The sequence below is a fragment of the Trinickia camelliae genome (genome assembly GCF_053525655.1).
The window spans coordinates 226,900-284,028 of the sequence record NZ_JBCHAA010000006.1 but is presented as its reverse complement, the minus strand read 5'-3'; the positions used below and the strand labels follow the sequence as shown (position 1 = coordinate 284,028).

50 protein-coding genes (1 of these 50 only partly in view) are annotated in these 57,129 nt (G+C 66.0%); 21 read left to right on the top strand and 29 right to left on the bottom strand.

From position 1 onward, the window contains the following. Positions 1-124: 124 nt before the first annotated feature. Positions 125-439 carry a cell division protein ZapA gene (locus AAHK20_RS13155; RefSeq protein WP_449181889.1) on the bottom strand — a complete coding sequence of 105 codons (315 nt, stop codon included), beginning with the start codon at positions 437-439 and terminating at the stop codon, positions 125-127. After that, positions 436-792, bottom strand: a complete 357-nt coding sequence (locus AAHK20_RS13150; RefSeq protein ID WP_449181888.1) for an ATPase — start codon at positions 790-792, stop codon at positions 436-438. Before AAHK20_RS13150 ends, AAHK20_RS13155 begins: the two co-directional genes overlap by 4 nt. A 352-nt stretch (positions 793-1,144) precedes the next feature. On the opposite strand from AAHK20_RS13150, the gene AAHK20_RS13145 reads away from it, so the two are divergent. From AAHK20_RS13145 to cobC, 5 genes are all read left to right on the top strand, one after another. After that, a complete protein-coding gene (locus AAHK20_RS13145) occupies positions 1,145-2,146 on the top strand; it encodes a FecCD family ABC transporter permease (RefSeq protein WP_449181887.1) in 1,002 nt (333 codons plus the stop codon). Further along, positions 2,143-3,009 (top strand): ABC transporter ATP-binding protein, encoded by an 867-nt coding sequence (locus AAHK20_RS13140; protein WP_449181950.1) that lies wholly within the window; start codon positions 2,143-2,145, stop codon positions 3,007-3,009. Before AAHK20_RS13145 ends, AAHK20_RS13140 begins: the two co-directional genes overlap by 4 nt. A gap of 165 nt (positions 3,010-3,174) precedes the next feature. Beyond that, complete coding sequence (gene cobT / locus AAHK20_RS13135) at positions 3,175-4,227, top strand: nicotinate-nucleotide--dimethylbenzimidazole phosphoribosyltransferase (RefSeq protein WP_449181886.1); 1,053 nt, start codon at positions 3,175-3,177, stop codon at positions 4,225-4,227. An 80-nt stretch (positions 4,228-4,307) separates the two neighbouring features. Beyond that, positions 4,308-5,066: an adenosylcobinamide-GDP ribazoletransferase gene (locus AAHK20_RS13130; protein WP_449181949.1), complete on the top strand. Its 759-nt coding sequence runs from the start codon at positions 4,308-4,310 to the stop codon at positions 5,064-5,066. Continuing rightward, entirely contained in the window at positions 5,051-5,662 is a 612-nt protein-coding gene (gene cobC, locus AAHK20_RS13125; protein WP_449181885.1) for an alpha-ribazole phosphatase family protein, read from the top strand. Before AAHK20_RS13130 ends, cobC begins: the two co-directional genes overlap by 16 nt. Positions 5,663-5,735: 73 nt before the next feature. Here the strand turns inward: cobC and AAHK20_RS13120 are convergent, their stop codons facing one another. Genes AAHK20_RS13120 through cobU form a run of 4 tightly spaced genes read right to left on the bottom strand, consistent with a single transcriptional unit; the run spans position 5,736 to position 9,261 of the window. Then, positions 5,736-6,683: a cobalamin-binding protein gene (locus AAHK20_RS13120; protein WP_449181884.1), complete on the bottom strand. Its 948-nt coding sequence runs from the start codon at positions 6,681-6,683 to the stop codon at positions 5,736-5,738. Next, on the bottom strand, positions 6,680-7,750 hold the full coding sequence (gene cobD / locus AAHK20_RS13115) for a threonine-phosphate decarboxylase CobD (protein WP_449181883.1): 1,071 nt from the start codon (positions 7,748-7,750) through the stop codon (positions 6,680-6,682). Before cobD ends, AAHK20_RS13120 begins: the two co-directional genes overlap by 4 nt. 12 nt (positions 7,751-7,762) lie before the next feature. Further along, on the bottom strand, positions 7,763-8,698 hold the full coding sequence (cbiB, locus tag AAHK20_RS13110; protein ID WP_449181948.1) for an adenosylcobinamide-phosphate synthase CbiB: 936 nt from the start codon (positions 8,696-8,698) through the stop codon (positions 7,763-7,765). Then, on the bottom strand, positions 8,698-9,261 hold the full coding sequence (cobU, locus tag AAHK20_RS13105; protein ID WP_449181882.1) for a bifunctional adenosylcobinamide kinase/adenosylcobinamide-phosphate guanylyltransferase: 564 nt from the start codon (positions 9,259-9,261) through the stop codon (positions 8,698-8,700). The genes cbiB and cobU overlap by 1 nt, the downstream gene beginning before the upstream one ends. A gap of 70 nt (positions 9,262-9,331) precedes the next feature. Between cobU and AAHK20_RS13100 the strand changes: the two genes are divergently transcribed. Both AAHK20_RS13100 and AAHK20_RS13095 read left to right on the top strand, forming a co-directional pair. Continuing rightward, the gene (locus tag AAHK20_RS13100; RefSeq protein ID WP_449181881.1) at positions 9,332-10,867 is read left to right on the top strand and encodes a cobyric acid synthase; all 1,536 of its coding nucleotides are present in this window, start codon (positions 9,332-9,334) and stop codon (positions 10,865-10,867) included. Positions 10,868-11,016: 149 nt separating this feature from the next. Next, on the top strand, positions 11,017-11,433 hold the full coding sequence (locus AAHK20_RS13095) for a DoxX family protein (protein WP_449181880.1): 417 nt from the start codon (positions 11,017-11,019) through the stop codon (positions 11,431-11,433). Between the two features lie 136 nt (positions 11,434-11,569). Here the strand turns inward: AAHK20_RS13095 and AAHK20_RS13090 are convergent, their stop codons facing one another. Next, positions 11,570-11,989, bottom strand: coding sequence for a PaaI family thioesterase (locus AAHK20_RS13090; RefSeq protein ID WP_449181879.1), 420 nt, complete (start codon positions 11,987-11,989; stop codon positions 11,570-11,572). A 178-nt stretch (positions 11,990-12,167) separates the two neighbouring features. On the opposite strand from AAHK20_RS13090, the gene AAHK20_RS13085 reads away from it, so the two are divergent. After that, positions 12,168-12,797: a ParA family protein gene (locus AAHK20_RS13085; protein ID WP_449181947.1), complete on the top strand. Its 630-nt coding sequence runs from the start codon at positions 12,168-12,170 to the stop codon at positions 12,795-12,797. A gap of 91 nt (positions 12,798-12,888) precedes the next feature. Here the strand turns inward: AAHK20_RS13085 and panD are convergent, their stop codons facing one another. From panD to AAHK20_RS13065, 4 genes are all read right to left on the bottom strand, one after another. After that, entirely contained in the window at positions 12,889-13,275 is a 387-nt protein-coding gene (panD, locus tag AAHK20_RS13080; RefSeq protein WP_449181878.1) for an aspartate 1-decarboxylase, read from the bottom strand. A gap of 82 nt (positions 13,276-13,357) precedes the next feature. Beyond that, entirely contained in the window at positions 13,358-14,191 is an 834-nt protein-coding gene (panC, locus tag AAHK20_RS13075) for a pantoate--beta-alanine ligase (protein WP_449181877.1), read from the bottom strand. Positions 14,192-14,338: 147 nt separating this feature from the next. Further along, complete coding sequence (locus tag AAHK20_RS13070) at positions 14,339-15,211, bottom strand: segregation and condensation protein A (RefSeq protein WP_449181876.1); 873 nt, start codon at positions 15,209-15,211, stop codon at positions 14,339-14,341. 2 nt (positions 15,212-15,213) lie between these two features. Beyond that, positions 15,214-15,399 carry a DUF3460 family protein gene (locus AAHK20_RS13065; protein WP_449181875.1) on the bottom strand — a complete coding sequence of 62 codons (186 nt, stop codon included), beginning with the start codon at positions 15,397-15,399 and terminating at the stop codon, positions 15,214-15,216. 376 nt (positions 15,400-15,775) lie between these two features. Between AAHK20_RS13065 and AAHK20_RS13060 the strand changes: the two genes are divergently transcribed. Next, entirely contained in the window at positions 15,776-17,593 is a 1,818-nt protein-coding gene (locus AAHK20_RS13060; protein ID WP_449181874.1) for an autotransporter assembly complex protein TamA, read from the top strand. Between the two features lie 15 nt (positions 17,594-17,608). After that, entirely contained in the window at positions 17,609-21,865 is a 4,257-nt protein-coding gene (locus tag AAHK20_RS13055) for a translocation/assembly module TamB domain-containing protein (protein WP_449181873.1), read from the top strand. Between the two features lie 100 nt (positions 21,866-21,965). Here the strand turns inward: AAHK20_RS13055 and metG are convergent, their stop codons facing one another. From metG to AAHK20_RS13035, 4 genes are all read right to left on the bottom strand, one after another. Then, positions 21,966-24,134 (bottom strand): methionine--tRNA ligase, encoded by a 2,169-nt coding sequence (metG, locus tag AAHK20_RS13050; RefSeq protein ID WP_449181872.1) that lies wholly within the window; start codon positions 24,132-24,134, stop codon positions 21,966-21,968. 98 nt (positions 24,135-24,232) lie between these two features. After that, complete coding sequence (locus tag AAHK20_RS13045; protein ID WP_449181871.1) at positions 24,233-25,396, bottom strand: porin; 1,164 nt, start codon at positions 25,394-25,396, stop codon at positions 24,233-24,235. Between the two features lie 12 nt (positions 25,397-25,408). After that, complete coding sequence (locus AAHK20_RS13040) at positions 25,409-26,623, bottom strand: acetyltransferase domain-containing protein (RefSeq protein WP_449181870.1); 1,215 nt, start codon at positions 26,621-26,623, stop codon at positions 25,409-25,411. A gap of 459 nt (positions 26,624-27,082) precedes the next feature. Beyond that, the gene (locus AAHK20_RS13035; RefSeq protein ID WP_449181869.1) at positions 27,083-27,748 is read right to left on the bottom strand and encodes a YiaD family glycine zipper/OmpA-like lipoprotein; all 666 of its coding nucleotides are present in this window, start codon (positions 27,746-27,748) and stop codon (positions 27,083-27,085) included. A 318-nt stretch (positions 27,749-28,066) separates the two neighbouring features. Between AAHK20_RS13035 and apbC the strand changes: the two genes are divergently transcribed. The 5 genes from apbC to AAHK20_RS13010 all read left to right on the top strand — a co-directional run bounded on the left by apbC (position 28,067) and on the right by AAHK20_RS13010 (position 33,858). Continuing rightward, the gene (apbC, locus tag AAHK20_RS13030) at positions 28,067-29,155 is read left to right on the top strand and encodes an iron-sulfur cluster carrier protein ApbC (RefSeq protein WP_449181868.1); all 1,089 of its coding nucleotides are present in this window, start codon (positions 28,067-28,069) and stop codon (positions 29,153-29,155) included. 261 nt (positions 29,156-29,416) lie between these two features. Then, the gene (locus AAHK20_RS13025; protein ID WP_449181867.1) at positions 29,417-29,956 is read left to right on the top strand and encodes a superoxide dismutase family protein; all 540 of its coding nucleotides are present in this window, start codon (positions 29,417-29,419) and stop codon (positions 29,954-29,956) included. Between the two features lie 209 nt (positions 29,957-30,165). Continuing rightward, the gene (dcd, locus tag AAHK20_RS13020) at positions 30,166-30,735 is read left to right on the top strand and encodes a dCTP deaminase (RefSeq protein ID WP_449181866.1); all 570 of its coding nucleotides are present in this window, start codon (positions 30,166-30,168) and stop codon (positions 30,733-30,735) included. A 97-nt stretch (positions 30,736-30,832) separates the two neighbouring features. After that, positions 30,833-33,112 (top strand): Orn/Lys/Arg family decarboxylase, encoded by a 2,280-nt coding sequence (locus tag AAHK20_RS13015; protein ID WP_449181865.1) that lies wholly within the window; start codon positions 30,833-30,835, stop codon positions 33,110-33,112. Continuing rightward, positions 33,112-33,858: a lysozyme inhibitor LprI family protein gene (locus AAHK20_RS13010; RefSeq protein ID WP_449181864.1), complete on the top strand. Its 747-nt coding sequence runs from the start codon at positions 33,112-33,114 to the stop codon at positions 33,856-33,858. The genes AAHK20_RS13015 and AAHK20_RS13010 overlap by 1 nt, the downstream gene beginning before the upstream one ends. Positions 33,859-33,908: 50 nt before the next feature. Here the strand turns inward: AAHK20_RS13010 and AAHK20_RS13005 are convergent, their stop codons facing one another. The 6 genes from AAHK20_RS13005 to AAHK20_RS12980 all read right to left on the bottom strand — a co-directional run bounded on the left by AAHK20_RS13005 (position 33,909) and on the right by AAHK20_RS12980 (position 38,623). Then, entirely contained in the window at positions 33,909-34,211 is a 303-nt protein-coding gene (locus AAHK20_RS13005; protein ID WP_449181863.1) for an addiction module antidote protein, read from the bottom strand. Next, positions 34,208-34,513: a type II toxin-antitoxin system RelE/ParE family toxin gene (locus tag AAHK20_RS13000; RefSeq protein WP_449181862.1), complete on the bottom strand. Its 306-nt coding sequence runs from the start codon at positions 34,511-34,513 to the stop codon at positions 34,208-34,210. The genes AAHK20_RS13005 and AAHK20_RS13000 overlap by 4 nt, the downstream gene beginning before the upstream one ends. Positions 34,514-34,715: 202 nt before the next feature. Next, a complete protein-coding gene (argH, locus tag AAHK20_RS12995) occupies positions 34,716-36,122 on the bottom strand; it encodes an argininosuccinate lyase (RefSeq protein WP_449181861.1) in 1,407 nt (468 codons plus the stop codon). 160 nt (positions 36,123-36,282) lie between these two features. Further along, complete coding sequence (locus AAHK20_RS12990) at positions 36,283-37,137, bottom strand: anti-sigma factor (RefSeq protein ID WP_449181860.1); 855 nt, start codon at positions 37,135-37,137, stop codon at positions 36,283-36,285. Further along, positions 37,137-37,715, bottom strand: a complete 579-nt coding sequence (locus tag AAHK20_RS12985) for a sigma-70 family RNA polymerase sigma factor (RefSeq protein ID WP_449181859.1) — start codon at positions 37,713-37,715, stop codon at positions 37,137-37,139. Before AAHK20_RS12985 ends, AAHK20_RS12990 begins: the two co-directional genes overlap by 1 nt. Positions 37,716-37,756: 41 nt before the next feature. Beyond that, on the bottom strand, positions 37,757-38,623 hold the full coding sequence (locus tag AAHK20_RS12980; RefSeq protein WP_449181858.1) for a helix-turn-helix transcriptional regulator: 867 nt from the start codon (positions 38,621-38,623) through the stop codon (positions 37,757-37,759). A gap of 193 nt (positions 38,624-38,816) precedes the next feature. Between AAHK20_RS12980 and AAHK20_RS12975 the strand changes: the two genes are divergently transcribed. Next, on the top strand, positions 38,817-39,569 hold the full coding sequence (locus tag AAHK20_RS12975) for a class I SAM-dependent methyltransferase (protein WP_449181857.1): 753 nt from the start codon (positions 38,817-38,819) through the stop codon (positions 39,567-39,569). A gap of 101 nt (positions 39,570-39,670) precedes the next feature. Here the strand turns inward: AAHK20_RS12975 and AAHK20_RS12970 are convergent, their stop codons facing one another. Genes AAHK20_RS12970 through AAHK20_RS12960 form a run of 3 tightly spaced genes read right to left on the bottom strand, consistent with a single transcriptional unit; the run spans position 39,671 to position 43,545 of the window. After that, complete coding sequence (locus tag AAHK20_RS12970; protein WP_449181856.1) at positions 39,671-40,726, bottom strand: porin; 1,056 nt, start codon at positions 40,724-40,726, stop codon at positions 39,671-39,673. A 28-nt stretch (positions 40,727-40,754) separates the two neighbouring features. Then, positions 40,755-42,188, bottom strand: a complete 1,434-nt coding sequence (locus tag AAHK20_RS12965; protein WP_449181855.1) for a M20 family metallopeptidase — start codon at positions 42,186-42,188, stop codon at positions 40,755-40,757. A 40-nt stretch (positions 42,189-42,228) separates the two neighbouring features. Beyond that, entirely contained in the window at positions 42,229-43,545 is a 1,317-nt protein-coding gene (locus AAHK20_RS12960) for an MFS transporter (RefSeq protein ID WP_449181854.1), read from the bottom strand. 118 nt (positions 43,546-43,663) lie between these two features. Here AAHK20_RS12960 and AAHK20_RS12955 point away from each other — a divergent pair, with 118 nt between their 5' ends. Then, complete coding sequence (locus AAHK20_RS12955) at positions 43,664-44,602, top strand: LysR family transcriptional regulator (RefSeq protein WP_449181853.1); 939 nt, start codon at positions 43,664-43,666, stop codon at positions 44,600-44,602. Between the two features lie 57 nt (positions 44,603-44,659). On the opposite strand, the gene ppc is transcribed toward AAHK20_RS12955, so the two are convergent. Then, the gene (gene ppc / locus AAHK20_RS12950; protein WP_449181852.1) at positions 44,660-47,827 is read right to left on the bottom strand and encodes a phosphoenolpyruvate carboxylase; all 3,168 of its coding nucleotides are present in this window, start codon (positions 47,825-47,827) and stop codon (positions 44,660-44,662) included. 436 nt (positions 47,828-48,263) lie between these two features. On the opposite strand from ppc, the gene hemC reads away from it, so the two are divergent. From hemC to AAHK20_RS12935, 3 genes are read left to right on the top strand one after another with little or no spacing between them, the layout of a single operon-like run. Continuing rightward, positions 48,264-49,247 (top strand): hydroxymethylbilane synthase, encoded by a 984-nt coding sequence (hemC, locus tag AAHK20_RS12945; RefSeq protein ID WP_449181851.1) that lies wholly within the window; start codon positions 48,264-48,266, stop codon positions 49,245-49,247. Next, positions 49,247-51,283 (top strand): fused uroporphyrinogen-III synthase HemD/membrane protein HemX, encoded by a 2,037-nt coding sequence (gene hemDX, locus AAHK20_RS12940; RefSeq protein ID WP_449181850.1) that lies wholly within the window; start codon positions 49,247-49,249, stop codon positions 51,281-51,283. The genes hemC and hemDX overlap by 1 nt, the downstream gene beginning before the upstream one ends. Before the next feature lie 2 nt (positions 51,284-51,285). After that, positions 51,286-52,479: a heme biosynthesis protein HemY gene (locus tag AAHK20_RS12935; protein ID WP_449181849.1), complete on the top strand. Its 1,194-nt coding sequence runs from the start codon at positions 51,286-51,288 to the stop codon at positions 52,477-52,479. Positions 52,480-52,557: 78 nt separating this feature from the next. Here the strand turns inward: AAHK20_RS12935 and AAHK20_RS12930 are convergent, their stop codons facing one another. The 4 genes from AAHK20_RS12930 to AAHK20_RS12915 form a co-directional block, all read right to left on the bottom strand. Further along, on the bottom strand, positions 52,558-52,980 hold the full coding sequence (locus AAHK20_RS12930) for a hypothetical protein (RefSeq protein ID WP_449181848.1): 423 nt from the start codon (positions 52,978-52,980) through the stop codon (positions 52,558-52,560). A 19-nt stretch (positions 52,981-52,999) separates the two neighbouring features. Continuing rightward, on the bottom strand, positions 53,000-54,316 hold the full coding sequence (locus AAHK20_RS12925) for an MFS transporter (RefSeq protein ID WP_449181847.1): 1,317 nt from the start codon (positions 54,314-54,316) through the stop codon (positions 53,000-53,002). 46 nt (positions 54,317-54,362) lie between these two features. Further along, positions 54,363-55,121, bottom strand: a complete 759-nt coding sequence (locus AAHK20_RS12920) for an SDR family oxidoreductase (RefSeq protein WP_449181846.1) — start codon at positions 55,119-55,121, stop codon at positions 54,363-54,365. Between the two features lie 114 nt (positions 55,122-55,235). Continuing rightward, on the bottom strand, positions 55,236-56,675 hold the full coding sequence (locus AAHK20_RS12915) for an aldehyde dehydrogenase family protein (RefSeq protein ID WP_449181845.1): 1,440 nt from the start codon (positions 56,673-56,675) through the stop codon (positions 55,236-55,238). Between the two features lie 246 nt (positions 56,676-56,921). Between AAHK20_RS12915 and ppa the strand changes: the two genes are divergently transcribed. Next, positions 56,922-57,129, top strand: partial view of an inorganic diphosphatase gene (gene ppa, locus AAHK20_RS12910; protein ID WP_449181844.1) — the start only. 320 nt of this gene lie beyond the right edge of the window; the window shows 208 of its 528 coding nt (coding positions 1-208); its start codon is at positions 56,922-56,924; its stop codon lies beyond the right edge, outside the window.

Here is a 57,129-nt window from a genome sequence, read left to right as displayed (position 1 = left end):
CGACTGGCGTTGCCGCCAGTTTATGCTCGAAACTTTATTGGAAGCACCGCCTGGTTGGCAAGCGTTTTGATTCATTTGCTTGCGATGGCACACGCTGTTGCATTTGCCACTGACGGTACTGCGGTTACTGCATTCCGTGCTGCTCGATGACTGCGTTGAGCTGCTCGTTCATCTGGTGCATTGTACGCCGGATTTCCTCGGCGGGAAACGCTTCCCCGTGACGAATGCTCTCTTGCAGCTTAAGCAATTCCGATGCGAGCGAGAGCGCTGCCATCACGGCGATGCGGTCCTGACCGCGTACGGAACTGTGCGTGCGGATCTTCGTCATTTCCGAGTCGACGCGCGCCACCGCTTCGAGCAGCGCGGCTTCGGTTTCGGGCGAGCACGCAAGGCGATAGGGTTGGCCAAGAATCGAGACTTCGATCTGCTTGGTCGTCATGCGTTTTCTCCGTGTCGGTTGGATTCGCCGTGTTCTTCATCCTCCTGCTGCGAGGAGGCGAGGAGATCGAGCTGACTTTCCGGTTCGTATGACGCCTTCGCGCGCGGCAGCTTTTCCAGAATGGCGTTCAAGCGCACCTGGGCGTCGTCGATCTTGGCGGACAGCGCATCGCGTTCCGCTTGCAGCGTGTTGCGCTCTTCGCGCAGCAGTGCAAGCTCGGCACGGGCCACTTCGTTTTCGGCGCGCAATTGCGCGAGTTGTTCTTCAAGCGCGTGACGGGCCTGCAGATGGCGCTCATTGATCGCGACCAGCCGGCCTATATTCTGTGACAGTGTTTCGAGTTCGTTGAGCATGTGCTGCGTCCTCTAAAGACCCCGCATTTTAGCGCGGATTAAAGGCGTTTCCGATAATTGTCTCGTTTCTAGACGTAACAGCATCGCTTCTTGCCGCCAAAACGCGTTCGAGCGTCATCGCGAGCTGCTTTTTGCGGCGCAATCGTCGCATAGAAAACCCCTGCAAAATACGGGTTTGATCATTCTTGACGCTTCCTGGGCCCGCTCCTACACTTGCCGGCCGCGCGCGGCACTTCACGTTTCGGAAACCAGTGGACGAAGACAACAATACCGACCTTGTGCAGCGACGAGCCGTGTCACAGCGCGTGAGCGTCGTGCGATGAGCCGCGCTGCGCTCGTGTCTGCGCATGGCATGACTGCGAGGCGCGCGGCCGCGATCTGGCTCGTGCTGGGCGCGCTCGCGCTCGCGGTGTTCGTCGCCTCGCTCGGGTTCGGCAGCGTCGCCGTTTCGCCGCAGCGCGTGCTGTCGGCGTTGCTGCATCTTCCTGGCGATGAGAGCGACGTGGCGGGCGAAATCGTGCGTACGCTGCGCCTGCCGCGCGCGCTGGCGGGCTTCGCATGCGGCGCGCTGCTCGCCATGGCGGGCGCTCTGCTGCAAGTGTTGCTGCGCAATCCGCTCGCGGAACCCTACGTGCTCGGCGTCTCGGGCGGCGCGGCGACGTTCGCCGTGATCGCGATGATGGCGGGCTTGGCGTGGTGGTGGGTCGATGCCGCGTCGTTCGCGGGGGCGTTCGTGTCGATCCTGCTCGTTCTCGGTCTGGCGCGCCGCGAATTGTGGCGCGGCGAACCGCAGGATGCGTCGCCGCGTTTGCTGTTGACGGGCGCCGTGATCGCGGCGGGGTGGTACGCATGTATCACGCTGCTGCTGTCGCTCGCGCCCGAGAGTCATTTGCGCGGCATCCTCTTCTGGCTCACCGGCGACTTGAACGGCGTCGGCACGGCATGGCCCGCGTTGGCTGCGCTCGCCGTCGCGCTCGTCGCGATCGTGCCGGTCGCGCCCCAGCTCAATGTGCTGTTGCGCGGCGATTCGGCGGCGCAGGCGCTCGGCGTTCCGGTCGTGCGATTGCGCTTGCGCGTGTATCTGGTCGCTTCGCTCGCGGCCGCGGCGGCGGTGACCACCGCCGGCACGATCGGCTTCGTCGGGCTCGTCGTGCCGCACGCGTTGCGGCTTTCATGCGGCAACGATCAGCGCATGCTGTTGCCCGCGTCGGCGCTTGCGGGCGGAGTCGCCGTGATGGGCGCCGACCTCGTCGCGCGCACCGTGGTCGCGCCGGCGCAATTGCCGGTGGGCGTCATCACGGTGCTGATCGGCGTACCGGTATTTCTGTGGATGCTCTTGGCGAGGCCGCGATAACGATGTGCGCTGCGCCGACTCCAACTTCCCGTATCGATGTTGCCGGCCGCACGCCGCAATTGTCGGCGCAGCGTCTGACGCTGCGCGCAGGTTCGCGCACGCTGCTCGAAGATTTCACGCACACGTTCTATCCCGGCGAGATCTGGTGCATAGCCGGCCCGAACGGCGCGGGCAAGACGACGTTGATTTCGACGCTCGCGGGTTTGATGAAGAGCGCGCACGGGCACGTCGAAATGGACGGTGTGCGCCTCGCGGACTGGCCGGGCGTCAAGCTCGCCCAACGTCGCGCGCTGATGCCGCAAAGCATTCGCGATGCGTTCAGTGCACGCGTGCTCGATATCGTGCTGCTCAACCGCTTTCCGCATCTGACGGGCTGGGGCTGGGAGCGCGACGAAGATCGCGCGGCGGCGCAGGCCGCGCTCGACGCGCTCGGCCTCGCGCCTCTCGCCTCGCGCGACGTGCTGTCGTTGTCGGGCGGCGAGCGGCAGCGTGTGGCGCTCGCCGCCGCGCTGTGCCAGGACGCGCCGCTCTTGCTGCTCGACGAACCGCTCGCGCATCTGGACCTGCATCATCAGATCGATTGCTTCGAGACGCTCGCGCATTGGGCGACGGGGACGCATGCCGCGCCGCGCACGGTCATATTGTCGTGTCACGATCTGAATCTGGCGCGCCGCTTCGCGACGCATGCGCTGCTGATGGACGGCAACGGCGCGGCGCATGCGGGCCCGGTGCGTGATGTGTTGACGCCCGCGCTCGCGAGCCGTGCGTTCGGCTATCCGCTCGTGTTGATCGAAGACGCGGGGCACGAGGCGCTGGTGCCGGCGTTGAGGGCCGGGCCGGCGAGCGCGTCGAAACCTTTGTAAGGCGCAGTGCGCGTGGCGCATGCGGTTTTACCGAATTAACAGGCTGTGCAACTCCAGGTATGGTGGCCGCAGCGTGATAGCAGGCCGCATGGGCGCGCGTGATATGGGCTGTATAGCAATGCGCAGCGCTACGCCGGCCAGATTCGAATTTATCCAGACATGACCATGAATGCTTCAATCCCGCTTCCCATCGTCGAGCCGCTCGACCTCGCATTGCGCGCCGAGCTGCAACACATCATCGACAACAAGACGAAGCCGCCCGGCAGCCTCGGCTTGCTCGAGACGCTTGCGCGACAGATCGGTCTGATCCAGCAGACGACGCGTCCGAGCGTCGAGCGTCCCGTGATGATCGTGTTCGCGGGCGATCACGGCATCGCGCATGAAGGCGTGAGTCCGTTTCCGCAGGCCGTCACCGCGCAAATGGTGGCGAACTTTCTCGCGGGCGGAGCAGCGATCAACGTGTTCAGCCGCCTCGCCGGGCTCACGCTCGAAGTCGTCAATGCCGGCGTCGCGACGCCGCTGCCCGATGCGCCGAACCTCGTGAACATTCCGATCGCTCGCGGCACGCGCAACTTCGCGCACGAGCGCGCGATGACGCTCGACCAAGTCCGTGCCGCGCTCGCGGCGGGAGCGGCGCGCGTGCGTCATCACGCGGCGCTCGGCACCAACGTCATCGGTTTCGGCGAGATGGGGATCGCGAACACGTCCTCGGCGGCGTGCTTGATGAGCAGGCTGTGCGGCGCGCCGATCGACGAATGCGTCGGGCGCGGCACCGGGCTCGACAACTCGGGGCTCGCGAAGAAGCGCAACGTGCTGGCTTCGGCGCTGGCCTTCCATCCGGCGAGCAGCGATCCGCTCGACGTGCTCGCCACGTTCGGCGGCTTCGAGATCGCAATGATGACGGGTGCGTACCTCGCCGCGGCCGAAGCGAAGATGACGATCCTCGTCGACGGTTTCATCGCGACGGCGGCGCTCGTCGTCGCTGATTCGCTCGAGCCCGCGGTGCGCCAGTACTGCGTGTTCGCGCATGCGTCGAACGAAGCGGGGCATCGCCGCATGCTCGATCATTTCGGCGCGAAGACGCTGCTCGCGCTCGATATGCGGCTCGGCGAAGGCACGGGCGCGGCGCTCGCGTTGCCGGTCGTGCGCGCGGCCGTCGCGTTCCTCACCGAGATGGCGAGCTTCGAATCGGCGGGCGTCGCGAACCGCGATGCATGATGGCGCGCGATGAAAGCGTCGAGCGGCGAGGGGAGGCACGGCCCGCGAAGTTGCCCGATACGCTGCCCGAGAAGCCGCCGGTGAGTCTGCTCGCCGAAGTCCGCTATTTCTTCACGGCGCTCGGCTATTTCACGCGCGTTCCGGTGCCGCGCTGGGTCGGCTTCGAGGCGAGCTATCTGAGCGCGTCGGCACGCTACTTTCCGCTCGTCGGCGTGCTCGTGGGCGGCTTGGGCGCGTTGACGTATCTCGCCGCGCTGCGGGTGTTTCCGGTTGGGATCGCGGTGCTGCTCTCGATGGCGGCGACGCTCGCCGTCACCGGCGCCTTTCACGAAGACGGTCTCGCGGATTCCTGCGACGCGTTCGGCGGCGGCTATACGCGCGAGGACGTGCTGCGCATCATGCACGACTCGCGCATTGGCTCGTTCGGCGCGATCGCGCTCGTCATTGCGCTCGCGCTGAAGTGGCAAGCGCTCGCCGCGTTGCCGCCGATGCGCGCAGCCTGGCTGATGATCGCCGCGCACGCGGCGAGCCGCGTAACGGCAGTCAGCTATCTCGTGACGCTCGACTACGTGAGGCCCGAAGGAAAGGCGAAACCTGTCGCGCAGCGCATGTCACCACTCGCCTTTGCGTTCGCGGCGGTGTTCGGCCTGCCGTGGCTCTTTTGGCCCGACTGGCGTGCGGGCTGCGCGGCGCTTGCCGTGCTCATCGTGTTGCGTGTGCTGCTCGGCCGCTACTTCGTACGGCGCATCGGCGGCTATACGGGCGACTGTCTTGGCTGCGCGCAGCAGATCTTCGAAATCGCGATCTACCTGGTCATGCTCGGATGGATCTCATCCTGATTCGTCATCCGGCCTCCGCGATCGATGCGGGCGTGTGCTACGGCAGGACCGACGTGCCGCTCGCGGGCGACGCGCCGGCATTGGCCGATGCGCTCGCCGCGCGCCTCGAGAAGCTGGAGGCGCCGCGTCCGCTTGCGTTGTGGTCGAGTCCGTTGACGCGCTGCGTGAGCATCGCCGCGGTATTGGGGCAACGCTTCGGTTGTGCGCATATGCTCGACGCCCGCTTGCAGGAAATCGACTTCGGCGCCTGGGAAAGCATGCGCTGGGACGACATCGACCGCGCGGAACTCGACGAATGGGCGGGCAATCTGCAGCACGCGCGCGTGCACGGCGGCGAGAGCGTCGCGCAATTCGAGGCGCGCGTGCGTGCGTGGTTCGATGCGTGCGTCGATGAGCGCTTCGCATCGTTCACGTCGGCGGAGCGCGCAGCGTGCCATGTCGTGACGCATGCGGGCGTGATGCGCGTGATCGCATCGTTCGCGTTGCGCGTGCCGCTCGAGCAGTGCCTGCAATGGGCGCTCGATATGGCCGCCATCGTCTGGCTGCGGCGCGATTCCGTGTCGGGCGAGTGGGCGCTCGTGCGTTGGAACGTCTAGCGTCTGTTGGCGCCAATAAGCGACGTTTCTTGAATCGGATGCACGCTGTTATCGATCGCGTGTCTTTAATGTCTTAGCGCGCAGCGTTCTGCGGCCGCCGCGAGCGAGCCAATTCCAAGTCTTCGCAAAGCTGCGCGGCGCCTTGCGCGATGCGCGGCGCGGGCCGGTTGATGAGGTCGCCGTCGATGGCAAACAGGTTGTTGCGCTCGACCGCCGTCAAGCGTGGCCACTTGCGCCATTTATCGAGGCTCGGCAGCGGCTTGTCGGGAACGGTTGCGCCGGCGCTTGCCGTCACGATCGCGTCCGGGTTCGCGGCCAGTACCGCTTCCGTCGACACCGTCGGCACGAGGGGGCCAAGCTGCGCGAACACGTTGCGTCCGCCGCATAGTTTGATCACGTCGCTCACCATGTGCTCGCCGTTGAGCGTCATCAGCGGCTCGTCCCAGACCTGATAGAACACGCTGACCGTGGGCCGCGCGGCGTAGCGCGCTTGCAGTCGCGCGATATCCGCGCGATACGCGCCGGCCGCCGCGTTCGCGACTGGCGATGTGCCCAGCAATGCGCCGAGCTTCACGAGATTCGTCGCGACGTCGTCGAGCTTGTGCGGCTCGCTGACGAACATCGGCACGTGCAGATCGCGCAATTTGTCGAGTTGCTGTTGCGCGTTGCCGTGCCGCCAGACGACGATCAAGTCCGGCTTCAACGCGACGATGCGTTCGAGGTCGAGCGACTTGTTGTCGCCGATGCGCGGGATGTTCTTGGCCTCGGGCGGGTAGTCGCTGTACGACACCGCGCCGACCACCTTGGCGCCGCCGCCCGCCGCGTAGATCAGCTCGGTGACGTGCGGCGCGAGGCTGATCACGCGTTCGGCGGGCGCCGCCAGGGTGACGGTGGCGCCGGCGTCGTCGGTCGCGGTGATCGCTGCGTGCGCATGCGATGCGAACGTTAGCGCGGTCAGTGCGATTGCGAACGCGAACAGCAGTGGTTTGGCCGCGCGGCAGCAGGAAGCAAAACGGATCATGAAGCGGGTTTCGTATTCTCGATTTCAGCGACGCATTCGCGCAACGCAAGAGCGAGGCGCGTCCATTCGGCTTCGTTCGCGGGCAGGCCGAAGCGCACGCTCGACGGCGCCGCGAAATAGCGTGTCCAGATGCCGCGTCGCGCAAGCGTTTCATGCAACGCTTGAGCGCGCGAATCGGCGGTCCAGGCGAAGAGCGGCGTCGCGTGCACGATAAATCGTTGTTCGCGCAACAAATCGGCGAGACGGACGCTATCGTCGGCGAGCCGAGAGCGCATGGCTTGCTGCCAATCGCGATCGGCGAAGGCGGCCATCACGGCATGCCGGGCGGGTCCGCTGACCGTCCACGCGCCGAGCATGTCGCGCAGTTTGTCGAGCAACGTAGGCTCGGCGAGCACGAACCCCGCGCGCACGCCGGCAAGGCCGAAGAATTTGCCGACTGAACGCAGCACGACGAGGCCGCGCCGATGTGCATGGGATGCCAGCGAATCACCCGGCGTCGCATCCGCGAACGCTTCGTCGACGATCAGCGTGCCGCCGCGCGCAGCAAGCTGCGTGTGCCAATCGAGCAGTTGCGCCGCGCTCAAGCGTTCTGCCGTCGGGTTATTCGGATTCGCGACGATGACATGTGTGAGGTCGGCAGGCAGCGTCGCGCAACCGATATCGAGCGGCGTGACGCGATGGCCGTTGCGCTCGAACGCCGGCGCGTACTCGCCATACGTGAGCGGCGCGACCCCGACGCTCGCGTGCGGCAGCAACGCGGGCAGGGCGCGAATCGCGGCTTGACTGCCGGCAACGGGAAGTACGTTGTTAAACGCGAATGACCCGTCGATAAGCGCCTCGTTCGCCCCGTAATAACGCGCCGCGCACTCGGCGAGCGCATCGCCTTCATCGGGCAACCGCCGCCACGCATCGGCGGGCACCGGTGGCACCGGATAGCCATGCGGATTGATGCCCGTCGACAAGTCGAGCCACGTATCGTACGCAATGCCGTAACGGCGCGCGGCCTCGTGCAGATTGCCGCCGTGGACGATCGCGCGCGGCGCGCGTGGTGTGTCGAGGTCAGCCATGCTCAGTTACGCTCAGTTATGAATTGACACGCCTAACAGGGCCATCACGATCAGCACCGCGAGCCACAGAAACACCGCGCGCTGCACGAGCATCAGCGCCGCGCCAACATGAGCGGGCGACGCGGGCCGACCTTCACCCAGCGTCGGGCGTTCTTCGATCGTGCCGTGATAGACCGCCGGCCCGCCGATCAACACATTCAGACTGCCGGCGCCGGCGGCCATCACCGGTCCCGCGTTCGGGCTGTCCCACAAGCGGGCTTGATTGCGCCAGCAGCGCCACGCGGCGAACGTATCGCCGAGCAGCGCGTAGCTCGTGGCGGTGAGGCGGGCTGGAACCCAGTTGAGGACGTCGTCGAAGCGGGCGGCCGCCCAGCCGAAGCGCAAATAGCGCGGCGTGCGATAGCCCCACATCGCATCGAGCGTATTCGCGAGGCGGAACGCGAGCGCGCCCGGCCCGCCCGCGATCGCAAACCAGAAGAGCGCGCCGAAGATCGCATCGTTGCCGTTCTCGAGCGCCGATTCGACGGCGGCGCGCGAGAGCGCCGCGGCGTCCGCATGCTCGGTCTCGCGCGAGACGATGCGCGCGGTCAGCTTGCGCGCTTGCGGCAGGTCACTCGCGATGAGGGCGCGCGCGATCGGCTCGATGTGATCGCGCAGACTGCGCGCGCCGAGCGCGAACCACAGGAGCGCGATATGCACGAGGCAGGCGAGCGCGAACGGCAACGCCGCGACGAGCCATGCGGCGACGGCGACCGGCGGCACGACTGCCGCGCACCACGCCAGGATGCCGAGCGGGCGGCCGCGCCGGCCCGTATTGAGGCGCGCTTCGAGCCGCTGCGCGACGCGTCCGAAGCCGACGAGCGGGTGCGCGGTGCGCGGCTCGCCGAGCCATTGATCGAGCGCGACGGCGGCGGTGGCGAGGGTGGCCGTGAGCGGCAGCGAGAGGATCAGCACGTGGGACCGCTCGACGGTTTGACGATCATCGGCAGCCCCGCGACCATCAGCGTGACCTGCGTCGAGAGCGCCGCGATGCGCTGATTGAGGCGTCCGAGTTCGTCGACGTAGTGGCGGGTTTCGGCGCCGAGCGGCACGACCCCGAGCCCGATCTCGTTGCTGACGACGATCACCTTGCCGCGCGCATCAGCAAGCGCGGCTTCGAACGCATTCAGATGCGCTGCATAGGCATCGTTGGAAAGCGCCGCGGCGTCCGGCGGACACAGCAGACCCGCGAGCCACAGCGTCAGGCAATCGATGAGGATGCAACGATCGTCACCGTCGGCGCGGCGTAGTGCATCAGCGAGATCGGCGCCGGCTTCGATCAGATCCCATTGCTCGGGACGCCGCGCGCGGTGGTGCTCGATACGCTGTGCGAATTCATCGTCGCCAGAAGCGACGAGGGCCGTGGCGATATAAGTGACGGGCCGCGCGTTCGAGGCCGCGAGCCGTTCGGCGTAGGCGCTCTTGCCGGAGCGTGCGCCGCCGAGGACGAAGGTGAGGTCGCGCGAAATCATCGCGTGATTGTACCGGCGCGATGGGATAATGGCCGGCTTCGTTGCCGCCTAATCCACGCAATCCCACGCAATGTCCGCCTCCAAGCCCGATTTATCCGACGACGTTCTGCCCGCGCCGCACGGCACCCTGATGATCCAGGGGACGACCTCGGATGCAGGCAAGAGCACGCTCGTCGCGGGCCTCTGCCGGCTCGTGCGTCGCGCGGGGTTGCGCGTCGCGCCGTTCAAGCCGCAGAACATGGCGCTCAACAGCGCGGTGACGGTCGACGGCGGCGAGATCGGCCGCGCCCAGGCGCTGCAGGCGGTCGCCGCCGGCATCGACGCGCACACCGACTTGAACCCCGTGCTCCTCAAGCCGACGAGCGACAAGGGCGCGCAGGTCATCATCCACGGCAAGGCGCGCCTGAACCTCGATGCGCGCGCTTATCACGAGTACAAGCCGGTCGCGTTCGAAGCCGTGCTGCAGTCGTATGCGCGTCTGCGCGCGGGGTTCGACGCGGTCGTCGTCGAAGGGGCGGGCAGTCCCGCCGAGATCAATCTGCGCGACCGCGATATCGCGAACATGGGGTTTGCCGAGGGCGTCGATTGCCCGGTCGTGCTCGTCGCCGATATCGACAAAGGCGGCGTGTTCGCGCATTTGATCGGCACGCTCGCGTGCTTGTCGGAGAGCGAGCGCGCGCGCGTGCGCGGCTTCGTCATCAACAAGTTTCGCGGCGACGTGAGCCTGCTCAAGCCCGGGCTCGACTGGCTCGAAGCGCAGACCGGCAAGCCCGTGTTCGGCGTCGTGCCGTACCTGCATGGCTTGACGCTCGACGCAGAGGACATGCTGCCGCGCGAGCTGCACGCGTCGTCGTTGGCGGGGGGCGCCGCGCGGACGTTGCGGGTCGTCGTGCCGGTGCTGCCGCACGTGAGCAACCACACGGATTTCGATGCGCTCCGCGCGCATCCCCAGGTCGATTTCCACTACGTGCGCGGCGGGGCGCTGCCATCGGCCGATCTCGTGATCCTGCCGGGCTCGAAAAACGTGCAGGGCGATCTCGCGTGGCTGCGCTCGCACGGCTGGGACGAGGCGCTCAAACGCCACTTGCGCTATGGCGGACGCGTGATCGGCATCTGCGGCGGGATGCAGATGCTCGGGCGCGAGGTGGCGGACCCGCATGGCGTCGAAGGAACGCCGGGAACGATGCCCGGCTTCGGCCTGCTCGATTTCTCGACGACGCTCGCGCGCGAGAAGACGCTTGTGAACGTGACCGGGCATCTGACGATCGCAGGCGCGGCGCCGGTGGCGGGCTACGAGATTCATATGGGAGAAACGCAGGGACCGGCGCTTGCGGCGCCCGCCGTGCGGCTCGCTTCTTCAAACGGCCAAGGCAACGGCGACTCGCGTCCGGACGGCGCGCTTTCCGCCGACGGACAGATTCTCGCGACCTATGTCCATGGTCTTTTCGACACGCCCCAAGCATGCGCGGCGCTGCTCGGCTGGGCGGGGCTCGCTGACGCCGAAGCGCTCGACTACCCGGCATTGCGCGAAGCGTCGCTCGAGCGGCTCGCCGATACGCTCGCCGAGCATGTGGACTTGCGGCGCCTGTTTGCCGAGTTCCGCTGAATGTTGAGTGCACTCGGACCTGGCGCTATTGCTTCCCAATAGGAAATAATTAAAGCGCTGCAGGCGATTTATCGCCGCATTCGATTCGAATACAGTCCGTTCCACCAGGTGGCACTGCCGCCATCCTTTTTACTTCAAGGGAACCGACCATGAACTCGAACCGTTCGGCTGACTATGCCGCCACCATTCTGCGCATCGCACTAGGCGTGCTGTATCTCGCGCACAGCCTGCAAAAGATCTTCGTCTTCACGCTGCCGGGCACGGCGCAGTTCTTCCAATCGCTCGGCTTGCCGGGCTGGCTCGGCTATGTGACGGCCTTCGTCGAGCTGTTCGGCGGCATTGCGCTCTTGCTCGGCGTGCAGGTGCGCTGGGTGGCGCTCGTGCTGCTGCCGTTCATGCTCGGCGCGATGTCGGCGCACTTGCACAACGGCTGGGGCTTCGCGTCGCCGAACGGCGGCTGGGAATACCCGGCGTTCTGGGCGGTGACGCTCGTGGTCCAGTCGTTGCTCGGCGGCGGGGTGTTTGCCCTGGCGCAACAGCCGGCCCCGCGGGCAGCGGCGGCTTGAGGCGATTGATTGCCTGAACCGGCAGCAACGCCAAGGCCAGAACCGGCTGGCTGAATGAAAAAAAGCGCGCGGAAGCGAATTCCGCGCGCTTTTTTGTTATCCGCTCCGTGCGTCGTCGAGACGGCACGCCAAACGGTCAAGTCAGAATCATCTGCGTGCAGCGAAAGATCGCCATCTTGCGGCCGTTCGGATCGAGCACCGTGGCGTCCCACACGTGCGTGCTGCGGCCCAGGTGGACGGCCGTCGCCACCGCCCGGATCGTGCCCTCGCGGCTCGTGCCGAGAAAATTGCTTTTGAGTTCGATAGTCGTAAAGTTGCGGGCGCCCTCGGGCAAGTGCGCGATGCAGGCATAGCCGCAGCACGTATCCGCGAGACCGATGACCGTGGCCGCGTGCAGGAATCCGTTCGGCGCGAGCAGCTCGCTTCGCACGGTGAGCTCGCCGGTCAGCGTGCCTTCCGCGAGGTCGGTGATGCGGATGCCGAGCAGCTCGGGCAGGGTGCCGCGCTGCCGTTCGTGCAGGCTCTCGGGGGTGATTTCCGGACGCAATTTGGACATGAATCGGGCTCTTGCAAAGGGGAGGGAGGCCGGACTTCGCCATACGGAGGGCTTCGGCCAGGACGGTTTTGCCGATATTATCAAGCGGTTGAAAGCGACGCACGGCAAACCGGCCGGCAGCGGCGTGCTCCGCTACGCGGAAAACGCCGCCTTGCTGGCCTTCTTACCGGGAGAGTTCATGACGGTGATTGTGGTGGCGAATCCGAAGGGCGGCGTGGGCAAGAGCACGCTATCGACGAATCTGGCAGGTTATTTTGCGGCGAACGGCGAGTGGGTGGCGCTCGCGGACCTCGACCGGCAGTTGTCGTCACATGCGTGGCTGGACCTGCGGCCGGCGGGCATGCCGCCGATCGAAGAATGGCAGATCGACATGGATGCGCCCGCGAAACCGCCGCGCGGGCTCGAGCATGCGGTCATCGACACGCCCGCCGGCCTGCACGGCAACCGGTTCGAAGTTTCGCTCGAACTCGCGGACAAGGTGATCGTGCCGCTGCAGCCGTCGATGTTCGACATTCTGGCGACGCAGCACTTTCTGGAGCGGCTCGCGAAGGAAAAGGCGGTGCGCAAGGGTTCGATCGAAATCGGCGTGGTCGGGATGCGGGTCGATTCGCGCACGCGCTCGGCTGAGCAACTGCATCGATTCGTCGAAGGATTGAAGCTGCCAGTGCTCGGCTTTCTGCGCGATACGCAGAACTACGTGCAGCTCGCCGCGCACGGCCTCACGCTGTGGGACGTCGCGAAGAGCCGCGTCGAAAAGGATCTCGAACAATGGGCTCCCATCATCGCATGGGCGAACAAGAAGCACTGAGGCAGAAGGCCGACGGAAGGGCTGGCCTAGGCGGGGAAGGGCGCCGTCCCGCGTAGGGTTCGCGTCACGCCCGCCCGTGCTCGCCGCGGCATCAGGTCCAGTTCTGAGTCGGCACGTGGCCGCGGCTTCCCTTGATCTTGTTGTTCTCGTCGACGAACACCAGGTCCGGCGTCCAGCCGGCCTTGAGTTCCGCCTCATCGACCATCGCAAACGCGGCGATGATCACGAGATCGCCCAGCTGAGCGCGCCGTGCCGCCGATCCGTTCAGCGAGATCATTCCGGTGCCGCGCTCGCCCTTGATCGCATACGTCGAGAAGCGCTCGCCGTTGTTGATGTTCCAGATGTCGATCCGCTCGTTCTCGACGATATTCGCCGCTTCGAGCAGGTCTTCGTCGATCGCGCACGAGCCTTCGTAGTGCAGTTCGCAGTGCGTGACGGCGGCCCGGTGAATCTTCGACTTCAACATATGGCGCTGCATGATCTTTCCTTCCGACTTCGTTGGGCTTGGGAACTGAGAGCGACTACGCGGCAGACCGGTGCGTGATACCTGGCGCCGCCCGTCAGATTTCGAGGTTGTCGATGAGGCGCGTTGCGCCGAGTTTCGCGGCGGCGAGCACCACGAGCGGCGCATCGGTTTCGTGCGCGGCCGGCGGCAGCAGGTTCGAGCGCTTGCGCACCGCGATGTAATCGGGCTTCCAGCCGCGCGCGGCCAGGCTCGCCATCGCGTCCTTCTCGATCGCGGCGAAATCGCGGTTGCCCGAAAGCACGGCCTCGCGGACGCGGCCGAGCGTGATGGCCAGCATCGGCGCCTCGGCGCGCTCGGTCTCGGTGAGGTAACGGTTGCGCGAGCTGAGTGCGAGGCCGTCGTTGTCACGCACTGTTTCGGCGGCGATGATGTCGGTCGGCAGCGCGAACTGGCTGCACATCTGCCGCACGATCATCAGCTGCTGGTAATCCTTCTTGCCGAACACCGCGACGCGCGGCTGCACGCACGACATCAGCTTCATCACGACCGTGCAGACGCCGGTAAAGAAGCCCGGCCGGAACTCGCCTTCGAGGATGTCGCCCAAGTCGGTCGGCGGATGCAGACGGTATTCCTGAGGCTCCGGGTACAGTTCGCGCTCGGTCGGCGCGAACAGCACGTAGACGTTTTCCTTTTGCAGTTTCTCGATATCGGCTTCGAGCGTGCGCGGATATTTGTCGAAATCCTCGTTCGGGCCGAATTGCAGGCGGTTCACGAAGATGCTCGCGACGACCGGGTCGCCATGCTGGCGCGCGAGGCGCATCAGCGACAGATGCCCTTCATGAAGATTGCCCATCGTCGGCACGAACGCCGTGCGATTCTGGCCGCGCAACTGGTCGCGCAATTCTTGGATCGAGCTGATGACTTTCATGATCGGTGTATTCGTCGAGCGGTGACGCCGGCAGGCAAGGGCGCGGTTTTCGTCGTCCGTGCCGAGAGAGGGCTCGGAGCGCGGGATTGTAGTGGATTTTCGCGACACAGGGCCTGAAAATCACCGGACTGTCCCTCAAGCGGTCAACTAAGCCGGCAAATACGCAAGCCGCACGTAAATGGGCGCAAACGGTTCGGCCTGCGTGATTTCGATCAGCGATTCGCGCGAGAGCTCGAGCATCGCAATGAAGTTGACGACCACGACCGGCACGCCGCGCGTGACATCGAACAGCTCGCAAAACTCGACGAAGCGCACGTTCTGCAGCCGCCGCAGGATCACGCTCATGTGTTCGCGCACCGACAATTCCTCGCGCGAGATCTTGTGATGCTGCACGAGCTTCGCGCGCTTGATGACGTCGGCCCAGGCGGCGCGCAGGTCGTTGGTGTCGACGTCGGGAAAGCGCGGCGTGATGCTCTGCTCGATGTACACCTCGGCGCGCAGGAAATCGCGGCCAAGCTGCGGGATCTGATCGAGCCGCTGCGCGGCGAGCTTCATGCGCTCGTATTCGAGCAGGCGCCGCACCAGTTCGGCGCGCGGGTCTTCCGCTTCGTCGCCGGTATCCGCCTTCTTCACCGGCAAGAGCATCCGCGACTTGATCTCGATGAGCATGGCCGCCATCAGCAGATACTCGGACGCCAGCTCGAGATTCGTCTTGCGCAGTTGCTCGACATAGCCGAGATACTGCACGGTCACATCCGCCATCGGGATGTCGAGCACATTGAAGTTTTGCTTGCGGATCAGGTAGAGCAGCAGATCAAGCGGGCCCTCGAACGTTTCGAGGAAGACCTCCAGCGCATCCGGCGGGATGTAGAGGTCTTGCGGCAGCTTGAAGAGCGGTTCGCCGTACAGGCGTGCGAAAGCGATGCCGTCGACGGTGTCGGGCGTCGAGTCCGTGACGGGCGCGGCGAGCGCAGCGCTCGATACCTGCGCCCGACGGGCGTCGTCGGCGGCAGCGGTCACGCTCAGAAGTTCTGGTAGTAGGCGTAGGGCGTCTGCTCGACGCGCGATTCCTTCTGCTCGGCGCGCTCTTCGAGATCGATCGGCTGCTTGTCCCACAGCAGCGCGCGGCCGCGGCGCTGTTCTTCTTCCAGCTTCGGTTTTTGTTGTTTCAACTGGTTCAGGAATTGCGTGATGTCTGACTGATACATGGCTCGACGGTCTCGGAAATGGGGCGGCAAGCCTAGTGGGACGGGCGCCGCCGTTTGATCAGCCGCAATTTTACAGCAAGCGCGCGAGCCGACCTATCCGTGTGTGCATCCGCGTGGAACGTCTCGAAATTAGAGCCGTCCAAGGCGGGCATACCGGCTCCGGGCGCACCCGCTCGCCAGGCACCCGATTGGTTGGAAAAGGCGGGTCCCGCCGGGCGGCGCGCGGCGCGCATAGACAGGTCGGCTGCGCTCGTATGGTCAAATACGCGTTTCTGGGAGGGCCCGTTTAAGTTTTCTGACCCGGTGCCGCCGATTCAACTCGTGCTATTCAACTCGACATCAACAACAAGGCCGGAGGTCCCGTTTGCCGGGGTATGTGTCCCACCTGTCGCGCGGCTCGCGCGCAGCGTCCGATTGCGCGGGCAGCGCCCCGTCGCGTTCGCGCCGTCGCGCGCGCGTGTCGCGTGGCGCGCTTACGGCGATCGTCGGCTGGCTGCTGCTTATTTTCGCGATGCCGGCGAGCGCGAAATACGACGTCGATATTGACGCGCCGCGATCGATCAAAAAGCTGCTCAAGGACCACCTGGACATCTCCCGCTTCGCCAAGCGCGACGACATCAGCGACGACCAGTTCACCTTTCTCATCACCGCCACGCCGCAGCAGGTCCGCGACCTCACCGCGACGGCCGGCTATTTCTCGCCGGTCGTGCGCACCGACGTTCGTACGATCAAGGGCAAGAAGGATGTGAAAGTGAGCGTCGACCCGGGGCCGCGCACGACGGTTGCGTCGGTGACGCTCTCGTTCAAGGGGCCGGTGCTGACGGAAGACCCGCAACAGGAAACCGCGACGCGCTTCGCTTTCTCGCTGCGCGAAGGCGATCCGTTCACGCAATCGGATTGGGACGATGCGAAGAACGCGGCGCTCAAGCAATTGCAGTCGCGCCGCTATCTGGGCGCGAAGATCCAGCGCTCGGAAGCGCGGATCGACCCGCGCACGCACAACGCCGAGCTTGCCGTTACATTCGACAGCGGCCCCACCTTCACGCTCGGCCCGCTCGACGTGAGCGGCGTGCGGCGCTATCCCGGCGAGATCGTCACCAACGTGAATCCGCTTCACACGGGCGAAATCTACGATGCGCAGCGCATCGCCGAGCTGCAGCGCCAGCTGCAGAACACCCCGTATTACGCGAGCGTCGCGATCGATGTCGGCGACGACGTCAACAAGCCGCAAGAGACGCCCGTGCACGTGAAGGTCAGCGAGTATCCGTACAACAGCGTGCGCGGCGGCGTCGGCTATGCGACCGATACTGGCGCCCACGTGCAGGGCTCGTACTCCTACCTCAACACATTCGGTGCGGCGTGGCCGCTATCGGTCCAGGGGCGGCTCGACCAGATCCAGCAGTACGGCCAGATCACGCTCGCGATGCCGCCCGGCGCGCGCGGCTGGACCAATAGCGCGCTCGCGTCCTACACGAGCACGAATGTGTCGGGCACGACGATCTACAGTGCGCGCGTCGGCGCGCAGCGGGCGCGCACGAGCCAGAACATCGACTACACGTACTCGATCCTGTTCTACGACGACCGGCTCGATCAAAACGCGGTCGGCCCGACGACTAGCCGCGCGCTGGTGCCGCAGTGGTCCTGGACGCGCCGTAATACCGACGATCCGCTGTTCCCGCGCTCGGGCAACCTGATCCACGCCGAGGCGGGCTTCGCGGTAAAGAACGTGCTGACCGACCAGACCTTCATCCGCGGCTACGCGCGCGGCCAGCAGTACCTGCCCGTCGGCAAGCGCGATTTGTTCGTGTTTCGCGCGGAAGTGGGCGGGGTGTTTACGAGCGGGCCGTCGAGCGGCGTGCCGGCTTCGCTGCTGTTTCGCGCGGGCGGCTCGAACTCGGTGCGCGGCTATAGCTTCCAGAGCATCGGTAACAGTGTCGACGGCTCGGTGCTGCCGACCAAATACCTCATGACCGGCTCGGCCGAGTACCAGCACTGGTTCAATCACGACTGGGGCGCGGCCACGTTCTTCGATATCGGCACGGCCACCGATACCTGGGGCGAGAAAGTGTTCTACCCGGGCCTGGGCTTCGGCGCGCGCTGGCGCAGCCCGGTCGGCCCGGTCAACATCGACCTCGCCTACGGCTTGCGCGACAAGAGCGTGCGGCCGTACTTGACGCTCGGCATTGCCTTTTAACGTAAACAACGCAGCATGACGACGGACGACTCCGCCAACCCGCCTACGACGCCGCCCTCCGGCCCGCCTCCCGACGAGCCGGGTACGCCTGCGTCCGCTCCCGCTCCGCGCGAGACGCCGCCGGAGAAGCCGAAGAAGCGCCGCCGCTATCGCGTGCTGACGGCGCTTCTTCGCACGCTCGTCTTCATGGTGTTTCTCGTCGTGCTGGCGGGCGGTTTGCTGTACGGCGCGATCACAACCGAACGCGGCACGCGCCTCGCGTGGCAGACGGCGGTTTCGGTGCTGGGCGGGCGGCTCGCCGGCACGGTCGTGGGCGGCTCGCTGGCGAGCGGCGTGCGCCTGAAGGATGTCGCATGGCGCAGCAGCCTCGACGTTAAAGGCAACGATAAGGGCGACGAGATCACAATCGACCGCATCTCGGGCCGCTGGGGCCTCACGCGCTCGCCGTGGCGCTTTACGGTCGACTACTTGCATCTCGGCACGATCGACGCGCGCATCGTCCCGTCGCCTGCGAGTACCGAGCCGACCGTGCTGCCGCAAGACTTGGAGCTGCCGATGCAGCTCGACGTGCGCGATCTGCGCGTCGAGAAGCTGGTGCTGCACGAAGGGACGTCGACGAGCGAGTATTCCGGCCTGATCTTCCGCGGACGCAGCGACGGCCGGCACCACGAGGCGTCGGTTGAGCGGCTCGACACGCCGTTCGGGGCGCTGACCGCCGAGGCCAAGCTCGACGGCGTGCGGCCGTTCGCACTCACCGGCAACGCGGGCTATTCCGGCAAGGTCAACGAGGAGCCGGTGCAGGTGCGCGCGCATGTCTCCGGCACGCTGGAGGCGCTCGTCGCCGATTTGGACGCGACCGGCATGAAGCTCGCCGGCCAGGCGCGCGTCGAGGCCGCGCCGTTCGCCGACGTGCCGCTCACGCGCGCGACGCTCGCGTTCGATCACGTCAATCCGCAAGCCTTCAGCCCCGGCGCGCCGTTCGCCGATCTGGCGGTGCGCGCGGACTTGGCGCCGGTGACCGGGCAGGCTCCGGAGAAAACCATGGCGGGCGGCGCGCCGTCGGCCTCGGGTGCCGTCGCGGCCGGGAAAGCTCCGGCTTCGACGAGCGACTTCGTCGTCGCCGGCCAGGTGTCGATCGTCAACGCGAAACCCGGCGAGATCGGCGAGCACCTGCTGCCGCTCATCGACGCGCATGCCGACGTCCGGCTCGACGCCCGCGAGCAGCGCATCTCGAACCTGAACGTGCGCCTCGTCAAGAATGCGACGCTGACGGGCGGCGGCGCGCTCGCGGGTGGCAAGGGCAAATTCGATCTGCGCGTGGCCGGGCTCGATCTGAACACGTTCGAAGCGAGCGTGCGGCAGACGGCGCTCGCGGGTCCGATCGGCATCACGCTCGACGGCTCCAAGCAGGCGATTACGTTCGATCTGGCCGACCCGAAGGCCGCGCTGCGCGCTCAGGCGCAAGTGACGCAGGACCCAGCGCAGATCGCGTTCAACAACGTCCGCGTGAGTTCCGGCAAGGGCCGCATCGATCTCTCGGGCGCGCTCAAGCACGACGCGCATTCGAGCTACGACGTGAAGGCCGTGCTGACCGATTTCGATCCGCTGTCGCTGATGGCGCCCGGCAAGGCGTCGGCAGGCAAAGCGGCGGCGGGCAAGGCGGGCAAGCAAGCGGGGAAGCGGGCTTTGGGTGCATCGAGCACACCGGGCACGCCGGGAGCGGCATCGAAGCAGGCGAGCCGTGAGACCGGCAAACCGGCCGCTGCCGCCAACTCCGCCGCGCCGGCCGCCAACCGCTCGATCGAAGCGCGCGTGAACGGCACGCTGACCGCCACCGGCGTGCTCGGCCCCACGCTGACGACGAAAGCGCAATTCAAGCTCGGCGAGAGCGTCTACGACGGCAAGCCGCTCACGGGCGCAGGCACCATTCAGCTCGCCGGGTCGCGCATTCTGCCGAGCAGCGTGAACCTGTCGATCGCGGGCAACACGGTCGATCTGAACGGCAGCTTTGGCACGCCGCGCGACCGGCTCAAATTCCACGTCGACGCGCCGCAACTCGACCGTCTCGGTTTCGGTCTCGCCGGTTTCGTGCAGGCGGACGGCGACGTGACAGGATCGTTCCCGCATCCGAACGTCGAGCTTGCCTACAAGGCGGACAACGTCGCGTTCGGCGAGAACCGCCTCGGCCACGCGGAAGGCCGCGCGGAACTGCGCGACGGCGCGCACGGCGCGATGATGTTCACGGCCGACGCGCGCGATCTATCCAGCAACGGCGTCGAGCTCAAGACGCTCACGGCCCAGCTCACCGGCACGCGCGCGAAGCACACGCTGCAAGCGGCGGCGGCGGGCAGCGTGCACGGACGCCCGGTCGACTTGACGCTCGCCGCCGACGGCAGCCTCACCGACAGCCGCGAAGGCACGCGCTGGGACGGCACGGTGACGCGCCTCGCGAACAAGGGCATGCCCGCGCTGAATCTCGCGTCGCCGCTCACGGTGAGCGCCGGCCCGCAGCGCGTCGTGCTCGGCGCCACGCGGCTCACGCTCGAAGGCGCGACGCTCGACCTGAAATCGTTCGCGCTCGATCACGGCAACATCCGCACCGCCGGGTCGTTGTCGAACGTCTCGGTCGCGCGGCTCCTGGAAATCCAGCAGGAGCTGACCGGCCAGCGTCCGCCCGTCAAAACCGATCTCGTGTTCGACAGCGATTGGGATCTGAACGTCGGTCAGACGGCGAGCGGCTATTGGCAGATCAAGCGCCGCGTCGGCGACGTGACGCTCGATACCGGGCGCGGCGTGTCGTCGCTCGGCATCACCGATATCCTCGCGCGCGCCGAGTTCGGCGACGGCCGGCGGCTTGCCGCGAAGGTCCACGCGCAGGCGAGCCGCCTCGGCACCGTCGATGCGAACGTCACCGTGCCGCTCGGCGTGCGCGACGGCTTCCTCGCGATCAACGAAGACGCGCCGCTCTCGGGCGCGGTGAACGCCGAGGTGCCGTCCTTGACCACGACGGGCGGCCTGTTCGGCCCGAGCTACCTGCTCGACGGCCATCTCGCACTGAAGCTCACCATCGCGGGCACGGCCGCCAAGCCGAATCTGTCGGGGTCGCTCACGGGCGACAACTTGTCGGCGACGCTCGTCGACCAAGGCGTCCAGTTGAAGAACGGCGTGATCCGCATCGCGCTGTCGGAGAATCTCGTCGATTTCCAGAACGTCGAATTCCACGGTGGCGACGGGACGCTGCGCGCGACCGGACGCGTGCGCCTCGACAGCGCCGAGCCCGATCTCACGGCGAACATCGTCGCCGACAAGCTCGAGCTGTTCGCGTCGCCCGATCGGCAACTGTCGCTGTCGGGCAGCGCGACGGTCGCCAACGGCGGCACGGCGGGCATCGACATCAACGGCAAGTTCCGCGTCAACAAGGCGCTCTTCGACATGCCCGAGCAGGCCGCGCCGCATTTGGGCGACGACGTCGTGATCGTGCGCTCGGACGGCACCGTGCAGGGCCAGGCGCAGGAGATCGAGGCGACCAACAAGCCGGTCGGCCGCTTCGCGCCGCGCGCGAACGTCGACCTCAACCTCGGCGACAATTTCCGCTTCCGCGGCCAGGGCGCCGACCTCGGCCTGCGCGGCACGATCACGGCGCTGTCCGCGCCGAACCTGCCGCTGCGCGCGATCGGCAACGTGCGCGTGACGGAAGGCTCGACCTATACGGCATTCGGCCGCAAGCTCGCGATCGAAAACGGCTTTTTCACGTTCAACGGGCCGGTCGCCAACCCGGGCATCAACATCCTCGCGATGCGGCGCAATCAGGAGGTCGAGGCGGGTGTGCAGGTGACGGGGACGATCCAGACGCCGGTCGCCAAGCTTGTCTCCGAGCCGAACGTGCCGGATAACGAGAAGCTCTCATGGCTGCTGTTCGGCCATGGCACGGACCAGGGCAACAACCTCGGTCAGCAGAGCACCATGACGACCGCGCTCGCGTTGCTCGGCAGCGCCACCGGCAAGCGCGTCGCGCAGACGATCGGGCTCGACGAGTTCACGGTCGGCCGCAGCGAGGTGGGGCTGACCGATCCGCAAGTGGTGATGGTGTCTAAGGCTATCAACGAGTGGCTCGTGCTCGGCTACGAGCAGGGGCTGCAAGCGGCGGACAACGCGTTCAAGGCGACGCTGAACCTAACGCGCTTCTGGTCGGTCTCGCTGTATGGGGGAACGTTCCAGGGGATGGATCTGAACTTTACGAGGCGCTTCGACAGTCTGTTCGGGGGACGGTGAGGCTTCCGTTCCTTCAGCTTCGGGCACAAAAAAAGCACGCCGGTTAAGGCGTGCTTTTTTTTCTCCGGCGAGCCGTAACGGCCAGCCGTGACGGCGAGCCTTACTTCACCCGCATCCCCGGCTTCGCGCCGCTGTGCGGCTCGAGCACGTAGAGACCCGGCTCGGCCTTCTCATCCGTCGCCGATGCCGCGAGCACCATGCCCTCCGACAGCCCGAACTTCATCTTGCGCGGCGCGAGGTTCGCGACCATCACGGTCAGCTTGCCGATCAGGTCCTCCGGCTTATAGGCCGACTTGATGCCCGAGAACACGTTGCGCGTCTTTTCTTCGCCGACGTCGAGCGTCAGTTGCAGCAGCTTGTCCGATCCCTCGACCGCCTTGCAGTCGACGATCTTGGCGACGCGCAGGTCGATCTTCGCGAAGTCGTCGATCGAGATGATGTCGGATTGGTCGGCGCCGGCCTTCGCGTCGGCTGCGTTCGACTCGCCGTTGGCGGCCGCTGTCTTGGCTTTCTTCTTCGCATCGGCAGGCGCCGCAGCCTGCGTCGCTTGCAGCGAATCGCGGTTGGCGGCGAGCAGTGCTTCGAGCTGCTTCGGATCGACGCGGGTCATCAAGTGCTGGTACGCGTTGATGCGGTGCTCGGCGCTGAGCGGCACGTTCGCGTCGGCCCACGTCAGCGGCTCGATGCCGAGGAACGCCTCGACGCCTTGAGCCAGCTTCGGCAGCACCGGCTTCAGCGCGAGCGACAGCAGGCGGAACGCCTCGATGCTCACGCTGCAGGTTTCGTGCAGCGCGACCGCGTTGGCCGGATCTTTCGCCTGATCCCACGGCTTGGCGGTATCGACGTACGCGTTGACCGCGTCCGCCAGCTCCATCGTCAGGCGCAACGCGCGGCCATATTCGCGCGCCTCGTAGTGCGCGGCGATTTGCGGAATCGCGGTGCGCAGCGTGCCGAGCAGCGGGTGGCGCATCGCGCTCGCCTGGATGCGGCCCTCGAAGCGCTTGATCAGGAAGCCCGCGGCGCGGCTCGCGATGTTCACGTACTTGCCGACGAGGTCGCTGTTCACGCGCGCCTGGAAGTCCTCGAGGTTCAGGTCGATGTCTTCCATCGTGCTGTTGAGCTTCGCCGCGAAGTAGTAGCGCAGCCACTCGGGGTTCAGTCCCACGTCGACGAAGCTCTGCGCCGTGATGAACGTGCCGCGCGACTTCGACATCTTCGCGCCGTCCACCGTCAAGAAGCCGTGCGCGAACACGTTGGTCGGCGTGCGGTGACCGGAGAACTCGAGCATCGCGGGCCAGAACAGCGTGTGGAAGTACAGGATGTCCTTGCCGATGAAGTGATACTGCTCGGCCGGCGAGCCCGGTTTGATCCACGAGCTGAAATCGAGGCCGACGCGATCGGCGAGGTTCTTGAAGCTCGCGTAGTAGCCGACCGGCGCATCGAGCCACACGTAGAAGTACTTGCCGGGCGCGCCGGGAATTTCGAAGCCGAAGTACGGCGCGTCGCGCGAGATGTCCCAGTCGGCGAGCTTCGCTTCACCCGCGTCGCCGAGCCATTCGCGCATCTTGTTGGTCGCTTCCGGTTGCGCCAGGCCGCCCACCCAGCCGCGCAGGAAGTTCTCGCAGCGCGGGTCCGAGAGACGGAAGAAGTAGTGCGTCGAGGTCTTGCGAATGGGCGTCGCGCCCGACACCACGGAATACGGGTTCACCAGCTCGGTCGGCTGGTAGGTCGAGCCGCACACCTCGCAGTTGTCGCCGTATTGGTCCTTCGCGCCGCACTTCGGGCACTCGCCCTTGATGAAGCGGTCCGGCAGGAACATCTCCTTGACGGGGTCGTACGCCTGCTCGATCTCGCGCGCGTCGATCAGCCCGGCCGCCTTGAGCGCGCCGTAGATCTCCTCGGACAGCACGCGGTTTTCTTCGGAATCGGTCGAATAGTAGTTGTCGAACGAAATGCCGAAGCTGTCGAAATCGCGCTTGTGCTCGTTCCAGACGCGGTCGATCAGCGCCTTCGGCGTGATGCCCTCGCTTTCGGCGCGCAGCATGATCGGCGTGCCGTGCGTGTCGTCGGCGCCGACGTAGTAGACCTCGTGACCATGCATTCGCAGCGCGCGCACCCAGATGTCCGTCTGGATGTACTCGACCAGGTGGCCGATGTGAATCTGTCCGTTCGCGTACGGCAGGGCGGACGTGACGAGGACCTGGCGGCGGCCCGTGGTGCTCGGGGCCGCGCCGGCTTGCGCGTTGGAATCGGTGGAGGCTGCTGTCATGGGGATTTCGTAGGACTGCGGGGGAAAAGAGTATTCGATTCTAGCAGGCGCGCGGTCCCCGGGCGTGGGGCGCGTAGGGGGCAGTGGCGGGGGGCTAGTTAGAAGCGATGACGTACGCCGAGATTCGCGCGGGCCTGCGATGGCCCGCCCGCATCGACGCCCGTCGCGCCGATCACACCCTGTGCCGCGCCGTGTCCGTTGCTTCCGCTCGCGTGCGTGTAGCCGAGCACGCCGTAGAGATCGCTGCGCTTGCTGAGCGCGTAGGTGCCGGCAAGACTGATCTGGTGATAGCGCGCCGACGAATCGCCCGACGCGCGCAGGAAGTCGTAGCCGAGCTCGGCCAACACGGCCGCCGTCGCCTGCCAGACGCCGTACACCGACGCGTTGCGGTAGACCTGGGTGCGCGTGAAGTGCGAGGCGGCGTCGGCGGCGTAGCGGGAGTCGCTGTAATAGCCGCCGATCGTGATGGCGGAAAACGCGTAGCTGGACGCGACGCGGACGATATCGATCGATTTCGCCGACACGTAGGCCGCGTTGACCGCGCTGTTGAAAAGCGAATCGGCGCTCGAGACGCCCCGCTTGGACGCGGCGGCATTGCCGCGGTCGATGTGCAGATAGCCGCCCGCCAGTGCGAAGCGCCCGCGCGCATAACTTGCCGCAGCGCTGTAGCTCTGCCCGGAACCAGGCGAGCCCGCGACGCCGCCGAACCCGTACAGCGCCTCTGCGCGCAGGCCGTTCCAGCTCGGGCTTGTCCATTTCACGGCATGGTTGACGCGCGCGCTGCTGTCGGCGTTATCGACGTCGCCCGGCGACGAGAACGTCTGGCCGAGATAGCCGTCGCCTTGCAACGGTTGCACGAGGTCGGTGAGCGGGTCGTACATGCGGCCCGCGAACACGGCGTGGCCGCTCGCTGTCTTCAAACCGAAGTAGCTTTGCCGGCCGAAGAGACGCTGCCCTTGGTTCATCCGCCCCGTGTTCAGGTTAAGTCCGTTTTCGAGCTGGAAAGCGGCCGACATGCCGTTGCCAAGCGGTTCGCTGCCCTTGATGCCCCAGCGCGAGCCCGACAGGCTGCCGCTCACAAGCGCGAAGTGCGGCCCATTGCCCTCGTGACGATGCGTGTAGACGAGACCGTTGTCGACGATCCCGTAGAGGGTTGTCGAGCCTTGAGCTGGCACGGTGTCGGCGGCGGCTGCGAGCATCGGCAGCACGACGGCGTGCAGGGCCCGGCTGAGCGGCGAAGTTTGTATCGTTGTTTTGTTCATCGGACCGCAGCGTCACAGATACTTGAGCCAGCCGATGTCCTTCCTGCGCTGCTTGAGTTGCGCGAACCAGCGCACCGGAAAAAACAGCGGCACGGCGAGGAGCAAGCTGCACAGCCAGACCGTGGAGATGCTGTCGAAACCGAAGTACTGGCCCTGATTGGCGCCGAACATGGCAAGCGCGGCCAAATACAGCGCCTTCAGCACGTACAGGTGAAGCAGATAGAAGAACATCGGTGCGCCGCCGAGCGTAGCGAGCGCGCCGATCGCGCGGCGCGTCTGCTGTTTCTCGAACCACGCGAGCAGCAGCACGCCGACGCCCAACGCAGGCATCAGGAACATCAGCGACGGCGGATACTTGCGCGCGGCGAAGAAGCTCATGACGGTGCGCAGCGCATCGCCGGTATGGACCCATGGCATATCGCCATAGACATTGGCGTAACGAATCACAAGAAACCCGACGAGCATCCAGACGCCAAGCCGCACGAGCCGTTTCGCGCGCACGGCCGGCGCGACCGTCTTCGCGAACCAAGGCCCAATTGCATACCCAAGCAGGATCACGCCGATCCACGGCAGCACGGGATAGGTGGTGCGGGCGCGCAGGCCGTCCCAAATCTCGATGAACACTTTCTGGTGGAGCATCGACCACGGCACGAACGCGGCCGAATCGGGCCCGATCGCGACGCCGTCAAGCAGGTTGTGACCGGCGACGATCGCGAGGCCGAACGCGATCTGCCACGCGCGCTGCAGATGAAGCAGCGCGGCAAGCACGATCATGCAGACGCCGATGCACCAGATCACCTGGAGCCAGAGCGTCTTCGGCGGAAACTCGGCGGTCCAGGCGAAGCAGACGAAGGTCACTTCGAGCACGACGAGAAACACGCCGCGCTTGAGCAGAAAGGCCGAGGTTTCGCGCGGCGTGTGGCGCTGTCCGTAGAGATAGGCCGAGAGCCCGGTCAGGAAGACGAACACAGGCGCACAGATCTGGCTCGTCATGCGCGTGAAGAAGAGCGACGGCTCGACGGTCAGCGCATCCATGGGATCGCCGACCTGGCGATGCAGGAAGAACGTCTCGCGCACATGGTCGATCAGCATCAGCAGCATGACGAAGCCGCGCAGGGCGTCGACGGCGAGCATCCGCGCTGCAGCCGGCGTGGAGGCAGCGGCGGCGAGCGGCTTGTTTTCCGCAAGCCATTCCTGCGGGTCGGTCAGTCGTGTCGAAGAGGTCATTAAGAGCGCCTGTCGGTTGAGCGGCGCTGGACTTAAAGACCCAAGAAGGGAAGCGAAGGCGCCGGCCAAGAGGGCACGGCTTTGTTGAGAGCGGTTCTCATTGGCCGGGCGGGGGGAGATTATCCGCTGGCGGTAGACAGCTCAGGCTGCGGCGCATCGTCGCGTCCGACAGTCGCGGCGTAAGAATAGGCCGTCGCCCGAAAAACGCAGGCAAAACGCAGGCAAAAAAAACCGGGGCTATGGCCCCGGAGCAACAACGACAAGAGGAGAATGGTGACGCGCCTGCATGTGCAGTCGCGTACCGTAAGAGAAGACAGCGATTTTCCCGCCGAGTTCGAAATATTTTTGATTTGTTTACCGCCAGATTTCTGACGGCTTGCCGGACGGGGCTCCGAGCGAGATTTCGGAGCGTCCGGCGACAAACTGCGCGGCCGCTCCGAAACGATTCGCGTCGAACCCTTATTGGTATTGCGGCGCCTGGCCGTGCTGCGCCGTGGCGCGCAGATAGATCTCGACGCGGCGGTTTTGCGCGCGGCCCGCATCGGTGTTGTTGTCGGCGATCGGGTTCGACGGGCCCATGCCCTGCGCCGTCAGGCGCGCCGGCTGGACGCCGCGCTGATTCAGGAAGGTCACGACGCTCTGCGCGCGGTTCTGCGACAAGGTCATGTTGTATTGCTGGCTGCCGGTGCTGTCGGTATAGCCGATCACTTGCGCGATCAGCTCGGGGTTCTGCTGCAGCGTCTGCGCGACGGTGTCGAGCACCGGCTGGAACGACGGCATGATCGCGTAGCTATCGGTCGCGAACGAGATCGAACTCGGGATGTTGACCTTGAGCGAGCCGTCCGGCTGCTCGGTGACTTGCGCGCCGGTGCCCTTGGTGGCGCCGGTGAGCTTGTTGTGGATCGCCGTCCAGTTGTAGCCGACGATGCCGCCAGCCGCCGCGCCGGCTGCCGCGCCGATCGCCGCGCCCTTGCCGCCGCCGAAGATCGCGCCGAGACCGGCGCCCACGGCCGCGCCGGCGCCCGTGCCGGCAGCCGTATTCGTGCCTTGCTGGGTGGCGCAGCCGCCGAGCAGTGCGCCGGCTACGGCGAAGACGGTGAGTCGGGTCATGATTTTTGCGTTCATATGGGATTCCTCTTCAGTAACGTGTTGGACGATGGAGTAGACCGTCCTGGCTGGCCCATGCCGGATGCTTTTCGCGTAGGCGACAAGCACCTGGATGAAAAAGGGTCTTCCGGCGGCGCCGTGCGCGAGCCACTACAATGGTGCGTGGCGCGGCAGCGATGCGGCCCTATAGCTTGCAGCCGGCGAAGGTTGCCCGGCAAGTTGATTTTTGGCAATGGCAAGCAACAGAATCTTTCAATTTCTCAAGTTTGCAGGCAAGCGTTTCGGACTCTTTAGGCTCGACGCCCGTTGCCGCAAACCAATCCCCTCGGAGTTTCGATGAGCATTGATCGGGCATTGGTCGACGCCGCCCTGGCAGCCGTCATTGACCCCAACACGGGCCGCCCGTTCGCCGCGGACAAAGGCATCAGGAACGTGGCGATCGACGGCGCGACGGTCAGCGCCGACATCGTGCTCGGCTATCCGGCGGTAACCCAGTACCGCGCCGTGCGCGCAATCGTCGAGGATGCGCTCAAGCAGGTGCCGGGCGTCGAAAACGCGCGAGTGGCCGTGTCGCAATCGATTGTCGCTCACACCGTCCAGCGTGGCGTGAAACTGTTGCCGAACGTGAAGAACATCGTCGCCGTCGCATCGGGCAAGGGCGGTGTCGGCAAGAGCACGACGGCCGTCAACCTGGCGCTCGCGCTCGCCGACGAGGGCGCGCGAGTCGGCATTCTCGACGCCGACATCTACGGCCCATCGCTACCGATGATGCTCGGCATCACGGGGCGCCCCGAGTCGCCGGACGGCCAGTCGATGACTCCGCTTACCGGCCACGGCGTGCAGGCGAACTCGATCGGCTTTTTGATCGAGCAGGACAACCCGATGGTCTGGCGCGGCCCGATGGCGACCTCCGCGCTCGAGCAGCTGCTGCGGCAGACCAACTGGACGGACCTCGACTACCTGATCGTCGACATGCCGCCGGGCACCGGCGACATCCAGTTGACGCTCTCGCAGCGTGTGCCGGTGACGGGCGCGGTGATCGTCACGACCCCGCAGGACATCGCGCTCCTCGACGCGAAGAAGGGCCTCAAGATGTTCGAGAAAGTCGGGATTCCGATTTTGGGCATCGTCGAGAACATGAGCATCCATATCTGCTCGAACTGCGGCCACGAAGAACACATCTTCGGCGCGGGCGGCGGCGAGCGCATGGCGAAGGAATACGGCGTCGAAGTGCTCGGCAGCCTGCCGCTCGATATTTCGATTCGCGAGCAGGCCGACGGCGGGAGTCCTACCGTCGTTTCGGACCCGAATGGGCGCATCGCCGAGATCTACCGCTCGATCGCGCGCAAGGTGGCGATCCACATCGCCGAACGCGCGCGCGACATGACCTCGAAATTTCCCACCATCGTGGTTCAAAACACCTGACAGACTCTTTTCGGCAGCGGATTCGCCGTGTTTTTCGCACGGCGGGTCGCGGTATCATGTCGGCTTCGCAAGGTCTGGCATGGCGGTCGCAGGGGCGGTCGCCATCCGGCCGCTTTGCATGGGATCAGAGTAAGCGTTAAAGCGCTAACGCTGATCGACCGCCGAAGGCTCCAAGTAAGCGCTAAAGCGCTAACTTGGATCAACTCCGGCATGGGATCGGAGTAAGCGCTAAAGCGCTAACTCCGATCGACAGAGGATCGAATGAAACAACGAATCGACGGGCAGGCGGTGCATCGCTTCATCGTCGTGGCTGCCGTCAGTCTGCTTGGCCTATCGCTCGCCGGTTGCGCCGGCTTCTTTGGCCCCCACGAAAAACGCGCCGACGCGCAACTGGTGCCGACCATGAACAGCGCGACGCGCGGCACGGTCACGTTCATCGAGCGCTCGGACGGCGTGCAGGTGACTTACAACCTGTCCGGCTTGCCGGCGAACAGCGACCACGCGCTGCAAATCCACGAACGCGGCGACTGCAATGCCGCCGACGGTTCGAGCGCCGGCCGCATCTTTGCGCCCGCCGCGGACGAGCTGAAGGCGGGCGCGCGCGTGGAGGGCGATCTCGGCAACATCCACGCGGACGCGAACGGCGGGGCGACGGGCTTCATCGTGGCGCCGGACGTCTCCCTCGACGGCGTGCGTTCGATCCTTTCGCGTTCCGTCTTGATCTTTCGCGACCCCAGCGATCCGTACTTCCCCGCGCGCGGCGCCGGTCCCGCGCTTGCGTGCGGGCTGATCAAGCAATGAGCCGACTGTCGCTCCAGGCTCGCCGCTTCCCCTGGCTGCCAGGCCGGACGGCTGCGGCAAGCGCCACGATGCGCTTTCACGGCAACGCCTTCGCGATCGCGTAAAATAGCGGCCTTTCGTCGTCGTCCGGCTGGCCGCTGGCGCAACCTCTGTCACGCGCGCCGCCATTCGAACCTTTTCTCGTCACGCAGCGCTCTCCAGGTCCGTTTATGGCCATCAAATCTGACAAATGGATTCGGCGCATGGCCGAACAGCACAACATGATCGAGCCGTTCGTGCGCGATCAGGTCCGCGCATCCGAGGACGGCCGCAAGATCGTCAGCTACGGCACGTCGAGCTACGGCTACGACATCCGCTGCGCCGACGAATTCAAGATCTTCACGAACATCAATTCGACGATCGTCGATCCGAAGAACTTTGACGAGAAGTCGTTTGTCGATTTCAAGGGCGACGTCTGCATCATTCCGCCGAACTCGTTCGCCCTCGCGCGCACGGTCGAGTACTTCCGCATCCCGCGCAACGTGCTCACCGTGTGCCTCGGCAAGTCGACTTACGCGCGCTGCGGGATCATCGTGAACGTCACGCCGTTCGAACCCGAGTGGGAGGGTTACGTCACGCTCGAATTCTCGAATACGACACCTTTGCCTGCGAAAATCTACGCGAACGAGGGCGTAGCGCAGGTGCTCTTCTTCGAAAGCGATGAAGTGTGCGAAGTGTCGTACGCGGATCGCGGCGGTAAATATCAGGGGCAGCACGGCGTCACGCTGCCCAAAACGTAACGGGCCCACCGTTTCACTCACCGGCTATTCGGGTGACCGTTGAGCAAGAGGGAAAAGAACCCCGGGCCAGCGGTCCTTGTTTTTGGAGATTCGTCCCATGAAGTTTCGTTTTCCTGTCGTCATCATCGACGAAGACTTTCGCTCCGAGAACATCTCGGGTTCCGGCATTCGGGCGCTGGCTGAAGCGATCGAGAAGGAAGGCGTGGAAGTGGTCGGTCTCACGAGCTATGGCGACCTGACTTCGTTTGCGCAGCAATCGAGCCGGGCGTCGTGCTTCATCCTGTCGCTCGACGACGACGAGCTGATGCTCGGCGAAGTCGGCCCCGATGGCGAGCTGCCCGAACTCGCGACCGCGATCATCGACCTGCGCGCGTTCGTCACCGAAGTGCGCCGCCGCAACGCGGACATCCCGATCTTCCTGTATGGCGAGACGCGCACCTCGCGCCACCTGCCGAACGACATCCTGCGCGAGCTGCATGGCTTCATCCACATGTTCGAGGACACGCCGGAGTTCGTCGCGCGCCACATCATCCGCGAAGCGCGCGTGTATCTCGATTCGCTGTCGCCGCCGTTCTTCAAGGAACTCGTCAAGTACGCCGACGAAGGCTCGTACTCGTGGCACTGCCCGGGGCATTCGGGCGGCGTCGCGTTCTTGAAGAGCCCGCTCGGCCAGATGTTCCATCAGTTCTTCGGCGAGAACATGCTGCGCGCCGACGTCTGCAACGCCGTCGACGAACTGGGCCAGCTGCTCGACCACATCGGGCCGGTCGCGGCGTCCGAGCGCAACGCGGCGCGGATTTTCAGCGCCGATCACCTGTTCTTCGTGACCAACGGCACGTCGACGTCGAACAAGATCGTTTGGCACGCCACCGTGGCGCCGGGCGACATCGTGCTCGTCGACCGCAACTGCCACAAGTCGATCCTGCACGCGATCATGATGACGGGCTCGATTCCGGTGTTCCTCACGCCGACGCGCAACAACTTCGGCATCATCGGTCCGATTCCGCGCGACGAATTCAAGCCGGAGAACATCCGCAAGAAGATCGAGGCGAACCCGTTCGCGCGCGAGGCGCTCGCGAAGAATCCGAACGCGAAGCCGCGCATCCTGACGATCACGCAGAGCACGTACGACGGCGTGATTTACAACGTCGAGATGATCAAAGACCTGCTCGGCGACCTGCTCGACACGCTGCACTTCGACGAAGCGTGGCTGCCGCACGCCGAGTTCCACGAGTTCTACCAGGACATGCATGCGATCGGCGCGGGCCGTCCGCGCACCGGCGCGCTCGTGTTCGCGACGCACTCCACGCATAAGCTGCTGGCTGGCATCTCGCAGGCTTCGCAGATCGTCGTGCAGGATTCCGAGCATCGCGTGTTCGACAAGGACCGCTTCAACGAGGCGTACCTGATGCACACGTCGACGAGCCCGCAGTACGCGATCATCGCGTCGTGCGACGTGGCCGCCGCGATGATGGAGCCGCCGGGCGGCACGGCGCTCGTCGAGGAATCGATCGCCGAGGCGCTCGACTTCCGCCGCGCGATGCGCAAGGTCGACGCCGAATATGGCGACGAGTGGTTCTTCAAGGTCTGGGGCCCGGAAAACCTCGTCGACGAAGGCATCGGCTCGCGCGAAGACTGGGTCTTGCGCGCCGAAGACAACTGGCACGGCTTCGGCCAGCTCGCCCCGGGCTTCAACATGCTCGACCCGATCAAGGCGACGATCGTCACGCCGGGGCTCGACCTCGCGGGCGACTTCGGCGAGACCGGAATTCCGGCCGCGATCGTCACGAAGTACCTGGCCGAGCACGGCATCATCGTCGAGAAGACCGGGCTCTACTCGTTCTTCATCATGTTCACGATCGGCATCACGAAGGGCCGCTGGAACTCGATGGTGACCGAGCTGCAGCAGTTCAAGGACGACTACGACAACAACCAGCCGCTGTGGCGCGTGCTGCCGAAGTTCGTCGCGCAGCATCCGCAGTACGAGCGCGTCGGCCTCGCGGACCTCTGCCAGCAGATCCACAGCGTCTACCGCGCCAACGACATCGCTCGCCTCACGACGGAGATGTATCTGTCGAACATGGAGCCGGCGATGAAGCCGTCCGACGCGTTCGCGAAGCTCGCGCACCGCGAGATCGATCGCGTGGCCATCGACGAGCTCGAAGGCCGCGTGACGAGCGTGCTGCTCACGCCGTATCCGCCGGGCATTCCGCTGCTGATTCCCGGCGAGCGCTTCAACAAGACGATCGTCAACTACCTGAAGTTCGCGCGCGATTTCAACGAGCGCTTCCCGGGTTTCTACACGGATATCCACGGGCTCGTCGCCGAGACGGCCAACGGCCGCCTCGAGTACTTCGTGGATTGCGTGCGCGATTGATGATGTCGACGAGCCTCAAACGTGGCTTGGCGGCCGGCGTGCTCTTCGCCGCCGCCGGCCTCGTGGGGTTGATGTCGGCGGGGGCGGCGCACGCCGAGGTCGCCGCTGCCGACCCGATCGATACGGCCATGCGGCAGTGCGCGGCGCGCGCCGACCGGTCGTCGACGGCGGGGCAGGTGCAGTGCATCGAGGAGGCGAACGACGCGTGGCAAAAAGCGATCGATGCCGCTTACGAGTCGGTGCTGGCGAACGCGCCGACCGACAAACTGCGGCGCGGCTGGCAGGATAGCCAGAAGCGTTGGGTCGCTTGGCGCAAGGAGGAGGCGTATCTGCTGCGCGCGGTCTTCGCGACCACGAGCGGCACGGCGTACGCGATGTCCGCCGCGAACCTGCGCTTGCAGCCGGTGCGCGACCGCGCGCTCGCATTGCGGCGCGCGGCCGCTCAATACGCGCAGGCCGCGCGGGCGTTGCAGTCGGGCGATGCGCCGCCTGCCGCACCGCGCGCGACGCGCTGCGCGGACGATGCCGCGTGCGTGCACGCGAACTACGACTTGAATCGTTACTACCGAAAATTGCGCGAGCGCTTGCCGGTTCGCTCGCGGCCCGCGCTGGTGCGTGCGGAACGGGCGTGGATCGCGTATCGCGATGCGACTTCGCCGCTCATCAGCGCTCCGGATCGGACGGACTTGATCGGCGCTCGGATTGCGACGATCAAGCGGTTCTCGGAGACGGTGGGGAACGATTGAGTGCTTGAGCGCCGGGGACGCGTGACCGCGCTTTGCTTGCGCGCTGTCAATTAGGAATGCGTGGAGTGCTCCGGCACGGCATTGAGCCGGATGCCAAGCGCTTGCAGCAGCTTGAAGACCGTATCCAGCCGCGGCTTCGATCCTGGCGCGAGGGTTTTATAGAGGCTTTCGCGGCCAACACCCGCATCCGCTGCCACTTTCGAAATGCCGCGTGCTTTAGCGACATCGGCGATTGCGGCGAGAAGCAGGTCGGGGTCGTTTTCTTCCAGTGCGGCGTTCAGATATGCCGCGATCGCGGCTTCGCTATCGAGGTAGTCCGCCGCGTCGAAGCGCGAGACGTTGACCTTGCTCATGACTGCTCCTCTCTAATCTTGGTCCACAACGCTTTGGCTCGTTTGATGTCTGCCTTCTGTGTCGACTTGTCGCCGCCGCACAGTAAGAGATAGACGGTGTGCCCTTCCCGCGCGAAATAGACTCGGTAGCCTGGGCCGAAATCGACGCGCATTTCGCACAAGCCATCCTCAAGTGTCTTGAAATCGCCGAAGTTGCCAAGTTCCGCGCGGCGGATTCTCAACAAGATCTTTGCACGGGCGGTTAGGTCGCGAAGACCTGTCAGCCACGCGTCGAATTCGTCGGTTTTGTTGAAGATGATCACTTGGCGGTATCCTCGCATTGTATCCAAATGGATACGTCTTTGGCAAATGCGAAGCCATCCACGTCACGGTGGCTCGATTTGAAAAGAGTGGGGGAGTGGTCGAAGCGGGGAGGAAGCGGGGGAAAAGCGGGCTTCTGTCAAGAAAGGGCGGCGGACGCCGAGTCCGCCGCTCTCATCGACAGCGCAGTAGGAGGCGGCGCGCTTACCCCAGCGCCGCCCGAGCCGCCTTCACCGCGGCTCGCACCTGCTCGGGCGCCGTGCCGCCCGGATGGTTGCGGCTTGCCACCGAGCCTTCGAGCGTCAGGTACTCGAACACGTCGTCGCCGATCAGATGCGCGACGTTCGGCAACTCCGCACGCATTTCATCGAGCGTGAGATCGGCGAGATCGCATTGCCGGTCGACGCAGATCCGCACCGCGTGCGCCACCGCTTCGTGCGCGTCGCGGAACGGCAGGCCGCGCTTGACGAGGTAGTCGGCGAGGTCGGTGGCGGTCGAGAAGCCTTGCAGCGCCGCCGCGCGCATCGCCTGCGGCTTCACCGTGATGCCGGCGACCATTTCCGCGAAGATGCGCAGCGTGTCCGCGACCGTGTCGACGGTATCGAACAGCGGCTCTTTGTCTTCCTGATTGTCTTTGTTGTACGCGAGCGGCTGGCCCTTCATCAGCGTGAGCAGCGCCATCAGGTGGCCGTTCACGCGCCCCGTCTTGCCGCGCGCGAGTTCCGGCACGTCCGGGTTCTTCTTCTGGGGCATGATCGACGAGCCGGTGCAGAAGCGGTCGGCGAGATCGATGAAACCGACGCGCGGGCTCATCCACAGCACGAGTTCTTCCGAGAAGCGCGAGACGTGCGTCATCACGAGCGCGGAAGCGGCCGTGAATTCGATCGCGAAGTCGCGGTCGGAGACGGCGTCGAGCGAGTTCGCGCAGATGCTGTCGAAGCCCAGCGTCTTCGCCACGGCTTGGCGGTCGATCGGGTAGCTCGTGCCCGCGAGCGCCGCTGCGCCGAGCGGCAGGCGGTTCACGCGCGTGCGGCAATCGCGCATGCGCTCGGCATCGCGCGTGAACATTTCGACGTAGGCGAGCAGATGGTGGCCGAACGTGACCGGCTGCGCGACCTGCAAGTGCGTGAAGCCCGGCAGGATCGTCTCAGCGTTCTGTTCCGCGAGATCGATGAGCGCACCGCGCAAATCTTTCAGCAAGCCGCCGATGCGGTCGATCTCGCCGCGCAGCCACAGGCGGATATCGGTCGCGACCTGGTCATTGCGCGAGCGGCCGGTATGCAGGCGCTTGCCCGCATCGCCGATCAGCGCGGTCAGGCGCGCCTCGATGTTCAGGTGGACGTCCTCGAGATCGAGCTGCCATTCAAATTCGCCGCGCTCGATCTCGCCCTTGATCTGCGCCATGCCGCGCTGGATGGCCGCGAGATCGTCGTCGCCGATGATCTTCTGCGCCGCGAGCATCGACGCGTGTGCAAGCGAGCCTTCGATATCGACGAGCGCGAGGCGCTTGTCGAAGAAAACCGACGACGTATAGCGTTTGACAAGCTCCGACATCGGCTCCGAGAAGCGAGCCGACCAGGCTTCGCCTTTTTTGTGCAGTTGGGACGTCATGGTGATGGCAGTGAACGTAGTGCCGTGCTGCGACGGCGTTGGGAGCACGCGTGGCGCGTGCCGGAAGAGGAGACGATTCTATCATCGCGGCACGGGGCGGCCGGGCTCGGCCGATCGATATAAGGCGCGCGCTATCTTGTACGGTAGCGCGAGCGCTGCGTCACGTCGTCGCCATCAGCTTGCCCAGGCACAGCACCGGCCCGGTCGGGCCGTTCGGGTCGGGCGAGCCGCCTTGGGGCTCCATCGATACCGCAAGCTTCAGATACCCGCCCATTCCGCGCACCTTCATGCGGATCGTTCCTCCCGCTGGAATCAAGCCGAGCGACACCGGATGGCCGTTTTCCGGCATCCCCCACAATTGTTCGGACTTGCCTGAATCGCCGGACGGGCCCGTGTCGCCGCCCATCCGGTGGACGGTCATCATCGCGGTTTTCTGGTCCCACATGACGACCATCATCGTCTTGCTCGTCTGCGTATCGCTGAGCGCGGCCATGTAGGCGACCCGCTCGATGCCCTGGCCGTTCGGCTGTTCGGCGACCTGCGCCGCAGGCGCCGGGCCGTGCGGCAGGAGCGGCCGCAGCGCGACGGCGAGCGCCAGCACGGCGATGGCCGTCGCGGCGACCGACCAGCCGCGCCAGAACGACAGGTTTTCGAACCAGCGCGAGGGGCTCGGCTTGCGCGCAGCGGGCTGCGGTTGCGGCACGGCGGTCCGCGCGGGCGTGGCCGCGGAGCCCGCGGCCTCCGGCGTTTGCGCGCCGGCGAGCGCCGCTTGCCGCGCGGCGCTCAATTCAAGCCGCCGCTCGATCCCTTCCCACGCCGACGGCGGCGGCGCGACGCGCGGCCCCAATTCGGCCATCGCGTGCACGCGCGCCTGCCATTCCTCGACAGCCACGCGCACCGCCGCTTCGCGCCGTGCAACCTGCTCGAAACGGCGTCGCGCCGCCCCGCGCAGCACGCCGAGCGCATATTCGGCCGAGAGCCGGTCGACGAGTTCGGGACGCCGATGCCAATCCATCACAAACCTCCCATGCAGGTCTTGAGCTTTTCGAGCCCGCGCCGCACCCACGACTTGACCGTGCCGAGCGGCACCTTCAAGACCTCGGCGATCTCGCTGTGGCTCTGGTCGCGCATGTAGGCGAGCGCGACCGCCTGACGCTGGTTCGCGTCAAGCCGCGCCATGCAGATCGCGAGCCGCCGGGCCTCCTGGCTCAACAATGCAGAGTCGGCGGGATCGGGGTCGGGTCCTGCCAAGACTTCATCCAAACTTTCGCTCCATTCGGTTTGCCCGGCGGCGCTCGTCTTTTGCCGGCGCAGGACGTCGAGCGCGCGGTTGCGGACGATCGCCGCCATCCAGGTCATCGGCGCGGCGAGGCTTTCGCGGTAGTCGCCCGCGTAGCGCCAGATGCTGACGAACGCATCCTGCAGCGCCTCTTCGGCCCATTCGCGCTTCACCAATATACGGAGCGCAACGCCGAACAGTTTCGATGAGGTCAAATCGTAGAGGGAGCGTAGCGCCGCGGCGTCTTCGCCGGCGACGCGCGCAAGGAGGGCGGCAAGGGCGTCCGGCGTGGGCTCGGGAGGAAGAGAGGTCATTGGCGTGTTCTTATGGGCTCGCGCGGCTATCTTAATTGACGCTACGAGCGTTGCACCAGCACGACAAGCTTCAGATCCTCCCGGTGCGCGGGTTTGAACGTGATCTGATCGTAGACGACGCGCCCGTGCCGCGGATGATCGAACTCGCGCACGCCGCCCTCGCGCTCGCCGACGTCCTGCGACGCCCAGAAGCGCGCGAATGCGTCGCTTTCGGCGGAGAGCGCATCGATGAGGGCGCGCGTGGGCGCATCGTTCAGGTGACGGATCGAATCGGCGCGGAATTCGGCCGCGAGGCGGCGCGCACGCGTTTCCCAGTCGACGATCAGCGCGCGCGCCGATGGCGTGGTGAACGTGAAGCGCAGCAGGTTGCGATCGGGTGTTTCCCCGCTCGACGGTTGGCCGCCGCGCACGTCGTCCAGCCAGCCGACGAAGAGGTCGGCGGCCGGCGCGTTCCATGCGAGCGCCGTCCACTGGCGGTCGAGCACGTACGCCGGCGAGTGAATGAGCTGGACCGTTTCGATGAGGGCGGAGGGGGCATCGGTGGCCGCCTGGTCGGGCTCGGCCGGATCGCGCTCCTCGGCGAGTTCGAACAGGTAGGCGCGCTCGGCGCGCGAGAGCTGCAGCGCGACCGCGATCCGCGCAAGCGCATCAGCCGATGCCGACACCGGCCGCCCTTGTTCGATCCACGTGTACCAGGTCGGGCTCACGCCGCACAATTGTGCGACCTCCTCGCGGCGCAGCCCCGGCGTGCGGCGGCGCGGCCCCGGCGGCAGGCCGACCGCCATCGGCGACAGGCGTTCGCGGTGCGCGCGGATGAAGTCGCCGAGCAAGCGGGCGGGTGTGGCGTCGAGCGGTGTGCCGCTCGAGGTGGACGGGGACGGATCGTTCGGTTGCGACGGCTTGGACATGTTCTTTCTACAAATAAAGCTGGCGGGCAAGCGTAGGGGAGTAGCTTGTGTACCAGGATAACTGCTTAACTTGTACTGGTACAAGGCGGGCTCTATTGTAGCGACACGCGTTGCGTCCGGGCAGCACCGTGCGGTGCGTTCTACAGACTCTGGCCGGACAGCGCGCCTATCCGTCCCCATCAAGGAGCTATCGATGAAACACCACGATCAGGTCGCCGACGCGTTCGGAACGACTGCCGCCGCATATCTGACGAGTGCCGTGCACGCCAGCGGGGCCGATCTGCAAACGCTGGCGGCCGAGATCGGCACGACGCCCGGAGCGGCTGTGCTGGATCTCGGGTGCGGGGCGGGGCATGCGAGTTTCGCGGCTGCGCCGCACGCGGAGTCGGTCGTCGCTTACGATCTCGCGCCGCAGATGCTGGCGACCGTCGCCGCAGCGGCGCGCGAGCGCGGTCTCGCGAATATTCGCACCGAGCACGGCGCGGCGGAGGTGCTGCCGTTTGCCGACGCGTCGTTCGACTGGGCGATCAGCCGCATGAGCGCGCACCACTGGCACGACGTGCCGCGCGCGCTTGCGGAAGTGCGCCGCGTGCTGAAACCAGGCGGCCGGGTGCTGTTCATTGACATCGCCGGCATCGATCACCCGTTGCTCGACACGCATATTCAGGCGGTCGAATTGTTGCGCGACGGGTCGCATATTCGCGACTATCGCGCCGACGAATGGCTCGCGCTGTTTGCGAACGCGGGCTTCACCGCGCAGATTCGCGAGCGCTGGCGTTTGCCGATCGAGTTCGCGTCGTGGGTGGCGCGGATGCGCACGCCCGAAGTGCGCATCGCGGCGATTCGCTCGATGTGGGAGAGTGCGCCCGACGAGGTGCGCGACTACTTCGATGTGCAGCCCGATGGCTCGTTCAAGCTCGACGCGTTGATGATCGAGGCGCAGTAAGCGGTTCGCGGCATTAGACGGGGTTGCCGCTTGCCGCCGTTTCGATCGGAAAAAGCGGCAAGCGGCTTGGGAAAAACGCGGCGGCTCAGCCGCTGCGCCCCCTAGAACTTATGCCGTAACCCGACTGCCGCAACGACGGGCATCGATTCCCCGGCATCCGAAATCGGCGCGGCCAGATAGTAGATCTTTGACGCCCCTTGATTGCGGATCGCGCCGGCCCGTGCATAGAGATTGGTCCGTTTCGACAACGTGTAGTCGTAGCCGATCAGCGCGCCGAGCGCCTGGTCCTGCTTGCCGCTGACCGTGCGATAGGCGACCGAGCCGCGCACGAAGTCCTTGCCGACCTGCGCGATGAAACCGACCGTCGCCGCTTGCGCGACGTAGGTGTTGTCGGCGTTTGGGCGCATGAATTGGTAAGCGCCGAGCAGCGTGACGTTACCCAGCACCTGGGAGAGCGAGGCGCCCGCGACGTCGGTGCGCACCGTGATGTTGCAGGACTTCGGCGTGAGAGACGGCGAGCACCACAGCGAGTTGTACGACAGCGCTGCGCTCGTGCTTCCACCGTTGTATTCCGCTACGGCGCCCAGCGCGTCCCATCGCGGCCCATTGTTGTCGCCGCTCGGCGCGGCCAGCAGCTTGAGCGTCGCGCCACCGATCGACGGCGTTGTGTACGCGACCGAGTTGGGCTGCCGGGCCGGTAGCGCCCGCGCGCCGGCGCCGAGGTCGTTCACGAGCAGGAAGAAGCTCGCGAACGGCGAGAGCTTGCCGACGCCATAGAACGGATCGGCGGAAAGCGGCAGGTAGGCGGGATAGAGACGGCCCATCTGCAGCGCGCCGTAATTCGCGTGGCTTAGGCCGACCCACGACTCGCGATTGAATAGCGTGCCTTGCGATCCCATCGCGCCGGTATTCGACTCGAACCCGGCTTCGAGTTGAAAGTTCGCACGCCAACCGCCGCCCAAGTCTTCGCTGCCTTTCATGCCAAAGCGGCTCGTCGATGTGCCGCCGCTTTGCAGCGCGAAGGTCGACTGCGAGCCGACCTTCGCGTAGCTGATGAAGTTGTCGACTGCGCCGTACAACTCGACTGCATCGGCGCTGCTGGCCGCCGTTGCCAAGACTGCGGGCAGTGCGGCGCGTTTGATGATTGTGTACAGCATTTTTTGTTGTCTCCCTTTGTTGAACCGCCTACTTCGCGGACTTCCGCCTGAACGGCAAATCCACCTCGTCCGGAATCGGACACACATAGCCGCTTCCGCCGCGATACGCGATCAACTCGGCCTGCGCCTCCCTGAGCACGGCCGGATTGCGGACGAGATCGATCGCCGTCGCCGCGATGATCTTCGCGGCCTGTTCCATCCCGCGATGCGCCGCGCTCAGCTTGCCCTGCGACACCATCTGCCACGAATGGAACGGCGTGCCGAATGCGTAGCAGGCGGTGAGGCATTGCGCGGTCGGTGTGATCCAGCTGACGTCGCCGACGTCGGTCGAGCCGTACAGCACCTCCTGCCGCGCGGGGTCGTAAGGCGCGACGCCCGCGAAGAGCGGCGCTGGGTTGCGCAACGCCTGGCCGAGATGCTTGCCGGCGGCGGCGATGTCGTCGTCGGTGATCGACGGGCGGTAGCCGTGCGCCGCTTCGTTGTCGGCGCTGCTGAAGGCCGGTGCGCCGAGCCGTTCGATGTTGGCTTGCATCACGCGGTTGAGCACCGTGTTCTGCACGAGATTGGAGCAGGCCTTGTCGAACACGATCTCGACTTCGCAGCCCGTCATCAGCGCCGCGCCGCGCGCGACGTTGCCGACGCGTTCGTACAGTGCCGCCGCGTCGGGGTTGCGTGCCGCGCGGACGAGATAGAGCACTTCGGCGTTCGCCTGCACGACGTTCGGCGAGATGCCGCCGCTGTTGGTGATCGCGTAATGGACGCGTGCATCGGGCGGCATGTGCTCGCGCAGGTAGTTGCAGCCGACGTTCATCAATTCGACCGCATCGAGCGCGCTGCGCCCCAAGTGCGGCGACGCCGCCGCGTGCGAGGCCTTGCCCTTGAAGCGGAAGTACGCCTGGATGTTCGCGAGCGACGAGCGCGAGAAGAGCCCGGTGAAGACGTCGGGGTGCCAGCTGAGCGCGGCGTCGAGGTCGTCGAACGCGCCGTCGCGGGCCATGAAGGTCTTGCCCGAGCCGCCTTCCTCGGCCGGGCAGCCGTAGAAGCGCACCGTGCCGGGCAGGCCTTCGTTCTCGAGATACGTCTTCACCGCGAGCGCCGCGAAGTGCGCGGCCGTGCCGAGCAGATGATGGCCGCAACCGTGGCCATTGCCGTTGCCGGTTTCGAGCGACGGCCGGCAGACCGTCGCGCCGCTGTCCTGGCTCAAGCCCGACAGCGCGTCGTACTCGCCGAGAATGCCGATGACCGGCCCGCCGTGACCGGCTTCGGCGACGAAGGCGGTCGGTATGCCGGCGATGTTTTCGGTTACGCGAAAGCCGGCTTGGCGCAGCAGGCCGACGTGCAGCGCGGCGGACTCGGTCTCCTGGAAGCGCAGCTCCGCAAGATTCCAGATGCGGTCGGCGAGCGACGCGAAGCGTTCGCGCTCGGCGTCGAAAAAGCGATCGATGGTGTCGGTCATCGACATGACAAATCTCCTGTTCTTGTTCTCAACGGCGGATGTGGACTCACTGCGGCTTGCGCGACGGAAACGCGAGCGTCGCGGCAAGGCTGACGGCGCTCGCGGCCATCATGTAGAACGCGGGTGCGAGCGGGTTGTCCGTCACGTGCAGCAGCCAAGTGACGATGAACTGCGCGAAGCCACCGAAGATCGTCACGCAGATCGCGTAGATGACGCCCATGCCGGTCACGCGCGCCCGCGCCGGAAAGGCTTCGAGCGTGAGCAGGAACGCGGGCGAGCAGGCCACCATCAGGAAGCCGATCAGGATCGCGACGCCGGGCAGCATGACGGCGAGCGAGTGGTATTGATTGACGGCCCAGAAGAACGGATAGATCAGCGCCAGGATGCCCGCGTGCCCGAGGACGATGAGGGGCTTGCGGCTCGGCAGGCGGTCGGTCAGGTTGCCGAACAGCGGCGAGACGACGATCATCACGAGCCCCGCGACGCAGCCCGACAGGAACGAGCCCGCCTTCGGCATGCCGAGCACCTTGACCGAGTACGACGGCATGTAGAACGCGACGATGTACATCGCGGTCGTGAGGCCGACGATCATCAGCACGCCGAGCACGACTTCGCGCAGGTGGTGCTTCATCACGTAGCCGAACGCGCCGCCGTGCGGAGCGCTTGCTTCGCCGGCGTGACCTGCTTCAGCTTGCGTGTGCGTCTCGTCGAGATGGCGGCGGATGTACATGCCTACCGGTGCGATCAGGAGACCGAAGATGAACGGCACGCGCCAGCCCCAGCTTTCGAGCGCCGCGGGTTCGAGAAGATTCGACAGCAGCGTGCCCGCGAGCGCGCCGCACAGCGCCGCCGCGCCCTGGCTCACCATCTGAAACGACACCATGAGACCACGCCGGTCGGCCGTGCCCGATTCCATCAGGAACGCGGTGGACGCGCCGATCTCGCCGCCCGCCGAGAAACCTTGCAGCAGCCGTCCGAGCACGATCAAGACCGGCGCGGCGAGGCCGATCTGCGCGTAGGTCGGCGCGAAGCCGATCAGCGCGGTGCCGAGCGCCATCAGCAAGATCGTGAGCATGAGCGCGGGCTTGCGGCCGCGCTTGTCGGCATAGTTGCCGATGACGATGCTGCCGAGCGGCCGCATCACGAAGCCGATGCCGAAGGTGGCGAGCGAGAGCAGCAGCGAGACGATGCCACCATTGTCGACCGGGAAAAACTGCTTACCGATCAGGACCGCGAAGAAACTGAAGACGGTGAAATCGAACATCTCCAGCGCGTTGCCGAGCGAGGCGGCGACCACGACTTTGCGCGGGGATGTCCGCCGTGGCACCGCGGCGGCGCGGGCGGATTCGAGTGAGGTGGCCATGCGGGTCTCCTTTGATTGAATAGATTCGTGAAGCCGTCTGGAACTCTAAGCAAAATTTCGCCTCAGAAAGAACTTCAATTTTTAACCGTATAAGTTCTGCTTATCATTTGGCGACGAGATGAAAACTCACCAGCTCCGGGCGCTGACCGCGCTCGCCGAACACGGCAGCATGCGGGCCGCCGCCACGCTGCTGCACGTGACGCAGCCCGCGATTTCGCAAGCCATCCGCGAGCTCGAGGAGCAGGCCGGCGCGCAGCTCGTCGCGCGCTCGGCTAGCGGGGTCGTGCTGACCCAGGCGGGACAGCTGCTGCTCCAGCACGCGCGGCGCGTGGTGCGCGAGATCGAGCTCGCGCAGAGCGCGCTGGCGGAGCATCTCGGCAAGCGCGACGCGCAACTCGCGATCGGCGTCACGCCGTTGGCCGCACCGCTTTTGCAGCGCGCGATCGCGCCGTTTCGCAAGCGCTGTCCGCACACCCGGCTCGGTTTCTTCGAGTACCGGCATTCGCGCATGCTCGAGCAGGTCCGCGAAGGCGCGCTCGATTTCGGCATCGCCACCTTCAGCGGCGAGCGGCGCGAGCCCGATATCGTGCATACGCCGCTCTTCTCGTTCCAGCATGTGCTCGCGGTACGTTCAGGCCATCCGCTTGCTTCATGCGACGACGTTACGGCGCTTGCCGAGTTCGAGTGGCTCTACAACGGTACCGAGGCGGAGTTCGACGAGAGCGTCGGCGCGTTCTTTCGCGCGCGCGGGCTCGCTGCGCCGGCCAAGGTGACGCTGTGCACGTCGATGCTGCTCTATTGGGGATTGGCGGCGGCGTCCGACGCGGTGAGCGTTTGGACGAGCGCTGCCGTCTTGAACGGGCGACGCGCGAAGCCGGTGCTCGTGCAAGTGCCCGCGCGAGTGGACATGCCGTCGGCCACGCTCGGGTTCATGTCGAGGCGGCATTACGTTCTGCCGTCCGCAGCCGAGACGCTGCGCTGGGTCATCGAAGACGAAGCGCGCCGCGCGCCGCCGAATTTCGATTCGTTCGTGTGGTCGGAGGCGGGGATGGGGTAGGGGATGACAGCCGCGCACGCCGGGTGCGCGGCTGTCTCCTTCTTTGATGCGGCGGCGTCAGCCCGAGTTGCGCAGCCCGGCGGCGATCCCGTTTATCGTCAGATGAATCCCGCGCCGCAGCCGCACGTTGGTCTCGCCTGCGCGGTGACGCTTGATCAGCTCGACTTGCAGGTGGTTCAGCGGATCGAGGTACGGGAAGCGGTTCTTGATCGAGCGCGCGAGCAGCGGATTGTCGGCGAGTCGCTCCTCCTTGCCGGTGATCTCGGAGAGCACCTTCGACGTGCGCTCCCACTCCGCGACGATGCGCTCGAACACGTGCTTGCGCAGCTTCTTGTCGGCGACGAGCTGGGCGTAGCGCGAGGCGACGGCGAGATCGGTCTTGGCGAGCACCATGTCCATATTCGACAGCAAGGTCGAGAAGAACGGCCAGGTCTTGTACATCTTCTTGAGCGCCGCGAGCCGCCGCGCGCGCTCGGCGTCGCTGCCCGCGCCGTCCAGATGCGCGGCCACCGCGCTGCCGAAGCCGTACCAGCCCGTGAGCAGAAGGCGGCACTGCCCCCACGAAAAGCCCCACGGTATCGCACGCAGATCTTCGATCTTGCGGTTCTTCGGGTCTTGCAGCTTGCGCGATGCGGGCCGGCTGCCGATGTTGAGCTCGGCGATTTCGGCGATCGGCGTCGACGAGAAGAAGTACTCGGTGAAGCCGGGCGTCTCGTAGACGAGCGCGCGATAGGACGCCATCGCGGCATCCGACAGCGCCTGCATCGTTTCCTCGAACGCGGCGAGGTTCGCGCCCGGCACGTTGCCCGCATTGCCCTGCGGCAAGAGCGACGCTTCGAGCGTCGCGGCGACCACGGTCTCCAGGTTGCGCCGGCCGATCTCCGGATTGCTGAACTTGCTCGCGATCACTTCGCCCTGCTCGGTCAGGCGGATCTGGCCTTCGACGGTGCCGGGAGGCTGCGAGAGGATCGCCTGATAGGTCGGGCCGCCGCCGCGTCCGACCGTGCCGCCGCGGCCGTGGAAGAGCCGCAGCGTGATGCCGCGTTCCTTGAAGAGCGCGACCAGCGCGAGTTCGGCGCGATACAGCTCCCAATTCGAGGTGAGGAAGCCGCCGTCCTTGTTGCTGTCCGAATAGCCGAGCATCACTTCCTGCTCGCCGGCTTGATGCTCGACGATGGAGTCGACGCCGGGCAGCGCGAAGTAGTCGCGCATGATGTGCGGCGCGTTGCGCAAGTCGGGGATGGTTTCGAAGAGCGGGATCACCATCAGGCCGTTGCGGGCATTCGTATGCGGGCTGCCGAGCACGCCTTCGAGCAGGCCGGTTTCCTTCTGCAGCAGCAGCACTTCGACCAGGTCGCTCACGGTTTCCGTGTGCGAAATGATGTAGTTGCGCACGGCGCGGGCGCCGAAGCGCTGGCGCGTCTCGCGAGCCGCCTCGAGCACGCCCAGCTCGCTCTTCGCCAGATCCGAGTAGTCGAGGTACGGCGAGCGCAAGAGGCGCGGCTGCGAAAGTTCGGCGATGAGCACGCGCAGCTTGTCCGCTTCCTGCAGAGATGCGTAGTCGGGCTCGACGCCCGCCTTCTTGAGCAGCTCGGCGATCACGGCTTCGTGGATGTCGGAGCTCTGGCGCAGATCGATGCTCGCCAGATGGAAGCCGAACACCTCGGAGGCGCGCGCGAGAGGAGCCAGGCGCGGCGTCGCGAGCGATTCGCCGTGATGCGCGGCGAGCGAATCGATCAGCACCTTGAGGTCGCGCGTGAATTCGCTCGCGTCGGCATAGGGCTTCGCGCGCACCTGCGGGCCGCTGCGGCCCGCGCCGCGCACCGGCACGACGCCTTCGCCGAGCCGCACGCGCGCACTCGCCGCGAGCCTCGTGTACATGCCGATCAACGCGCGGCGGTACGGCTCGTCGACGCGGTGCGGCGACTGGTCCGGCGACGCCGCGGCGAGTTCCTTCAGCTCGTCGCTCGCGCTCGCGAGCATGTTCGACACCGAGATCTCCGCGCCGAGCTTGTGCACTTCCTCAAGGTAGTGCTCGAGGATCACGGCCGCTTGACGCGAGATCGCTTCTTCGAGCGTCGTGGCGGTCACGTTCGGGTTGCCGTCGCGGTCGCCGCCGATCCAGCTGCCCATCTGGAGGAACGGCGGCAGGCGCGTGGCGAGGCCGTGCTCGGCGAGTTCGGCTTCGATGTCGGCGTAGAGCGCGGGAATCTCGTTCAGGAACGTCGAGCGGTAGTACGACAGCGCGTTTTCGATTTCATCGGCGACGGTCAGGCGCGAGTCGCGCAGCATGCGCGTCTGCCAGAGCGACGTGACGCGCGCGCGCAAAAGCGCCTCGTTCTGCGCCCGCTCGCGTGCGGTGAGCGGCTGGTCGCGCTCGGCGAGCAAGCGCGCGATGTCGCGCTGCGCATCGAGGATGCTCTTGCGCGAGACCTCGGTCGGGTGCGCGGTGAGCACGGGCATGATCAGCGCGTGGTGGAAGAACTGCCCGAGCACCGGCGTCGCGGCGGCGCCCGCTTGCGTCAGGCGCGCGAGCGCGTAGGCGATCGTGCCCGCCTGCGGCGCGGAGCCCGCGAGCGCGTGGACGCGGCGGCGGCGGTTGTGGTGGCGGTCCTCGGCGATGTTCGCCAGATGCGAGAAATAGCTGAATGCGCGCACGACGCTCACCGTTTGCTCGGGCGTGAGCGCGCGCAGCTTCTTGTCGAGCGTCTGCGCGGCGCTGCTGTCGTCTTCGCGGCGGAATTTAACGGCGCTTTGGCGAATCGTCTCGACGACGTCGAACACTGTGTCGCCTTCCTGCTCGCGCACGACGTCGCCGAGCAGGCGGCCGAGGTAGCGGATGTCCTGAAACAGCGGCTGATCCTTGTCCTCGCGGCTGCGGACCGGCACGCGCGGCGCCGGCGCGGCGGTCTGGCTCGCATCGTTGGCCGCGTTTTTCGCACGGGACTTGGCCGTGGATTTCGCTCCGGCGAGCGGCGCAACGGCTTCGGCTTCGATAGCTTGCACGGCCTTGATCGCCTTAGTCGCTTTAATCGCCTTGATGGCTTTGGCGCTCTTGGTCGATTGAGCCGCTTTCACGGTTTTTGCGGCCTTCGCCGTTTGGGTCGCCTTGGCTGATTTGGCTGCCTTGGTGGCAGATGCGGCAGATGCGGCCGGGGTGGCCGATGCGTTGGCGGGCGATGCAGCGTTGCGGCGGGCAGGGCGCGCCGATCCGGAAGACGTCACGATGATTTCCTCAGTGAAGCCAGAGTCTATGAATAGATGGATGGACTGCGGGTAAAGCAACTGCGGAACCTACGACAGCGGCGCCTAATTTCGGGATGCGGCGCGCGAACTGCGGACATCGGTACTGCTTTCTTTGCTGCAGGCGCCGCGGGCGGCTTGGTCCTGGCGGGACGGACCTTGCATTGCATCATCGCTCATGCCGCGCCGGTGTGCGCGAACGAGCGTGCGTGCGATGGGCCGGGCTCGGGCTTGTGGCTCGGGCTCCGGAGGCTTCAGGTGGCTTCCGGTCAGTGCTGCGGACGCGGGCGGCGCAGGCTGGTTGCGCCTTTGTCTCCAGACGGCAGCAAGGCTTCAGGTGGTGCCTGTCCGGTTAATCGGCCAGGACCTGCGTGCTACCATTCTTCGTTATCCATCCCGTCATTCGAAGCCATACGCAATGAACTCCGAGACGCTTTCCGCCACTGCCCCGCGCACCCTCGTGATCGCCTCGCGAGAGAGCCGCCTGGCGATGTGGCAGGCCGAACACGTGCGCGATGCGCTGCACAAATTATATCCATCTTGCGACGTAAAAATCCTCGGAATGACGACACGCGGGGATCAGATTCTCGATCGCACGTTGTCGAAAGTCGGTGGTAAGGGGCTCTTCGTGAAGGAGCTCGAGACCGCGCTCGCCGACGGCCGCGCCGATCTCGCCGTGCATTCGCTGAAAGACGTGCCGATGGAGCTTCCCGAGGGTTTCGTGCTCGGCGCCGTCATGGAACGCGAGGACCCGCGCGACGCGTTCGTTTCGAACGACTACGCATCGCTTTCGGCGCTGCCGCCGGGCAGCGTTGTCGGTACGTCGAGCCTGCGCCGCGAAGCGATGCTGCGCGCGCGCTATCCGCAGCTCGTCGTGCGGCCGCTGCGCGGCAATCTGGATACGCGGCTCGGCAAGCTCGATCGCGGCGAGTACGCGGCGATCATTCTCGCGGCCGCGGGCTTGAAGCGCCTGGGTCTTGGCGCGCGCATCCGGGCGCTGCTCGATGCGGGCGACAGCCTTCCCGCAGCCGGTCAGGGCGCGCTCGGCATCGAGATTCGCGCGGGGCGGCCCGAGCTCGCCGCGTGGCTCGCGCCGCTGCATCACGAGGCGACGGCGCTTGCCGTCGAAGCGGAGCGGATGGTGTCGCGCGCGCTGGGCGGCAGTTGTGAGGTGCCGCTCGCCGCGCACGCGATGTGGCACGACGGCGCGCTGCATTTGAAGGGCCGCGTGTCGACGCCCGACGGCGCGCGCGTACTCGCGGCCGAAGCGTCCGCGCCCGTGACGAGCCCCGAGCGGGCGCTCGCGCTTGGGAAGCAAGTCGCGGCGTCGCTCGAAGCGCAGGGCGCGCTCGAGATCGTCCGCTCGCTCGCCGCCGGCAACGGCGGCCAGCCCGGCGCGTGATGGCGGGCGCAACGAACGGCCGACCGCAGCCGGGCGCGTTCACGGCGGTCGTTACCCGACCGGCCGGACAGTCGGGTGAGCTGTCCGCGCGCCTTGCCGCCGACGGCATCGAAATGCTCGAATTTCCGCTGATCGATATCGCGCCTGCCGCGGACGATGCGCCATTGCGCGCGGCGTTCGCGTCGCTCGATCGCTATGCGCTGGTCGTGTTCGTGTCGCCGAACGCGGTCGATCACGCGTTTGTGAAGTTCGACGCGATCTGGCCGCATGCGCTGCCGATCGGCGTGGTGGGTCCGGGCAGCGTCGCGTCGCTTGCCCGCCATGGGGTCGCCGCGCCTGGGCATCGAATCGTGAGCCCGTCGTCTTCGGTCGACGACGACAGCGCGCGCTTCGACTCGGAAGCGCTCTATGCCGCGCTCGAAACGGAACTCGGAGAGAGCGCGTTCGAAGGCAAGCGCGTGTTGATCGTGCGCGGCGACGGCGGCCGCGAATGGCTTGCGGATCGCTTGCGCGAGGCGGGTGCGCAGGTCGAGGCTGTCGCCGCGTACCGGCGCGTCGTGCCGGACCCGTCGATCGGCGCCTGGCAGCGCGTGCACACGCTGCTCGCGGGCGCGCCGCACGCGTGGCTGGTAACGAGCTCCGAGGGCGTGCGCAATCTGAACGACCTCGCGCACGAGCATCTGACCGCCACCGAAATCACCGCGCTCAAGCGCGCGCCGCTTGTCGCGCCCCATCCGCGCATCGCCGAGACCGCGCGCGGATTGGGTTTTGATAGCATTACGATGTCCGGCGCGGGCGATGAGCGCATCGTCCGCGCACTCGCCGCCTGCGCGCAGGCGCAGCGCGCCGCGCCCAGCGCGGCGGCGCCTAGCGCCTCCTTCGATCAACCGGTTTCGACCAACCCGGCCCCTACACGCATGAGCGATACGAACGATACCAAGAACGTGAATCCCCAGCCGGCCATGACGCCTCCGCCGTTGCCGCCGAACCAGCCGTATACGCCCTACGAAGCGCAAAAGCGCGGCGGCATGGGCATGGCGCTCCTGTGGTTCATCGTGATCGTGTTCCTCGCGGCGGCGGGCGTCGGCGGTTTTGCGCTCAACCGCAAGGTCGTGCGCATGGACGCGCGGCTCGAGCAACGCCAGCAGGCGAACGACGCGCAAGTGGCCGAGCTGCGCGTGAAGACCGATCAGGCGCTCGCCACCGTGCATCAGGTCGATTCGCAGTACTCGCAGCTCGAAGGCAAGCTTGCCGACGCGCAAAACGCGCAGCAGGCGCTGCAGCAGCAATACGCCGACCTCGCGCGCAATCGCGACGACTGGACGCTCGCCGAAGTCGAGCAAATGCTGTCGAGCGCGAGCCAACAGCTCCAGTTGACGGGCAACACGCAGCTCGCGCTCTTCGCGCTGCAAAGCGCGGACTCGCGGCTCGCCGCATCCGACAGCCCGCAAGCGCTGACCGTGCGCAAGGCGATCGCGCAGGACATCGACAAGCTCAAGGCCGCGCCGTCCACCGATTTGACCGGCCTTGCCATCAAGCTCGACAACGCGATCGAACAGGCCGACACGCTGCCGCTCGCAGGCGAAGCGCCGATCGCGCACGCCACGCCGCACGCGAGCACGCCAGCCGACACGGCGAAGGTCGCGGCCGCGACCGGCGAGCCGCGCTGGAAAGTATGGTGGGAGGAATTCACCACGGGCATCGGCCAGCAGTTGACGAGTCTCGTGCAGGTGCGCCGTATCGACAACGCCGATGCGATGCTGAACTCGCCGCAGCAGGGCTATTTCATTCGCGAGAATCTGAAGCTGCGCCTGCTGTCGGCTCGGCTTGCGCTGCTCTCGCGCAATCAGACCACGCTCAAGTCGGACCTCGCCGCCGCTGACGCCTCGCTGGCGCGCTACTTCGACGCGTCGTCGAAGCGCACGCAGACCGTGCAGGAGCTCGTGAAGGAAGTGGAGCAAGGCTCGGCGGTGGTCGAAGTGCCGAACATCGACACGAGCCTGCAGGCTGTCCATCAATACAAGAGCCGGGGTTGACGATGGCGATCCGAGGACTCTTGTGGCTCGCGCTTCTCTTCGTGATCGCGGTCGTGCTCGCGACGGTGGGGCGCTTCGATGCCGGCCAGGTGCTGCTCGTCTATCCGCCGTATCGCGTGGATATCTCGCTGAACCTGTTTATCGTCGCGATCATCGTGCTGTTCATCCTGATGTATGCGCTGATGCGCATCGTGCGCAACATCTGGAAGATGCCGCAGCGCGTCGCCGCCTATCGCACGCGTTCGCGCGAGGCGAAGGCGCATGCTGCGTTGCGTGAAGCGATCGGCAACTTGTTTGCGGGCCGCTTCTCGCGCGCCGAAAAGGCGGCGCGCGATTCGCTGACGAACAACGCGAACAAGGGCGCCGCCGGCCTGGTTGCGGCAGCGGCCGCGCACCGGATGCACGAATACGCGCGCCGCGACGAGTGGCTTGCACAGATCGATGCCGCCGATTGGCAGGACGCGCGCCTGATGGCGAGCGCCGACATGCGCGCCGACGGCCGCGACGCGGACGGTGCGCTCGCCGCGCTGACCGAGATGCAATCGCAGGGTGGCCGCCGCATCCACGCGCAGCAGATCGCGCTGCGCGCGCAGCAGCAGTTGAAGAACTGGGCGGAAGTGCTGAAGCTGGTGAAGCAGCTCGAAAAGCGCGAGGCGATCCACCCGGCGGCGGCGGTGCGCTTGCGCCAGCAGGCTGCCGAAAACCTGCTGCGCGACCGCCGCCATGACGCGGACGAACTGCTGGCGCTATGGAATTCGCTGCCCGCGAGCGAGCGGCAATCGCCGCGCCTCGCCGACTTGGCCGCGGAACTGCTGGTCGCGTTGAACAAGCACCAGGCCGCGCGCAAGATCGTCGAGGATGCGCTCGCGAACAACTGGGACGCGCGCTTGCTGCGCCGTTATCCGGAGACCGCGGGCGGCGACGCGCTGCCGCTGATCCAGAAGGCGGAGGCGTGGCACAAGGAGCGCCCCGAAGACGCCGATCTGCTGTTCTCGCTCGGCCGCTTGTGCCTGCATCAGCAGCTTTGGGGCAAGGCGCAGTCGTTCCTCGAACAGGCATTGAAGATGGCGGGCGACAACGAAGCGCTGACGATCCGCACGCACCGGGCGCTCGCGCGGCTGTTCGAGCAGCTTGGGGATTCAGGGCGGGCGAACCAGCATTACCGGGCCAGTGCGCTGGCGATGAACGTGGTTTGATGCTGTGGCAGCTGGCGGCGCGATTCGGCTGATCCGCGCCGCCGCTGTGTCTTCATCGATGAACTGAGCGCTCGTCGATCATTGCTTCCGCATGCCGCATGAAGTGACTGCGCGGTCCGGCTGCACCGAATTCTTCCAATCCGGCAGATCCCGTTTCTGGTACGCCTCGACCGAGGGGTAGCCTTTGACGTCCCAGATTTCGCCGTCGTAGTGGGTTAGCGCGATTACGGCGTTTCGGCATTGCTTCGAGCGTTCCGCGAGACGGTATGCGATTCGAGGATGCTCGCCCGTCATATCCTGATCGAGGATTTCGTAACGGACCGGGCCGCACTTGCTGAAGCTGGACGTCCATTCGATTTTCTTCGAGCGGACAAACAGCCCGCCGAAGCAGGCCCGGCCCTCGCCTTGGAATACTCCGGTAAATGGGGCGCCCGGAGCATTCGATAGAGCGGGCGCTGCCGATGCGGTCAAGAGCATTGCTGCAAGTTTCACGGCGCGCATGCGGTTTCCTTCTTGTCGCTCACTTATTCACCATCCTCCCCGGCACGCTCAACGCCAACAGCCCGCCAAGCACCATGAACGCCGCGAGCATATACATCCCCGAATCGTTCGCCGCCGTGGCTTGCTTGAGCCAGCCCACCGCATAAGGGCTGAGAAATCCCGCGAGGTTGCCGATCGAGTTGACCATCGCGATGCCGGCCGCCGCGCCCGCGCCCGCGAGGAAGGACGTCGGCAGGCTCCAGAAGAGCGGCAGCGTCGTGATGATCCCGGCCGTCGCGATCGTGAGCGCCGTCATCGCGAGCAGCGTGTTGTGCGCCCAAGCCACCGACAGCACCAGCCCCACCGCTCCCGCCGCCGCCGGCAGCGCGACGTGCCAGCGGCGCTCGCGCATGCGGTCGGCGCTGCGGGCGATCAGGAGCATCGCGATGACGGCCGCCGCGAACGGAATCGCGGACAAGAGGCCGATCGCGAAGGCGTCGGTCACGCCGGTCGCCTTGATGATCGTCGGCAGCCAGAAGCTCACGCCGTACAGCCCCATCACGAACGAAAAGTAGATCAGGCTCATCAGCAGCACGCGCGGGCTCGTCAGTACGGCGCCGAGCGGCGGGTCTTCCTTCTCGGCGTCTTCGGCCTTGATGTTGCGCTCGAGCAGCTGCTTTTCCTCGTCGGTCAGCCACTTCGCCTTGCTGATCCGGTCGTCGAGCTTCGCGAACACGATCACGCCGACGACGATCGACGGCAGGCCTTCGAGCAGGAACAGCCACTGCCACCCGTGCCAGCCATTCACGCCGTTGAAGGTCTTCAGGATGTAGCCGGAAATCGGTCCGCCGATCACGCCTGAAAGTGCGATGGCGGTCATGAACCAGGTCGTCATGCGCCCGCGCCGGTGCGCCGGATACCAGTAGGTGAGGTAGAGGATGATGCCGGGGAAGAAGCCCGCTTCGGCGAGGCCGAGCAGGAAGCGCATGACGTAGAACATCGTTGGCGTCGTGACGAACATCGTCAGCGCGGAGATGATGCCCCATGTGATCATGATCCGCGCGATCCAGATGCGCGCGCCGACGCGGTGCAGGATCAGGTTGCTAGGCACTTCGAAGAAGAAGTAGCCTATGAAGAAAATGCCCGCGCCGAGGCCGTAGACGGTGTCGCTCAGTTGCAGGTCGGCGGCCATTTGCAGCTTCGCGAAGCCGACGTTGACGCGATCCAGATACGCGACCACGTAGCACAGCAACAAGAGCGGCGTGAGCCGGCGTGCGACTTTACGGTAGGTCGCTTCCTCGAATGTCGACGGCGCGCCGGCGCCGGGAAGCGGAAGCTGGTCTGTTGAACTTGCCATGTTGTCTCCTCGTTTTTGTGTGGATTGTGTGGGTTGTGTGTCTGCCTCACACGCAGCGTCCGCCATCGACTTCGAGGCAGACGCCGGTGACGAATTCGGCTTCGTCCGAAGCCAGATAGAGCGCGGCGTTCGCGATGTCCTGCGGCGTCGAGAAGCGTCCGAGCGGAATGCCGGCGAGAAAGCGCTGGCGATTCTCCGGCGTATCTTCCATGCCCATGAACTCGGTCATGAGCCCGGTCTCGCCGATCACGGGGTTCACGCAGTTCACGCGAATCCGGTCGGGGCCGAGTTCAGCGGCGAGCGCCTTGCTGGCGATGATCATCGCGCCCTTGCTGCCGTTGTACCAGACGAGACCCGGACGCGGCCGCACGCCCGCCGTCGACGCGATGTTGACGAACACTCCGCCGCCGCGTTCGCGGAAATACGGCACGAACTCCCGCACGCTCCAGTAGAGGCCCTTCACGTTCACGGCGTAGACGCGGTCGAATTCGCTTTCCGTTACTTCGAGCACGGGCTTATTGCGGTGCGTGACGCCTGCGTTGTTGACGACGATCTGCACGCTGCCGAAGTCTTCGATCGCGGCGACGCGCAGCGCGTGCCAATCGGACTCTTTGGCGATATCGCCGGCGAACGCGATCGCCTTGCCTCCTGCCAGCGCGATCTCGCTCGCCACCCGTTCGGCGGCAGCGCCGTTCAAATCGTTGACGACGACGTTCGCGCCCTCGCGCGCGTAAGTCTTCGCGATGCCTTCGCCGAAGCCTGAGCCGCCGCCTGTGACCACTGCTGTCTTGCCTTTCAAGCGCATGATGTCCTCCGCCGGGCCGCCCCAAGGAGGGCATCCGCCCCCTTGGGGGGCAGCGAACGAATGTGAGCGTGGGGGTTGTTCATTTAGTCTCCTTTTATATGGCGCGAGCTTTACTCACCCGTGCCTGATCGCGATCGTCTTCAAAACGGTGAATCCATACAGCGCCTCGAAGCCCTTTTCGCGGCCGTGCCCCGAGTGTCCGACACCGCCGAACGGCAATTCGACGCCGCCGCCCGCGCCGTAGTTGTTGATGAACACCTGACCCGAGCGCACGCGTCGCGCGAGGCGCAACTGGCGCGAGCCGTCGCGCGTCCAGATGCCAGCCACGAGCCCATAGGGCGTGCCGTTCGCCAGCGCGACCGCTTCGTTTTCGTCGTCGAAGGGCAGGGCGGCCAGCACCGGCCCGAACACCTCTTCGCGCGCGAGGCGATGGGCGGGCGGCACGTCGCGCAAGAGCGCGGGCGCTTGGTAGAAGCCGCTTTCGGGCGCGTCGCCGACGACTTCCCCATGCGCCGCCATCGCAATGCCGTCGTGCTGCGCATCGGACAAGAAATCCCATACGCGGCGCTGCTGCTTGGCGCTGATGAGCGGCCCGCAATCGAGATCGGCGCGGCTCGGGCCCACGCGCAGTTCGCGGAACCGCGCGGCGAGGCGTTCGAGCAGCGGCTCGTAGACGGCGCGCTCGATCAGCACGCGGCTGCCCGCCGAGCAGGTCTGGCCGGCGTTCTGCACGATCGCTGAGACGAGCGTCGGCAGCGCGGCGTCGAGATCGGCATCGGCAAACACGATTTGCGGCGACTTGCCGCCCAATTCGAGCGTGACCGGCACGTGATTCTCGGCCGCCATCTGCGCGACGAGCTTGCCGGTCTCGGGAGAGCCGGTGAACGAGATGTGGTTGATGCCGGGATGGCGTGCGAGCGCCGCGCCCGCTTCGTGTCCGAAGCCCGTGACGATGTTGAGCGCGCCGGGCGGCAGCCCCGCCTCGGCGGCGAGCGCCGCGACGCGCAGCACCGACAGGCACGCGTCTTCGGCCGGCTTCACGACGCACGCATTGCCCGCCGCGAGCGCGGCGCCCGCGCTGCGCCCGAAGATCTGCATCGGATAGTTCCACGGCACGATATGGCCCGTGACGCCGTGCGGCTCGCGGATCGTCAGCACCGTGTAGCCGGACTGATAGGGGAGGGTTTCGCCGTGGAGCTTGTCGGCGGCGCCCGCGTAGAACTCGAAGTAGCGGGCGAGCGCGGCGGCGTCGGCGCGCGCCTGTTTGAGCGGCTTGCCGGTGTCGCGCGCTTCGATCTGCGCGAGCTCTTCGTGGCATGCGGTGACCAGCATCGAGAGCCGGTACAGGATGCGCCCGCGTTCAGCGGCGCTCGATTGCCCCCATTCGCCATCGAACGCGGCGCGCGCGGCCGCTACCGCGCTGTCGATGTCCGCCGGGGTGCCGCGCGCGATTTGCGCGAAGGTCTCGCCGTCGGACGGGTCGATCACGGCGATCGTCTCGCCGCCGGAAGCGGCGGCCCATCCGCCCCCGATGAAATGCTTCGCTTCTTCCATGCAAACTCCTCGCCGGCCAGTTAGGGATTCCACTGCGGAGATTCGATCGAAACGGAAATGCGCGGTCGATTATCGCGCCGATCGGCGGCCAAGTGCGCATGGCCGATTGGCTATAATGCGCTTTCTTCCTGTCCGGCCGGCCCGGCGCGAGGCGAGAGCGGTCTTCATGCGCTCGGTTCGCCAGTCTCGCAGCAGGGCGGCAGGGCCGTGTGTTACGAATTCCTTCCTCTTTCTTCAGAGAACGTCATGAGCTTCAATCACGTCCCCGCAGGCAAAGACATCCCGAACGACTTCAACGTCGTCATCGAAATTCCCGCGCAAAGCGATCCGGTGAAATATGAAGCGGACAAGGACCTGGGCTTGCTCGTCGTCGACCGCTTCATCGGCACGGGCATGCGCTATCCGGCGAACTACGGCTTCATTCCGCAGACGCTGTCGGGCGACGGCGACCCGG

Bases quoted from the DNA above. Each gene is read 5' to 3' on its own strand.
- AAHK20_RS12935 (WP_449181849.1), top strand. From the start codon at position 51,286: ATGGCGATCCGAGGACTCTTGTGGCTCGCGCTTCTCTTCGTGATCGCG.
- panD (WP_449181878.1), bottom strand. From the start codon at position 13,275: ATGCAGCGCCATATGTTGAAGTCGAAGATTCACCGGGCCGCCGTCACG.
- AAHK20_RS12955 (WP_449181853.1), top strand. From the start codon at position 43,664: ATGAAAACTCACCAGCTCCGGGCGCTGACCGCGCTCGCCGAACACGGC.
- AAHK20_RS13090 (WP_449181879.1), bottom strand. From the start codon at position 11,989: ATGTCCAAATTGCGTCCGGAAATCACCCCCGAGAGCCTGCACGAACGG.
- AAHK20_RS12975 (WP_449181857.1), top strand. From the start codon at position 38,817: ATGAAACACCACGATCAGGTCGCCGACGCGTTCGGAACGACTGCCGCC.
- argH (WP_449181861.1), bottom strand. From the start codon at position 36,122: ATGACGTCCCAACTGCACAAAAAAGGCGAAGCCTGGTCGGCTCGCTTC.
- cobD (WP_449181883.1), bottom strand. From the start codon at position 7,750: ATGGCTGACCTCGACACACCACGCGCGCCGCGCGCGATCGTCCACGGC.
- AAHK20_RS13005 (WP_449181863.1), bottom strand. From the start codon at position 34,211: ATGAGCAAGGTCAACGTCTCGCGCTTCGACGCGGCGGACTACCTCGAT.
- panC (WP_449181877.1), bottom strand. From the start codon at position 14,191: ATGAAAGTCATCAGCTCGATCCAAGAATTGCGCGACCAGTTGCGCGGC.
- metG (WP_449181872.1), bottom strand. From the start codon at position 24,134: ATGACAGCAGCCTCCACCGATTCCAACGCGCAAGCCGGCGCGGCCCCG.
- AAHK20_RS12990 (WP_449181860.1), bottom strand. From the start codon at position 37,137: ATGGATTGGCATCGGCGTCCCGAACTCGTCGACCGGCTCTCGGCCGAA.
- AAHK20_RS13045 (WP_449181871.1), bottom strand. From the start codon at position 25,396: ATGAACAAAACAACGATACAAACTTCGCCGCTCAGCCGGGCCCTGCAC.
- AAHK20_RS13155 (WP_449181889.1), bottom strand. From the start codon at position 439: ATGACGACCAAGCAGATCGAAGTCTCGATTCTTGGCCAACCCTATCGC.
- AAHK20_RS12925 (WP_449181847.1), bottom strand. From the start codon at position 54,316: ATGGCAAGTTCAACAGACCAGCTTCCGCTTCCCGGCGCCGGCGCGCCG.
- AAHK20_RS13015 (WP_449181865.1), top strand. From the start codon at position 30,833: ATGAAGTTTCGTTTTCCTGTCGTCATCATCGACGAAGACTTTCGCTCC.
- AAHK20_RS12965 (WP_449181855.1), bottom strand. From the start codon at position 42,188: ATGTCGATGACCGACACCATCGATCGCTTTTTCGACGCCGAGCGCGAA.
- AAHK20_RS12970 (WP_449181856.1), bottom strand. From the start codon at position 40,726: ATGCTGTACACAATCATCAAACGCGCCGCACTGCCCGCAGTCTTGGCA.
- dcd (WP_449181866.1), top strand. From the start codon at position 30,166: ATGGCCATCAAATCTGACAAATGGATTCGGCGCATGGCCGAACAGCAC.
- AAHK20_RS13055 (WP_449181873.1), top strand. From the start codon at position 17,609: ATGACGACGGACGACTCCGCCAACCCGCCTACGACGCCGCCCTCCGGC.
- AAHK20_RS12960 (WP_449181854.1), bottom strand. From the start codon at position 43,545: ATGGCCACCTCACTCGAATCCGCCCGCGCCGCCGCGGTGCCACGGCGG.
- cobU (WP_449181882.1), bottom strand. From the start codon at position 9,261: ATGATTTCGCGCGACCTCACCTTCGTCCTCGGCGGCGCACGCTCCGGC.
- AAHK20_RS13010 (WP_449181864.1), top strand. From the start codon at position 33,112: ATGATGTCGACGAGCCTCAAACGTGGCTTGGCGGCCGGCGTGCTCTTC.
- AAHK20_RS13035 (WP_449181869.1), bottom strand. From the start codon at position 27,748: ATGAACGCAAAAATCATGACCCGACTCACCGTCTTCGCCGTAGCCGGC.
- AAHK20_RS12985 (WP_449181859.1), bottom strand. From the start codon at position 37,715: ATGACCTCTCTTCCTCCCGAGCCCACGCCGGACGCCCTTGCCGCCCTC.
- hemC (WP_449181851.1), top strand. From the start codon at position 48,264: ATGAACTCCGAGACGCTTTCCGCCACTGCCCCGCGCACCCTCGTGATC.
- AAHK20_RS13120 (WP_449181884.1), bottom strand. From the start codon at position 6,683: ATGATCCGTTTTGCTTCCTGCTGCCGCGCGGCCAAACCACTGCTGTTC.
- AAHK20_RS13095 (WP_449181880.1), top strand. From the start codon at position 11,017: ATGAACTCGAACCGTTCGGCTGACTATGCCGCCACCATTCTGCGCATC.
- AAHK20_RS13065 (WP_449181875.1), bottom strand. From the start codon at position 15,399: ATGTATCAGTCAGACATCACGCAATTCCTGAACCAGTTGAAACAACAA.
- AAHK20_RS13085 (WP_449181947.1), top strand. From the start codon at position 12,168: ATGACGGTGATTGTGGTGGCGAATCCGAAGGGCGGCGTGGGCAAGAGC.
- AAHK20_RS13025 (WP_449181867.1), top strand. From the start codon at position 29,417: ATGAAACAACGAATCGACGGGCAGGCGGTGCATCGCTTCATCGTCGTG.
- cobT (WP_449181886.1), top strand. From the start codon at position 3,175: ATGAATGCTTCAATCCCGCTTCCCATCGTCGAGCCGCTCGACCTCGCA.
- AAHK20_RS13100 (WP_449181881.1), top strand. From the start codon at position 9,332: ATGTCCGCCTCCAAGCCCGATTTATCCGACGACGTTCTGCCCGCGCCG.
- AAHK20_RS13150 (WP_449181888.1), bottom strand. From the start codon at position 792: ATGCTCAACGAACTCGAAACACTGTCACAGAATATAGGCCGGCTGGTC.
- apbC (WP_449181868.1), top strand. From the start codon at position 28,067: ATGAGCATTGATCGGGCATTGGTCGACGCCGCCCTGGCAGCCGTCATT.
- AAHK20_RS12980 (WP_449181858.1), bottom strand. From the start codon at position 38,623: ATGTCCAAGCCGTCGCAACCGAACGATCCGTCCCCGTCCACCTCGAGC.
- AAHK20_RS13040 (WP_449181870.1), bottom strand. From the start codon at position 26,623: ATGACCTCTTCGACACGACTGACCGACCCGCAGGAATGGCTTGCGGAA.
- AAHK20_RS13145 (WP_449181887.1), top strand. From the start codon at position 1,145: ATGACTGCGAGGCGCGCGGCCGCGATCTGGCTCGTGCTGGGCGCGCTC.
- AAHK20_RS12930 (WP_449181848.1), bottom strand. From the start codon at position 52,980: ATGCGCGCCGTGAAACTTGCAGCAATGCTCTTGACCGCATCGGCAGCG.
- AAHK20_RS12920 (WP_449181846.1), bottom strand. From the start codon at position 55,121: ATGCGCTTGAAAGGCAAGACAGCAGTGGTCACAGGCGGCGGCTCAGGC.
- hemDX (WP_449181850.1), top strand. From the start codon at position 49,247: ATGGCGGGCGCAACGAACGGCCGACCGCAGCCGGGCGCGTTCACGGCG.
- cobC (WP_449181885.1), top strand. From the start codon at position 5,051: ATGGATCTCATCCTGATTCGTCATCCGGCCTCCGCGATCGATGCGGGC.
- AAHK20_RS12915 (WP_449181845.1), bottom strand. From the start codon at position 56,675: ATGGAAGAAGCGAAGCATTTCATCGGGGGCGGATGGGCCGCCGCTTCC.